Below are 57,671 nucleotides of genomic sequence, written 5' to 3'. Positions count from 1 at the left end.
CACTTCTAATTTGACAGTCATGCGTCCGAGAATAGGTTATTCATAACAAAAAAAAGCATGAACCCTATGGGTCCACGCTTACAAATTTATTAGCTCTATTTAGAGGATTGATTTAAGCCGACTTTTGAGTCTCCCGGGCACCGCCTAGCTTAAACACTAGAATACCGCCAACAATCACAAGTACTCCGACCAACTGCTTCCAAGTGAAAGGAACCTTCTCAAGCCCTAACCAGCCGAGGGAATCCCACAATAAAGCGAATCCAAGCTGAGAGATTAACACGATAGAGATCGCATAGGTTGGTCCAAGCCGCTTGGTCCCTTGCACGAGACAGATTACAACTCCCACTCCGATCAATCCGCTGATCCAATACCAGGGCTCCATGTTTCGCAAAGTAAATATACGGTTGCCTTCAAAGATAAGACTCATGATAAAAGAAGCCAGAAATCCCATGCCTAACACTAATGTCGTTGTAGCCCAAGATCCAACCTTCTCATTAACCTTCGTATTAAATATATTTTGCAGGCTCACTAGTGAGCCCGCGATAAGCGCTAATATCAAACCTATAATCATAACTTCACTCCTCCATTTATCGATTGTCCATCAGGATCATTTAGAATTTCAGGATCACGACGCCAGCAATCATTAACGCGATACCGATAAATTGTGGCAGTCTCATCTTTCGTTTTTCCATCCCGAACCAGCCTTTAATATCGATGATGAAGGTCAAGCATAGCTGAGCAATCAGCAATGTGGATATCGTAAACGTTACACCAATCTGCTGAATAGCTGTTACCTCACTGAAAATAATGACTGCGGCAAAGGCGCCGCCAATCAAATATAAAGGTTTTACCTGTTTAAAGCCCTGTGATTTGCCATCTCGGACGAACAGCAGGATTAATAAGGACATTATAAACCCAGTTAGCTGTGTAATTGTCGCAGCTTGCCAAGTCCCAATATCTTGACTAATTCGAGCATTAGATACTCCTTGCAGAGTGATACAAGCCCCCGCTAAAAACGCAAATATAATTCCTCTCATTTCTCTCTCTCCTCAACTTCGATCTCTTACATATTAAAAAGCAATTCAGGCCTTTAAAAAAGGACATCTGTCCTAAACCAAAATAAACAATGTTGTTGACCCTATAAGCCTTTCGTCTGTTTTCAAAAAAAAGACCGCCTCAAGCCATCTCTTAGGCTTAAAACGGGCTTTCAGAACTTTAAATTGTAGATTAGGAAAGTAATTTATGCTCATGCAATTGATCAAAAATGATCTGTGTAACGACTGAAACACGATTTCGATCCTTATAAGATAACCAGGATAACTCATCAATTTCCGACGCAGGACTAAGTGAACCTTCAAAATCCGCGATATAACATGTCATTTTAACTATTACGCCTTCCTCTTTACCGTGAGCTTCCGCTTCAAAGGTTCCAAAATAGGAGATGGTTTCTGGTTTAATACGAACAGAGATCTCTTCCTCGATTTCGCGCACGAGCGTCTCCTCGTCTGTTTCTCCAGCTTCTCTTTTTCCTCCAGGCAAATAATAGGTATCTTTCCCTGTGGAACGCGCACACAAAACTTGTCCATTCTGAATATGAATCCATGCAATTTTATCAATGATAGTAGTCATACAGTTCTCCCCATATTTTTTCTGATAATTATATCATACAGCCAAGACCATCTATTTATACAACGTCTATATTTGATTTTTGTATGTGCAGCTTAGCTTTGGCCTGAGGTACATGATGAAGCAAATAGTACGCAGCAAGAGAAAGAAGTGTTACTCCCCCCGCAACCTCATACATCATTCGGTAATCCGTATAAGAAGCAATTAAACCCATGAAATACGAGCCCGCTCCATAACCCAAATCAAATAACAAGAAAAAGGTCCCATTCGCACTACCTCTACGATCTTTAGCCGCTAATTTAAGCGCAAGAGTCTGGAAACATGGCATAAGTGCACCATATCCAATTCCCATAATGACACCAGACATCATTAACATCAAACCAGACCGAGCTTGACTTAAACTAAGCAATCCAACTGCGAAGATTAGAATTCCGGGATAGATGAGAATATGCTCATTATATTTATCGAATACTTTACCTATAACCGGGCGAAACAATACAATCATAATTGCAAAAGCCACAAAAAAATAACCAGTAAGCTGTGATTGATGAATTTCTTTCGTAAAAGAAGCTATAAATCCAGACAAGGAGCTGTAGGAAAAAGCAAGCGTAAATCCGACAAGTGATATCGGCAAGGCTTTCGGCTCGATTACGTCTCTCCAGCGAAGCCCTTTTCGCGTCTTAGCAGGTTCCTTAACAGCTTCAATAACGTTAGCCTTATCTTCTTTTGGCATCCGAACACCTAACGTGAATAACAGCGAAAGAGCGGCAATCACACACACGCCTAACAGTAGTACATTAATATTCTCATCTTTCCAGAGAAAAAGACCCAATGCGGGTCCAATGACCATAGCAATGCTCATAAACATGCTAAAATAACCGATGCCTTCTCCTTGACGTGAATAAGGAATTAGCGTCGAGGCTATTGTACTAGTAGCTGTCGAGGCAACAGCATAACTCATTCCGTGAAGGAAACGAATTACCAGGAATAATACAATTCCATTAGATCCGAAGTAACCAATACAGGCGATTAGAAATATGGTTAGCCCAATAACCGCCATTTTCTTTTTGCCGAATTTATCGACCCATTGTCCCGAAAAAGGACGGATCAATACTCCCCCTATTACATAGATAGTAATCGCTAACCCCATTTGCTGCTGATTCCCGTGTAAGCTTTCCTTAACGTATAACGGGAATGCAGTTGCCAGAATGTAAAAGGTCAGGAACATAAAAAAACTACTTAAGCAAACAACAATAAAATTCCGGGTCCATATTTTCTCTCTAATCACAACAGACTCTCTCCATCCTACCTATAACTTTTTATATGTTACAATAGTATAGGACTGAAAATTAATTAAGTAAAATACATATTATATGATCGATAGATCACATTAGAGTTATAAGTAAAGTGAGGTTTTTTATTATGGAATTCCTTCAGCTTCAATATTTCCAGGCAGTTGCACGCCATGAACACATGACTAAGGCCGCAAAAGAATTAAATGTATCTCAGCCCTCCCTTAGTAATTCCATACAGCGTTTAGAGAAAAACTTAGGTGTTCCCTTATTCGAGCGACAAGGCAGAAATATAAAATTGAACGAATTCGGCAAAACCTATCTGCAACGTGTCGAGCAAGCTTTTATGGAACTTGAAGAAGGACAGCGTGAGCTCACAGATATGGCTGGACTTGAACATGGTGTAATTTCTATTGCGGCCACACTCCCGTATGTATTGCCCACTTTACTAAAAGAATTTCTTACCCTTCATCCGCATGTACGGATTATCCAACGCCAGCTTGGCTCTGCGTTAGAAATGAGAAATGATTTAGAGAGTGCAGCGATTGATTTTTGCATATCATCTACACCTGTTACTGGACCAGATATCGAGTGGCATACCTTAGCAGAAGAAGAATTATGTTTAACTGTGCCCAAGAACCATCGCTTTGCTGATCGAAAGAGTATTTCTTTGATAGAAGCTGCAGGTGAGAATTTCATTTCTTTATCTTCTAGATATAATTTCCGTGAAATTTCAGATGAATTTTGCCGACAAGCTGGATTTGAACCTCAAATTACGTTCGAGCTTGAAGAAGTAAGCGCCATTCAAACCCTAGTAGAAATGGGACTAGGAATCACCTTCACCCTCCCTCTCTCCTTAGGCAGAAGAAGTCAAAATACCGAAATTGTTCAATTAAAAATAAATTTGCTGTGGATTTTTTTAGTAAACCTCATGGATATAATTAAGGTAAAAACTACAATGCTAAGCATTTTTAGTTATACCAAGATGATTGTAAAGCGTACATATCTGCATAAATCCCTTTATTATTTATTAAGTCTTGATGCTGCCCCACTTCAGCTATACTTCCATTATCAATAACATAGATCTTATCAACATTTTTCGCCCAGCCCAGTCTATGTGAAATGAAGATGGCAGCTTTATCTTGGCAGATATCTAATAATTGTGTATAGATCTGCATCTCAGCATTCGGATCAATCGCAGAAGTAGGTTCGTCAAACACTATAAGATCCGCATCATTATATAACGCACGCGCTATCGCCAGCTTTTGCCACTGTCCGCCTGATAGCTGCCTGCTTCCTTCAAGCATTTGACCTAACCTTACATCTAGTCCCCCTAATTCGTAAAACAAATCCATCAGCTCACATTTTTCCAGAATACTTAGTATTTTCACATCGTCCGGCGAAGATTTGGCATCCCCCAACAGGATGTTTTCTCTTAGTGTCAGTTCGAATTTAATAGAATGCTGGTACACGACGGATACTTTACCTTGAGGTTCTGGACTGTCTTTCCAGTAAATAGATCCAGAACTAGCAGTGTACTGCCCTAATAACAATTTGATCAAGGTAGACTTTCCTGCTCCATTTTCTCCAACAATGGCTATTTTCTCACCGGGCTTAATGACCATATTGATGTTAGATAAAACATACTTACTGGATTTGGCGTATTTAAAATAGACATTTGAAACGGTAATAGGAAGCATAGCTTCAGAGCTGTTATTGATATTATTTTTTCGGAAATCTCTATTTTTATAGGTAAGCACTTCATTTAAGTCATATAATTTACTGCTGCTGATGTAAAGCTTGCTTAGCGGCCAGGTCAAACTCATGATTTTACCACCACAGGTTAACAAAGCCAGAAATAACACTGAGATTGTCCCCACAGTAACTGTATTTGACTCCCCCATTTTACTTAACAGATAGATCAATACGATAAAAATAGCACTCGTCTGAACCATAGCCACAATCATCCCTGTTTTGATCTCGAATTTCCTGGCACTATACCTTTTATCATGCTGCTTTTTCATAAGCTTTGCCCAGAGATCCGTAAAATAGGAGATAGAGTTATAGATTCGCATTTCCCTAATCGCATTAGGATCTTCCAAAGTTACAGCTAGATAATCTCCCATTCTTCCGTCAAAAGTAAGCTCTCGCCCTGTTCTTCTAACTTTAATCTCTGTAAACATTCGAAAAGATAAAGTAGATACGATCATTAAACCCACCACCAGTGTGACTAAAAAATATCCACTTGTAGCCGATAACCAGATGATACTTATAAGTCCTGAGACATTCCCTACACTGGACAGCAAAAAACCAGTAATTCCCTCTAAATCTTCTCCAACTATTGTTTTAGCTCTTTGCAGCTTGTTCCCAAACTCTTCATCATCAAAATCCTCAAAGTCAACTTGGTTTGCAATATCTATCAGCTCGGATTGGAAAGCGAGAGTTAGTTCCGCATTCATTCGACTTTTCATTATGTTGGTTATACTCACTGAACAGGCTTGTACCCCATGAATTAAAACAAACCATAGAATCGGAAGAAAGGTTATCGCACCAGCAGCTACTGCATTAATGATATGAACTTGAACAGAATACGAGTAAAAAGTTAATAATCCACTGATTATAGGAACTATGATCGTTATTGTTGAGATTACGGGACTTTTTCCAATCATCCGTGCCAGTATCGTTAAAATATTCTTAAGGTCTCTTCTCAGCAGAATCTCTCCTTTCTCAGCCATATAAAGAGGACTGGCGGTTAAACATTCCCCTGTACTTACCATCCAACTTCATTAATTCTTCATGTGTTCCACTTTCAACGATTTCTCCATGCTCAAACAGAAAAATTCTATCAACAAATTTGGACATATATAGCCGATGTGTCACAATAATGGAGGTCTGCTGCTCTCCTAATTTCATAAAGGTTTCAAACGCCTGCTGTTCCGCGTAAGGATCGAGGGCTGCAGTAGGTTCATCAAAAATCGTAAGCGAGCCGTTGTTGAGATAAGCACGTGCAATCGCAAGTCTTTGCCATTGTCCACCAGACAGATCGATCCCCCCAAACTGTGGACCTACTAAAGTGTCCAACGCAACACCATAAGAATCGGCTTCTGCTTTTCTCATCGCAGCTAATAATCTTGAATCGTTATACATGGCAGCAATATTCCCCATGGCTATGTTTTCTCGAATTGGTCTATGTAATTTAGTGAAGTCCTGAAATACAACTCTCACACCCTTTGTGACGTTATGAGCCAAAACTTCCTGCTCTCCATTAAACCACTGGATGTTTCCCGCTGTTGGATGATATAACCCTGCTATTAGCTTGATGAGCGTGGATTTTCCTGAACCATTCTCACCTACAAAAGCAACTCGTTCACCAGGTTTGAGGGTCATGTTTATATTTTTAAGCGTGTCCTGTGCATTGGTTGCATAACGATAATTCAACTGCTGAATTGTGATCTGCATCGCATCGGTATTCCTTATGGAATCTTCCGGATCTCTTTGAACTTGCTCTTCAAGTTCCAAATACGCACTATACTCATTGAAGCGCAAGCGACTTTTGGTCAGATCAGAATACATCCTTGATAGTGCAGGAATGACAATAAATAATTGACTAGATATCTGAAGTAATAATACGAAAAGTCCGGCACTCTGCCAGCTACCTCCAAGTGTAATTGCTAAAATAGCAATCGTAAGCCCGTTTAATAAAGTCATAAGTATACTTTGGGAGAAGCTTAAGGTCTCAGATAAAACAACTTTTCGGTGCATTTGTTTGAAATTTCCATTGAAGAGCTCTTTCATTGCAAAAAACAAGTAGGAGGACATTCCGTACATTCTTACTTCCGGGAGGGTATTTCTACTAATCAGCAAATCAAAGATATAATTAATCATTCGTACAGAGGAGGTTTGATTCGCTGAAATAGCCTCTATTTTCCGAGACATCCATCTCATGAGGTAAAGCTGCAGAATTTGTACAACTAAAATGAACACTGCCAGGATATAAAAGCCATAACAGGATAGGACTAAGATTAGTGCGATTAATGTTATAAAGTGGATTGTCACTCCGGTCCATTGATCTAACAAATCGATCAAGGAAAGCCGTTTTGCTTTTTCTCTAATCGTTTTTGTTGCGGGGTCTTCCAATAAAGCCATCGATAATTTAGAGGTCTTAGCCAAAATTTTATGTTCCAGTTCATAAATACTGGTTGCCGTTAAATTGGTTACAGAAATGGCTCGAAGAGAACCATTGATGCCAGCCAGGTATAAAATTAACATCAGTGAACTTACCAATAGTAAGATATGTAGGTAGGCGTTAGGCGTGAAGTTCTGAATGAGGTCAACCACATATTTCGTTATGAACAGCTCTGCAAATAGAATTGGTGGGCTCAGCAGGTTAGTGATAAAATATAAAAGTGAGTTTCTTTTGTCTTTTACATAGAGTAGTTTTACAACGTAGAGAAAGTCAGGCAGATAGCATCTCTCCTTAAATGTATATTTTTCACTGAAAACTCTTTCCTTTTTAAACGTGGAATCTGATTATAACGTTAATTGTTTATAATTGGAAGAAATAATTTCGAGCTTACCAAATTATAGGAGTGTGAATTCATGAAACTTCAATTCAACTTATTCCCAGGCGGATTACCTAAGGCGCTCACTATGAGCTATGATGACGGCCAGAAACACGATATCCGCTTGGCAGAAATTTTTGATCAATATGGAATTAAAGGAACCTTCCATTTAAATAGTGCAATGATCAATGCACCTGGGTTCTTATCGCCCGCTGATGTTAAGCAATCACTCAGGAATCATGAAGTGTCCGCCCATTCCGTTACTCACCCACATCTAGAGCGTCTACCTTTACCGATGGTAATTGAAGAGCTGTTCGAAGACCGTAAACGACTGGAGAAGCTGGTGGATTATCCAGTGCGAGGCATGTCCTACCCCTATGGTACATACTCACAGGAGATAATTGCACCACTTCAGTCCGTTGGAATTGAATACAGCCGCACTGTTCACTCTACTAAACAGTTTGATATGCCTCTTAATTTCATGGAATGGCATCCAACCTGCCACCATATTGAAGATCTGCATCAGGTTTGGGAGCGATTCACTATGGAAGGCCCCTCCCAGAAACTAAGACTCTGTTATGTTTGGGGCCATAGTTATGAGTTCGCACAGCAGAACAATTGGGAGCTTATCGAAACCTTTTGCCAACAAGCAGGTGGGCATTCAGATATTTGGTACGCAACCAATATTGAGATTTATGATTATGTCACTGCCCTGTATTCACTAAAATTAAGTGCCGACAAAACGATTATCCGCAACAATTCTGCTATAGATGTTTGGGTATCTATAAATGATCAACCGGTTCAGATTAAGGGTGGAAGTATGATGACAACGAAATAATCCCAAATACAAAAAAAGAGCGATGTTGAACACCGCTCTTTTTTGCTAAAAATATTGATCTGATTGCAATTATTTCGCTTGAAGTGTATATGTCACTGTTTTTGCTTTTTCTTCAAGGAGTGGCGTATAGGTGAAGGTCAGCACATTCCCCTTACGGCTTTTCATCCCTAACATTCTGGTCAGAATGTATTGATCTCTGCCATCATTTACTTTATCCCATTCTTTACGATCCTCACTAGTAATCAGTTGTTCACTGAGATTGACGATTTCTCCTGTACTGCTAGAGACAATATATAATTGTGTTGTATCTAATAAGCGAACGAGTGCCACATCCTCCGCGGCGTACTCCACTATGAAATCACCGGTTGCCCCGGTTAATTTCTCCATCTCAAACAACTTGCCCAAACCGCCATCGTTAGTAATATACTGAACGTTCTTCCCATCGGTCATATACACCTGAGTGGAGGGCACTTGAGGCGCATGAGGATAAGCAGAGATCATATAATGATAATCCATTTGCTGAATTATTGTACCTGCTTGAACTAGTACCTGATAGCTGTTGCTGAAATCATTAAACATAGCATAGTGATTGTTTGTTAACTGGAGCAAGTACTTGCCATTTCCAAATTTCTTGATCTCAAATCCATGATTGTAAGCGGATCCCTTGAGCGGTAGTTGGCCAATAATTACTGGTTTCCCAGCTGCTGTAGCCCGGTAATATAAATCACCGTTTTTTTGAGATATCCAATAGGATCTTCCTTCTACAGAAGCGGCAACAAATCTAGGTTCATCAACGATGTGGATAATTCCATCCGTTTTATTTAGCCCCGCTTTACCCCCAAGTACACTGACCGCAGAGACCAATGGCACGTACAACGAACCTTTTATGATACGTGGAGATTTTGTTAATCCCATCGCTCCCCCGTTCACTTTTGACGTTGTAGCACCCGCAGTGAAGATGACTTCACGCTCTGGACGTACCAGCTTGGCCGTTTTTAATTTTTGATCCCACGATAACGTATAACCCATAGCATCTGCAAGTGATTTCAAAGGTACAAAAGTTGTATTCTCCGCGATGACTTGTTTACTGCTGATTCCAATTTCTTTATAGTTGAATTGAATTTGCTTGTCTGCTTGCGCAGATGCCGATCCATACCCAGTACTTAAAATCAAAACAGCAAAGATCCCTAGCGTTACTTTCCATTTATTCATTTCTATCCGTCTCCTTCGACATTATAATCATATGTAATTAGACGGAAGATAATGGAAAAAGTTTCATTTCACCCTCTAGCAAACTCATAAAAAGCCAAAGCATCCTCCCAAGTTGGGAATCCTGCTTGCGCCAGTTTATCGCTGCCCCCGCCTTTACCGTTGTAGCTGCCTAGATGAGCTTTGAAAAAAGCTCCACAGGAAATCTCCAGGCTCCCATTCTGCGCAAACACAACCTTATTCTCCGCAGAAGTAGCTAATAATACAGGAAGATCACATTTCGAAGTCAGCTTATTAGCTAAGCTCTGTAGATCTTTTAGCGATTTATCCTCAAATACTTGTGCGATTATCTTTCCCGCTTGCTCATTTAAAAGCTCTTGCACGACATAGTCGTCATTTTTTTCTTTAAGCAGGTTAATTTCAGCTTGCAGAAGCTTTTGTTCATTTTCCCATTTTTCAATTCGATCGATAATTTCATCTTTGCCTGTATTGAATTTGGAAGATAGTGTACCAAGGATTTGCTGACTGGTATTAAATTCCTCTAAAGCCCGGTATCCACATTTAAAATAAATCCGCGTATTCCCTTTTATTTTTTCAGCTTTCAGAAGCTTAATCATTCCAATTTCACCTGTTGAGGACACATGTGTCCCCCCACAAGCGTTGTATTCAACATCTTTGATCTCAACAATCCTGATGTTCTCTGTCACTTTTGGCTGTTTAACCAATTTAAGCTGTGAAGCCTCTTCCCCTGTTACGAAATAGCTGAGAATATTGTGATTTAAGTAAATCTGCCGATTAACTTCTCTCTCTATCGAGGACAGTTGACCAGCATTCAGTTCTGGCACTTCTATATCAATGGTGCAATAATCCTCACCTAAATGAAAGCTTAAGGTCATAAAGTTATGTTTTTCTAGACAAACCGCTGAGAGCAAATGCTGCCCACTATGCTGCTGCATATGGTCAAATCTTCTATTCCAATCGAGCTGGCAAGCTACCGATTCGTCATTAGGTAAACGTTCCAGCTTATGTAGTACAAGCTCTTCCTCACTGATTACATCAAGCACAGGAATTCCCTGAATAGATCCTAGATCACAGGGTTGTCCACCACCATGCGGATAAAAAGCCGTCTCCTCCAAAAGAACATAAAGACCATCTTCTCGTTCTATGGTTTCAGTCACACGGGTTTGCCAATCAGTCAGGTATGTTGAATTGTAGTATAATTTGTTGGTCATAAATGGTTTCCTCTCTTTTTACGTTATCGACATATTAAGTTTATAGTATCATAACGGATAGTGTGAATCTTATTATTTCAAAAAAACCAGCTCCACGCAAAAGCTGCGTAGAACTGGTATTAGGGTAATTAACAAGAACAAGTAGCATCTTTTAAATTTCTAATGGCAATTGCATTTAATCGAAGCGCTTCTACTATTGAGTCTCTTACTGCTAACAATTCAAATCTTTCACGACTGCCAATAGGCAACCTGCAAAGAATGGCTTCAATTCTTTTAAGACTTTCTTTCAGAATCACTCTTTGCTTACGCAATGCGTTCAAAGCTCTTTGAATTTTTCTCTTCTCTGCAGCAGTCATAAACTACCACCTCTTTTCGATTGTGATAGTATATGAGATGCTTATTCCCCCTTATTTGCTTGTACAATCCGGAAACCAAATAACTATATTTACTCTTTTTTGCTAGCTTCCATGATAGGAACGGACCAGTCTACATTAGTATACATTCGATTGTTTATCGTGCGTACTAATTGAAGCTGCTCGGGAATTTGTGTAAGGCCTTCGGCACGGAATTGGAAATATTTCTTTTGATTATTTGACTGAGATTGAACAATTATAATATAACCATCCTTCCATCCTTCCCCTTTGATAGAATGCGCTCCTTGTTTAGTGAGTTTGTATTCCTTGCCATCCATTGTCTTGAACATCCATTCATCATTCATAAATTCATTTTTCAATCTTCCGCTAAAATGTAATACACCTTCCTTCGCTGATACATTGTTATCGGGAGACGATTCCACTATAAAATCATTTAACATCAGCTCATCCCCGTCAAAAGCAAAGGGAATCGGATGTTCTTTCAACTTGGCTGGCTCAAATTGCACACTAGAACCATCCTTCTCTGGGATAAAATATCCATCCAATACGAAAGTATAAGGCGTATCCTGTGGTAAATATTTAAACGTATAGCTCCAGTGCATAAGTCCCTTTGTTGCCCCGGGAATGTTAGAGTAGGACATCACGCTATTCTTATTAGGAAACTTTCTAGCATTAACACTGTGAATCTCTTCTCCTGCTGTATCCTCAAAATGGAATTTCAAGCCCTGTTGCTTCCATAGTTCGCCTGGAGAACGGGTCAACGCCTCTTCACTCAATTGAGTATCGAACTCAAAACGAACACCTTGCACCATATGAGTTAATTTTTTCAAGGTCACAGTTAAACCGTCCGGGGAGGTGTAGCTACCCGTTAGTGGCATGGAGGTCGTTTGTTTATTCGCTTCCGTCATATCCATCGAAAAATTGAAATTCCAATCGCCTTTAAGAGTAGGGATGTTCTTGCGTTCACTTCCCAATTCAGTAATATGACCTTCGACCGTAATTCGATCAGTTTGCAGAGGTTCAGTGAAATTAGCGATCAAATAGTAAAAGTCACTGGTAAATCCTATATCGTATAACTCCCCAACAACCTTCCCTTGATCATCCTTAATCGCAATACTGTTCCCATCATTAAGGGCCAAGCGTTTTTTATCATGCTTTCCATCCGGTCCAAACAACTGTAACGCAACAATTACCCGTGTAGGATCTGCCACCGCTTCATCTATTTTGATAGTGTAGCCCTTATCCTTCACCTTAATATTAGGATGTTCTACTAACCCAAATTCTTGTGCTCGTAGAAGGCCAATGTCCATGTTGTTTTTTACAAAAAGAGAACGTAAAGTCTCTGCCAGTGTAGGAACGGAATATAAGATCACGGCACTTAGCACAACCAGTAACAACGCCGCGCCCATAAATAATCTCAGCAACTTATTGCGCTTCGGATGCTTGCGATTCCTTTGTGTTGGAGTAAATTCCTCAAGCTCTACTTGTTCCAAAGAAGCCATTACTTGAGCAGTAAATGAATCTGGTAAGCGCTCTTCATACATAGCCTGCGACCATTCTGCTTGTTCTTCAAGCTCTGCTTCGTAGATCATATTACAATGCGTACAAGTTGCCATATGTTCAGCTACGGCTTGATCTCGTAAGATAGATTTGCTTAAAATATATTCTTCGATCTCATAGGAATTTAAGCACCTCATCGGTCTTCACCTCCTGGAGTGTAATTAGCTGCTTCAAACGCTGTTTAGCCCGGTATAAATCATTTTGAATCTTGCTTAATGGAACATCTAGAACCATACACATTTCTTCATAGCTTAAATCATTGGTATAACGAAGCAGTAAAGCCGTACGATAATTAGACGGGAGCTTCTGCATCAGGTGAAGCAGCTCTGTGCGATGCTCCGATCGCATTAATTCTTCTTCTGGATTATCTGAAAGAGAATGTTCGGCATTGTTGTCCGGCAAGCTCGCTGTTGGTCGGTCTTTTTTCCACAAATCCTTCAGTAAATTAGTAGCGATAGCATATAGCCACGCCGCAAAATTCTTATCCAAATCATGTGAGGCCAGCTTGCGGTAAGCTTTAATAAAAGTCTCCTGCGTTATGTCTTGTGCATCTTGATGATTGGCTCCCATTCCTCGCATAAGCCCATAAATTTTATTCTTATATCGATTTACAAGATACGAATAGTCTTCTTTATGTCCATCGAGAATATTTTGGATCCATAGCCTCTCATCCTCTTTTTCAACTTTCGATACATGTCCCTTCACCCTGAAGCCTCCTTGAAGCACGATACTTTATAGACGATCCCTATTTAAAAAACTCTCACTTTATACAAAAAAAAGTAGATCTTCAAATAAAACGAAGACCTACTGTGTAATCTACCGATTACGTTTTAGAACAAAATACAACAATTGATCACGAAGTTCAGCGTCCTGCTCAAACCCTAATCGCTCTAGCAGCATTAAGGATCTAACATTCTCTGGCTCAACTGTAGCGTCAATACTAGTAAACCCCAATTTCAAGAATCCCAAATCAATAATCTCTTTCATCACTTCGTACATGTAGCCTTTGCCCCAGAACGCTCTGGATAAATCATAGCCTACCTCTGCTGTAAATTCATTGCCTACTCTTCTTAAATAATGATATCCGCAGGTGCCGATAAACTCATTATTCGCTTTTTCGAACATTCCCCATCTACAACCCAAATCGTCCAAATGATACTGAATGATCTCTTCAGCTTCTTTTAGATCTTTGCAGGGCTCAATGTCCATATATCTAGTTACTTCTTCATCAGAAAAATGTCTAAAGACTACATTTGCATCCTCTAGATTTAAAATCCGCAATTCAATTCTTTCTGTATGCAACGCAGGAAACACAACACTTTGACTGTTCAACTTAACACCTTCCATTTCTACAGCAATAAAATCACTGAAGCGCTAAAGAAACATCTTTACTCCAATAAATTAACTCTTCATCCCTACCATATGCCCCGATACATTGAAACCCTAATGGCATGTTATTTATAGTGGCAGCTGGAATACTCACCGCAGGCGCTCCAGCATATGACCAAATGGCCGTCATTCCGGTCCATCCGGTTCGTGTTCCCCACAGCGGAGCTGTTCCTGCCTGAGCCGGCGAAACCCACAGATCAATCCCCTGTGAATTCTGCACATCTAATAGATCATTTCTGAGCTTGAGTTGTCCGCTACGATATCCTTCCAGTTCTTCCTCAGTAATGGTTCGTCCAGATAAAATAGCCTGCCGTACGGTATCATCATAAAGATCTTTATAAACATCAAATAGTGGATCATGGACTTGCGCCATTTCTCCATGTACAAACCGCACCATGGCATCTCCGTAGATAAAGCTATCTTCCCACGGCATCGCAACTGTTTTTATGCTGAACCCTGCTTCCTCAAGCTTCTTAAGCTGCTTCTGAAAGGTTATCTTGGTGTCATCCTCCAATAATGTCATGTATACACCTTCGGGTATCCCCAGTACAGGTTTACGAGCTTCTTTAAAAGGTCTCCATCCCGTTACAAGCTCAGCGGCGAGAAAGTCCATACCCTCCATATCCTGAGTGAAAAATCCAAACGTATCAAAAGATGGCGACATCAATTGGACACCATCTATAGGGATACGCGCATAACTAGGTTTAAAGCCGACCACTCCGCAAAATGAAGCAGGTGCCATAACAGAACGCAAGGTTTGTGTACCTATCGCAAATGGACAGATGCCCGCGGCAACCGCAGCAGCAGAGCCTGCACTAGAACCGCCAGGCGTATGTTCCAGCTGATAAGGATTGCGGGTTGTGATAGGTCCGGCATAAGCAAATTCCTCCGTCACTGTTTTGCCGGTGAACCAAACCCCTTTTTGCCGAAGCTTTTGAATAAAACTGCCTTCAGACTTCGTCAAAGCTTGTGGGGGGAGGTTCGACCCTGCACGGGTAGGCAACCCATCTAAGTGAATTAAATCTTTGATTCCAGCAGGTATTCCATATAGCGATGGTTTAGGAATTTCTGAATACTTCTCTCTTACCCCAGCCACTTCATTTTTTATTCTATCTGCTCGGTTCTCCTCTAGCACAAAAGCACGCACGTGTGGTTCTACCTTATCGTAAAGATCTAAATATTGTGTAAGATATCTATCCATGGTTACATCTGAGGTCTTATTGCCCTGAGCAAAGTGAGCTAACGAAGATTTATTAATGTACATGTCTGATTGGAACCCTCCTTAATATTCACTTAAACCACTTAAACCAGGAAGCCATTTGAAGACGATTGTATTAATTTGGAACAGCTTCATGTTACTAGTTAACCTTATCTATGGCTATACTTTAGTTCTCTATTTCTATTTTCATCCACAATATTGATTACACGATCCACCCACCCTTGATAAAATTGCTCCTCATGAGAAACCAGAATCACTGTACCTTTAAATTGGATTAAAGCTTTCTGTAAAGCATCTTTTGTTTCGGCATCTAAGTGATTGGTGGGCTCATCTAAGATTAAGAAATTACATGCTGTAAGCAATAAAAGACACAGCTTAACTTTAGATTGTTCGCCACCGCTGAGTGTACGGATAGGCTGTGTAACGTGACTATCTTTTACAACACATAATGCTAGATGACGACGTATTTCCTTAATAGTCAATTTTGGATAAAACGATGAGACGATTTCAATAGGTGTCATGTTATCGTTTTCCCAAATTAAATCTTGCTCGTAGTAACCAATAGAGACTTGTTCGGCAAAGCGGAAAGCCCCGGCAACACAGGGGATTTGACCAACTAATGTTTTCAGCAATGTTGATTTTCCGATGCCGTTAAAGCCTGTAATGACTATCTTTTGTCCTCCTCGAATCGAGAATTTTAATTTTGGCAGCAGCGGCTTCTCGTAACCAACCACAAGATGGTCTACTCTAAGCGCTACTTGTGCATTAGCAGGAAGCTCTTGAAAACGGATAGATGCTTTAGTGACAAACGTCGGTGCAGCGACTCTCTCCATACGATCCAGCTGCTTCTGACGGCCACGGGCAATTCTAGAATTAACACCAGCACCATTTTTCCGGATATATTGCTCAGTGGCTTCAATTTTCTTCTGCTGTGCATGGTACTGCCGGATATGGCTCTCGCGAAAATGCTCCTTCTGTCTCAAAAAATCAGCATATTTGCCATGATATTTCTTAATCGTTTCCCCTTCAATATCGCAAATGCTTGTTGATATTTTATCGAGAAAAGCATAGTTATGAGAGACCACAATGAAGGCTTGATCGAACGCTATCAGATATTCAGCAAGCCAGTTAATATGCGTGGTGTCGAGATAATTGGTGGGCTCGTCGAGCAATAACACATCAGGTTGTTCAAGCAACAGCTTTGCCAATATAACTTTGGTTCGCTGCCCCCCACTAAGCTGATCAATAGGACGGTCCATCCCCATTGCGTTTAATCCTAGCCCCGTAACCACTTTACTGATATTGCTCTCGATAGAATAATAGTTGAGCGCCTCGAGTCGTTCCTGAAGGTCTGCTGCCTTCTGCAAAAGCACTTCATTGCCAGTAACTGCACATTCCGCATAAAGTGCATTCATCTTTTCTTCCATTTTGTATAATTCAGTGAACGCTCGCCTTAAATAACTTTGAACTGTACTTGACCCATCAATAACCGCGTATTGATCAAGATGGCCTATTTTGATATTGGGCTGCCATTTAATCGTTCCACCATCAGGAATCACCTCGCCCGTCAGAATACCAATCAATGTGCTTTTCCCTGTTCCATTCTGACCCACTACACCTACATGCTCCCCTTTGTAGACTTCCAAAAAAACCTGTTTATACAGCACTTTATCTCCAAAAGCATGTGATACATTAGAAACCTCAAGTAAACTCATTTGCTTTCCTCTTTTCTATAATTGTTTTTAAGCACAAAAAAAGCAGAAGACACCGCGCCCTTGGGCGCAAGCCTTCTGCTTATTAGTGCACGAATAGACGGCACAAATAGATAATTGTCAGTTTGGAAACTGAACATTATAAACACAAAAGGCTGTAGACGAAAATTGTCTACAGCCTCTTAATCATTAACATCGGAAGATGGCGTAATCAAATAAGCATGAATAATCACACTAAAATGACCTAGCTAGCTTTCGATGATATAAAAAGCGATTCGCTTTTTGATTAAGCTCCGGACAACGTTTCATCGTTTGTATCCGATTGTTCGGAGCAGCTTCTGGTATATAATTTTTCAGTTTCCACATGAATCATGTTGAACCATCCCTTCGTTTGGCTACATTTTAAATCGTGTATCCGTACTTGTCAACCACCATCCGAGAGGTGCTGTTATTTTTTGCGGGCGCGTTTGACCGTACCGATCCTAGTCCCTTGAGGAATAGTAATGAACTGGCTCTTCGATACACCAATAAGCTGTGAAGTATAAATACTACTATGTCCGGAGAATAAATAACTCACCACACAAGCGATAAACATGTATATGGCTCCTTCCGAACCAAACAGCTCGATCCCCATTAAGAAGCAAGCGATAGGCGTGCTAGTAGCTCCACAGAAGACAGCAATAAAACCGAGGGCAGCTAAAAAGGGTCCATACACATGTAATATTCCAGCCAAGACATTTCCTAGTGTGGCACCAATCGTAAATAACGGAGTAACCTCACCACCCTGAAATCCTGTTCCTAAGGTAAAGGCGGTAAAGATCAGCTTCCATAAAAAAGCGAACGGCGAGACATCTCCCTCAAAAGAATCCTTGATTAACGGAATTCCGAGGCCTAAGTAATCACGAGACCCTACAAGGAATACTAAGGCAATGATAATTAATCCACCTACGGCACCTTTTATCATTGGATTGCTTATCCTGGCGGTGAAGATTTTTTTTAGAAAATGAGTCAGTTCACTGAAAAGCATACTCACGAGACCAAAAATTACAGAGGCCAATACCACTTTTAGAATAATCATTAAACTTAAAGCTGGAAATTCGTTCACTACATAGTGTGTATGATGAACACCCCACAATCGAGTGGTGACCAGATCACCAACAAAACTAGCCACAAAACATGGAAGTAATGCCTGTTGGCTAATAAGTCCAATGGTTACTACCTCTAGACCAAATAAGGTTCCAGCCAGCGGTGTTCCGAAAATAGAACCAAAGCCTGCACTGATCCCGCACATTAACAGTATCTTACGATCCAGAGGACTGATTTTAATCAGCTTTCCGAACCATTCCGCAAGGCTTCCGCCCATTTGAACAGCTGTCCCTTCACGCCCAGCGGATCCACCAAATAAGTGGGTTACCAGTGTCCCGAACAATACTAAGGGTGCCATCCGTAATGGAATGGTCTCGTTACCATCCTGAATTTGTTCTATAATAAGGTTATTTCCTTTAGCGCTGTTTTTTCCGTAACGCATATATAGGAAACTAACAAATACTCCCCCAAGAGGCAACAAATAAAGTAGCCCTGGATGCTCTAAACGTACATCTGTTACGTAATCCAAGCTTTTTAGAAAAAAAGCAGAGGCGGTGCCGGATAAAATACCAACTACACTGCCGAGCACAATCCATTTGATAAATGTACTCCAAAGAGCAAAATAACTTCGCTTCTTAGTGATTTCAAACCATCGGGTAGACCATGGATTCATCTCGACAGCTCCTAAGGACAAAATAAATTAGTCTCAACAATAAAACAGACTCCTACCAGGGAAGCTCACACTGGTAGGAGTCATTAGTCTCAGAGAGACAGTTACGGCGAACTCCATCGCCCTTTATAAAACTTAAATTATTCTTCTTCTGAATCTACGTTATGATACACTTGTTGAACATCTTCCAGGTCTTCCAAAGCATCAATCAATTTCTCGAATTGAGCTTGAACATCTTCTGGGAGTGCCACATAGTTTTGTGGAAGCATGTTTAACTCAGCAACAGTAAATTCAGTGATGCCTGCATTCTTGAATACTTCTTGTACTGCATTGAACTGATCAGGCTCTGCATAAACAATAACTGCATCATCCTCTTCCAGCACATCGCGTACATCAAGTTCTGCATCAAACATCATTTCAATTACTTCATCAGCAGTTTTACCTTCCACACCTATAACGGCCGTAGAGTCAAACATGTAAGCTACTGATCCGCTGACACCCATATTTCCGCCATTCTTACTGAAGGTTGAACGGATCAATGGAGCTGTCCGATTAACGTTATTTGTGAGCGCATCAACGATGATCATTGAACCGCTAGGTCCAAATCCTTCATAACGAAGCTCTTCATAATTTTCTTCAGCGCTACCTTTAGCCTTATCAAGCGCACGGTCAATGATCGCTTTTGGTACATTGTAAGTTTTTGCACGTTCTAATACAACTTTCAGGGCCCGGTTCGCTTCTGGATCGGGTTCGCCCTTCTTTGCTGCTACATAAATTTCAACACCAAACTTTGCATAAACACGACTTGTGTTTGCGTCTTTGGAAGCTTTCTTTTCTTTAATATTATTCCACTTACGACCCATATTGTTCCCGCTCTCTTTCAACATGAATTAAAAACAATTGTTACTTATTATACCCTTCTTCGATAGCTCTAGTAAAGTGCAGTAGTAGGTTAATCCTCTAAGCTGTCACAATACAGATAGAAAAAGCCCCTGATTCAATCAGGAGCCTGCTAATTTTTTATAGATTACTGCCAAATTTCATCTGCAATCTCTTTAATAAACTGCAGTTTATCCCATTGCTGTTGATCTGTCAGATGGTTTCCTTCTTCCGTAGAGGCAAAACCACATTGTGGGCTCAGGCACAACTGATTGATATCCACATATTGCGAAGCTTCTTTAATCCGTCCAATGATTTCTTCTTTATTCTCAAGCTCACCTGACTTCGAACTGAACAAACCTAAAACTACTTGTTGATCTTTAATAAATCTAAGGGGTGCAAAGTCTCCGGCCCGATCCGTATCGAACTCCAGATAGAAACCATCTACATCCACCGTTCCAAATAACACTTCTGCGATAGGCTCGTATCCGCCGGATGCTGCCCAAGTGGACGCGTAGTTCCCACGGCATACATGCATCGTGATAACCATATCTGCTGGGTGATCTTTAATCGCTTCGTTATTTACAAATGCGTATAACTTAGCGATTTCGTTAACATCTACACCCTCTTTTTGACGTGCTTCCCAATATCCTTTATCACAGAGCATACCCCATGTGCAGTCGTCCAATTGCAGATTACGGCAACCTGCCTCATAGAAATCACGAATAACTTCACGATAAGCTGCAGCAATATCAGCCACAAGTTCATCCTGCTTGTCGTAAACAGCTACAGTAGTCTTTTGATTGCGCTGAAGTTCAGCAAGGAACTGCGCTGGCGAAGGAATCGTTTGGCGCGCTACTACATCATTTCCCGCTACGCTAACCAATTGTCTGTAGTCAGCGATCATTGGATGGTTAGTCCCACGGATTTTACCGGATAATTCTGCAGTTTCCGCTCTGGTCTCTACACCATTAAACAGGTAGCCCACTGGGCTGACTTTCTTTGTTACCCCTTCAAGGCCCCACATAAAATCTAAATGCCACCAGGAGCGGCGGAACTCTCCATCCGTTACACCTTTTAATCCAACCGCTTTTTGTTTTTTCACAACTCTGGCAATCTCTGTATCTTCTACCTTGCGCAATTCATCAGCGGAGATTTCATTATTTTGATATTGGACACGAGCTCTCTTAATCGTTTCCGGACGTAAGAAGCTGCCAACGATATCTACTCTGAATGGCACTTCAGTTCTTTGTTTTCCTTTTTGGATGGTACTCATAGGGGTTCGGCCTCCTTCATTGTCTGTGCTTTTCTGTTGAATTCACTATAGCACTGTACAATCAGGACAGGGTAACTCCTAAAAACTATGGCCTACCATAAGCTTACGCTATAGCAGGCCACCAAATTAGCTTATTTAATTATAACCAGACCTCTCGGGCGGTTTCGATCACAAGGCGTATTTTATCCCACTGCTCTTCTTCAGTTAGAATATTTCCTTCCTCCGTAGAAGCAAATCCACACTGAGGGCTAAGGCACAGCTTCTCAATATCTACATATTGTGCGGCTTCTTCGATTCTTGCCTTAAGCTGCTCTTTACTCTCCAGACCCCCATGTTTGGTCGTTACTAATCCCAACACTACAAATTGGTCTTTAATAAATCGTAAGGGCTCGAAATCGCCAGCTCGTTCATTATCATATTCCAAGAAAAAGGCATCAACTTTGGTATTGGAAAAAAGCACCTCGGCAACAGGCTCATAACCGCCAGCAGCGAACCAAGTGGAGCGAAAATTACCTCGGCAAACGTGCAGCCCGATGGTCATATCATGCGGACGATTCGCAATACTCTCATTGATCAGCCTAACGTAATCCTTTGCTAACTGATCGGGATCTGTACCTCTACTGCGTAAATGGGCGCGATGTCGGCCACTGCTCAGCGTTCCCCAAGTTGTGTCGTCTAACTGAAGATAACGGCAGCCTGCATCGTAAAAGGCTTGAATCGCAGTTTGGTAAACCGCGATGATATCTTGAAATAGAGTTTCCTTATCAGGGTAAACTTCATTTCCATTAAACTCCTCCACAAAGTGAAATAGGGCAGGTGATGGAATCGTCATTTTGGGTATCCGGTCTCCCGCCATTTCCTTGAGCTTTATAAATTGCTGTAGCATGGGATGATCTTCAAAGGCAATCCGGTCAACAATTCGGAATGATTCTGCACGCTGAACCGTTTCGGCTCTTCCATTCCCTTGGTTTAAGTTAATCTTTTCAGTTCCTTTAATTCCGACAAAGAAATCAAGATGCCACCAGGAACGGCGAAACTCACCATCTGTTACTGCTAATAATCCTACTTCCTTTTCTAATTCCAGTAGTTTAGCAATCTCAATATTCTCTATTTCATAAAGCTCACTACCTGTAATTTCACCATTCTCATATTGGAGGCGGGCTGCTTTAATCTCTTCCGTACGCAAGAAGCTGCCGACGATATCATAGCGAAAGGGTGGAGCATTTCTCTGGGTGCCAGTTACGGGTCTAATCATACCGATCCTCCTACAGCTATAGTAAAAAATGATTAAGATCAAAATAACTTCCGGAAACCAAGTCATTTAAGATTTCTATATACTTGGATGCCATCACACTAGGTCTACGATCTTTATGCGCAATCCAACCAACCGTGAATACTTCATTACTCTCAAATGGAATCGTCTTCAGTCCATTACCGTTCAGATCGGATGCCATGATTCCTGTACCCACTGTATAACCGTCCGTGCCCATTAATAAATTGGTCAAGGTTGCCCGGTCATTCACTTTAATATTCTTCTCAATCTGAGAAAAACTTAACATTTCCTCCGAGAAGTGAAGTGAATTGTTCTCACCCTGTTCAAAAGTAATATACGGAAAAGGTAAAATATCGTCCTGCGAGATCCTTTCCTTCTGGGCAAGCGGATGTCCAGTTCTAACATAAAGATGTGGGTCAGTATTAAAGAGTGGCGTGAATTTCAGATTACCGTCACTGAACAGCTTATTCATATGCTTATAGTTGCTCTCGTTAATATAAAGAATCCCCAAATCGCTACGGAGAGTACGCACATCTTCGATGATGTCGTAGGTTTGCGTCTCTCTCAAGCTGAAGTTGTACTCTGAGACATCACTTTGCTTCATGAGACTCACAAAAGCATCTACCACAAAAGCATAATGCTGAGTCGAAATGGAAAAATAGATTGGGCTACGCTTTTTCCCAGTATAACGATTCTCCATAAGCTCTGTTTGTTCAATGATTTGACGGGCATATCCGAGAAATTCCATTCCTTCTACAGAAATGCTGATTCCACGGTTCGTCCTTTCAAAGATGGTAATCCCAAGTTCATTTTCAAGCTCTTTAATAGCATTGGACAGGCTCGGTTGAGAAACAAAGAGTTTCTTTGCCGCCTCATTCATGGAGCCACTATTTGCAATTTCGATAGCGTAGCGGAGCTGCTGCAACGTCACTCCTATTCCCCCTGTTCCAGACCTATTCGTACTACATTCTGTTTCATACTAGCTGATATCGTAGCATAAATACACATCTCATTCCAAGATAATCCTTATTATGTGCCCAATAACGCGTACTTATTGTGTTCTCTTTTTCCCAGCATCAATCTTGGCAGGATCTAGTCCTTTCCAGATATTTGGCATATCAACCTGTTCTGGATGCTCAAAAACTAAAAAAGCTGTAGGCAAATACCGCTCACCATATTGGGATGAGGGTTTATTCATAATCTCATTATCTTTTACTAGTACCGTAGAAGATCCACCATCCAGATTAGCCGCTATCACAGCTCCATGCTTAAGCAAAATTTGCTGCACATCATAGAGATTCGCTCCAATACTATAAGTAGGCTGTCGTCCGTCAATTACCACAAAAATAATAGCGCCATCTGCCCGCTGACCCATTGCTGTTCTAGGTGCAATCCCCCAACCTTCCGCTGCATTCTTAATCAATCCTTTGCCATTGACGATTAGCCGCGGGCTAAAAGTAACTGCCTCCTGAACCCCCATTTTACTAATCTCATCTAGTGTATAATTCCCGGCAACCATTTTTCCTTGTTTATCAAGACCAACAATCTGTGTAGATTTTTTACCGCCTAGACCGTTGTAATATAATTTACCTTGAGAGACTACAATTCCTATAGGTTTAAAACCGTTACCTTTCCAGTTCGGATCAGCGAACCCACCACCGTTAACTCCGGCGACAGCGCCTGTACGCTTCACCATACTGGTTACTTTTTCACCTGAACCAATCTTATTAGGTATTCCTAGCCGGACTTTGGTTGGATCATTAACAATCATTACATATCCGGTATAACCACTGCCTGAGACATTCTCAATCTCGACAAGTGGCTTCTCTACCACCTCAGGTTCGGGAGCGATCGTATGTGTATCTATTTCGTCCCCCATCTCTTCAAAACGGGCGGTATACTCGGTTACCCGGTCCTTCAGTTGATCTTCACCTATAATATATTTAGCCATATAGCGATGTTGTGTTGTAATTAGCGTATCTGCGATCGTATAACGTAAGTTCTGAGCCGAGGGTGCAAAATAAAGCCATCCACCAGCAGCGATCATTAAGAATAAGCAGAATAAAAAAACTTTGGATAAGGTGCGAAAAAAACTCCGTTTCTTACGCTTTTTTATTGGTTTCTTAACAGGTTTCTTATTGCGTGCATTGGAACGTTGAGGTAATGATGAAGTGCTCACTTCTAAGTATTCCTCCCTAAATATTACTAATTTGATAATATGTACAACTCGTCCTTATCATAGACGATGATTTTCGTTAAAAGTTTCTATTTGAGTAATAGTCATCATTTCAAAAACAAAAAAGAGCAGGTTTCCAAAGTTTTGGCTACCTGCTCACATATAGCTAATCAAATTCTAATGTCTTCCTACTCCACCGCCGCCGCTAGCGCTACCGCCGCCACCTGATGAGCCACCACCGCCGGAATAACCTCCTCCACCGGAAGAGCCACTATCATTGTTAGATCTGCTGCTGCTTGAAGAGCTGGAAGAATGTCTTCCTGCTCCTCCACCACTGCTGGAACCTCCACCACCATGGTTCTCGTTGCTTGAGGAATACCTTCCTGCACCGCCACCGTTAGTAGAGCCTCCGCCACCACTGTTTCCCCAGAAGCTTGACTGTGAGTTATTGGATGGTGTATTTCTATGATGATTATGATGGTGATGATAATAACGTCTGTGCCATCGTCTGCCATAACCGTAATCCGCTTGACCATGCCAAGGACCATAACGGCGTATATTCCTTTGACTATATGGATTAAATGGCAAACCATACATTTCTATATATCTATTGCGTCGTGAAGCAGTAAATCCAAATAAGATGAGCGAACCAAAAATCGCTGAGAAAATTAGAAAAGCCTTGCTTTTACTAACCGCCTCACCTCCACTTGTAGCTGTAGTAGAGGAAGTACCAGAATTCGTTGTAGTTCCAGGATTAACATTGTTTCCGTTGTTTCCAGTGACTCCTTGCGGATGATCCGCTCTCGCTAACAAGAAACTGTAGAACGAATTAACTGTCGTTGTAGCTCCCGTTCCGTAATCTTTTTTCACAAATTGGGGTTCAAGCACGGTATTTAAAATATTACTAATAGCCTCATTGGTTAAAATCTTGTCGATATCCTTGCCTTGTAGAACATGATAGTTGTCTCCACCTATGTCCAATACAAGCATAACATCCTTAGGACCAGCACCTACCGAAGCAAACTTCATATAGGTATAGTCCTGCAATGTTTTATCTCCAGCATTTTTTACGGTGACCACATAAATTCCACTTCCGGTTGTTGTTTTATATCTGTTGCTGGAATCGTTCAGATAGTCTTTAGTTACTTTTTTGAGCACACCCGCATTATCGGATACGTAATTTTTGGTGCCAACATTTTCTGCCCAAGTACCGCCCATAGCTTGAATAAAAGCTCCATACGTCTTCCTAGCACCATTACTGTATGTTTTAGCTGCGAAATCCGGCTCAAGATATTGTGAAAGAATCTCTTTAATCTTACTGTTAGGCAATGATTCCTCTATACCTTTACCTTGTACCGCCCAATAATCATCATCTTTTATAGAAAGGAGCAGCAGCAGACCGTTATTTTTATCCGCAGCCCCCACACCCCAGCTATTGAAAAGCGATTTTGCATACTCTTCCATCGAAACCCCTTCAGTAGAGTCGACAGTTACAAGCACAACTTGAGCTCCAGTAGCCTGATGTAATCGAATACCGTAGTTCACCATGTAATTCTCTGCTTTCTCGTCAATCACATTCGCAAAATCATTCACATAAAATGAACCCGTATGCTTAGGTACAGCAGTTTTGGCTAAACTTACAGCCGGCAAAAGCAATACACTTAACAATAAGGCAGCAAGTGTGGTACGTAGCAGTATTTTTAGAGTTCTCGTGTTCATATGTACCTCCTGATCTATCATTATCTCTCTTATTTATCGGTTACGCGCGGTTAGCGGAATAGTTCCATTTTATTCTAAACTGGAAATTACACAACAGGAAAAAACGATTAGAATTTGTGAGGCAGGTGATTTAAGGCGTGCGAGTCGCTTTAGGGGCAATCATCGTGTTGTGTTGAGGGATCAAACTCAAGAACATTGGAGTTTTGGAATCCTCCTACTGGATAACATACTTTTCGCCGATGGATCGGACGCAGGAGACGTTATTTTGTTCATTTGCGGGTTTGTGGCAGTCTATCGGACTCAGTTGCAGCTATTTACTTAAAACCACACCACTTATCCATAAATGTTGGCCAATAAGTGCTATACAGTCCGATAACGCAGCAAAATGAGCTTAAAAGGCGAAATAGATGCTATACGGTCCGTAACACACTAAACTCTCTTAGCTACTCGAGGATCATTGGAGATTTGGGATCCCTCTTAAACTTCTTAGTTACTTGAGTACCCGTTATCTTGAGATACCCAGCCAATACTCCAACAACAAAAAGACTCAGCATATTGCTGAGCCTCATGATTTTAAAGCCAATTAGTTGGATCTCGAGCTCATGTTCCGTTAAAAATCAAACAGAGTAGTTGTTAAGTAACGCTCACCGGTATCCGGCAGAATTACCACGATGGTCTTGTCTTTATTCTCAGGACGCTTAGCGATTTGTGTAGCTGCGTAAACAGCTGCTCCGGAGGAGATACCCACCAGCAAACCCTCTGTTCTCGCAAGTGCACGTGATACGCTATAGGCATCATCATTTTTCACCTGAAAAATCTCATCCACTACCTCATTATCGTAATTCTCCGGAATAAAGTTAGCTCCAATGCCCTGAATCCCATGTCCCTTAGGACGGCCTCCTGATAAAACAGGGGAGTCAAACGGCTCGATGGCGACAATTTGGACTGCGGGGTTCTTTTCTTTCAACGCTTTCCCAACACCCGAGATAGTGCCTCCAGAACCAACACCCGCTATGAAAATATCAACATCTCCATCGGTATCCCGCCAAATCTCCTCTGCTGTAGTCGTTCTGTGTATTTCCGGGTTCGCAGGATTGCTGAATTGCTGAGGAATAAATGAATTTGGAATTTCCGCAGCTAATTGTTCTGCCTTTCTTACAGCTCCGCTCATTCCTTCAGTTCCCGGTGTTAACACAAGCTCAGCACCTAATGCCAGCATTAATTTACGGCGTTCAATACTAAATGTATCTGGTAGGACGATGATCAGTGAATACCCTAAGCTAGCAGCTGCAAAAGCAAGTCCTATCCCAGTGTTTCCACTAGTAGGCTCAATAATGACAGAATCTTTATTAATGAGACCTCTCTCTTCCGCATCTTTGATCATTGCATACCCAATACGATCTTTAACACTACCTGCAGGATTAAAAGATTCCAGCTTGGCAAGAACCCTTGCTTCTACGTTTTGGGTTTTACTATACTTTGAAATCTCTAATAACGGTGTATTTCCGATCAGATCGGTTAAGCTCTTATAAATATTAGCCATAATGATCCGCACCTCATTTCTTAATTTCCAATCAAATTACTCTGTATTAAGTCTAGCAGGATTTAAAGGATTTACAACCTATTCATTCTTAGTAGTCGCAAACTTGAGGCCTTTAATTCGTACTACGTCTAACCGAAACACTTGACTCTCGCACGATTAATCGCGGATCAAGCTGCACCCTTTGATACTCCCCGGTAATATTATCCTGAATACGTTGCAAAAGAAGCTGTGTGGCTAATCGTGCCACTTCATTCCCCATGATCGAGACCGAACTAATCTGCGGACTTGTAATGGTTGTCCATGAGTTATTATCTACCCCAACCACCGCCACATCTTCAGGAACACGTACGCCTAATTCTTTAAACCGATTCACAATACCTATGGCCACCATGTCATTCACTGCATAAATAGCGTCTGGCATATGCGTCAGGCTGTAGAAATAATCAGCGGCTTGTAGTCCAGTTTGCAAGGAAAAGTCTTCGCCAAAATAAACAAGCGAAATATCCACTTGATTTAAAGCTTGCTGATAAGCAAGATAACGATCTTCAATAAGATCTTTTTGTGCCCCTGCATATGCAATCCTAGTACGACCGATATTGATTAAATGCTCCATCACTAATTGTCCTTCAAAACGTGACAAACTAACGATGTCAGCTTTCACATTTTCTGTGATTCTTTTCCCGTAGTTAATGATAGAGACCGGAACACTCGATTTATTAATTAACTCTACCATGGTCTTTGGATAAGCAAGAGGCATGATAATGAGTCCATCTACATGTAATTTTTTGACCTCACGGATTGTTTCGAGCTCAGTCCGCGGGTTGCCAGAAGTATTAATCTGGATTACCCGATAGCTATGTTGTTTGGCGGCTTGCTCTACGGACCAGGCGATATCCGGAATAATTGCGTTGCGAATGTCAGGAACGGCCAGAGCAATTTGCTTCGTTTGGCGGATTTTGAGGCTTTGCGCAGAGGTGTTCGGAGTGAAACCCATCTCCTCAATCACTTGAAGTACCAGCGCCTTGGTCTTGGAACTAATTCCCTCTGAATTATTAATGGCTCTTGAGACAGTAGCAATACCTACCCCCGCCCGTTTCGCTACATCCTCTATGGTTACTTTGTTTTTATTAGCCACTCTGATAGTCCCCTTATTTCCGGAATCGTTTTCGTATTTATCTCTATTCCGCTCATCTAAAATCAAAATTCCAATGTAAAGATTATAACATAATACTTCATAGAAAAATACATATCTCAGCTACCGTCATGTGCCTTAACGCTTGATATAGCTCCGTTTTAGTGAAATATTTCACTAATTTTTGATATTAATATTTTCATTATTTAAATTTGACAATATGAAAATTATGTGACATATTTGTTCTCGGAAACGTTTCCTCTTTTCCAGAAATAAAACACTATTTATTATCAATTATTAATCTAGGAGATGAATGATATGCAAGCATTAAGATGGCATAACGTCAAAGATCTACGGTTAGAAACGATTGAAGAACCAGCAGCCCTTGAAGGAAAAGTGAAAATCAAAATCGAATGGTGCGGAATTTGTGGCAGCGATCTTCATGAATATGTAGCCGGCCCTATTTTCATCCCCCAAGGTACTGATCATCCCCTTACTGGTGAAAAAGCTCCAGTCGTAATGGGACATGAATTTTCTGGACAAATCGTAGAAGTAGGTAAAGGCGTTAGCAAGTTTAATGTTGGTGATCGCGTCGTCGTCGAGCCTGTTTTTGCATGTGGTGAATGTGTGGCTTGTCGACAAGGTAAATATAATCTTTGTGAAAAAATGGGCTTCCTAGGTTTGGCTGGTGGTGGCGGTGGATTCTCAGAATACGTCGCAGCAGACCAACATATGGTGCACAAAATTCCAGACAGCTTATCCTATGAACAAGGTGCTCTCGTGGAACCTTCTGCCGTTGCTCTACACGCTGTTCGTTCCAGTCAACTAAAGGTTGGAGATAAAGCTGTAGTATTCGGTGCTGGCCCAATCGGTTTGCTGGTCATTGAAGCTTTGAAAGCATCCGGTGCAGCGGAAATCTATGTTGTAGAACTTTCTGAAGAACGTAAGAGTAAAGCTGAAGAACTCGGTGGTATTGTAATCGATCCTAAACAATATGATGTGGTCGAAGAAATTCAAAAACGTACCGATGGTGGCGTAGATGTTGCTTTTGAAGTCACTGGCGTCCCTCCCGTTCTAACCCAAGCCATTAATTCCACTAAATTGAGTGGACAAATCATGATCGTTAGTATTTTCGAAAAAGATGCTACGATTACTCCAAACAATATCGTACTTAAAGAACGCAACTTAACTGGTATAATCGGATACCGTGATGTTTTCCCAGCTGTAATTAGCTTGATGGAACAAGGGTACTTCCCTGCTGAGAAGCTTGTTACTAAGAGAATTAAACTGAATGAAGTGATTGATCACGGGTTTGAGGCACTTTTGAAAGAAAAAAATCAAGTGAAAATCCTTGTAAGTCCTAAACAATAACCATAAGCAGCCTATTGGCTGAATCATAAAAGAAGGCGCTGCCCCAAGCAGCTCTTTCTAGAATTTGTAGCGGTCTCTGTTATTAAAAAACAACCAGGCAGCGATACTCCGGGAATTGGAGTATCGCTGCCTGGTGTTTTTGATCTGTGGCGGGTCTTAAGCAAATTTATGGGCAAATCCTTATACACTCTGATTTAACCCGCTTAAACATCCGCTGATCCACCAAAGTATAATTGTCCACACACTATGCAGGAGTTGCCAAGTCTGATGCTCTTGAGGGATCCTTTCGGAACGTCCGTAGCTTCCGTTGTATCCCCTCTTAGTACACTTCTAGCACCTAATTTAAAGGATTTGAATGAGATAATGGAGAGTGATATAGGGTAAATGTGAAATAACTGCATTCTGTGCACTTATTCCGGATGAAAAAGCAACTATACTTGTTTTAATTGTATTCTGTACAATTAAAAACCTAAAAATCCACCTATAAGGGAGTAAATGAGGAATATAGATGTACTAAATACAGTTATATCTATGACCCAACCAATTAAGGAATTATAGTTGTACAAAATACAATTAAACGCTCGCTCTGCTTCAACAAATTGCTTCCAACGCCACTCTGATTCATCTATTCTAGATGAAGTCTAGCTCCCTATGGAACAACCCCTAGCCCGTTTGTTTGCTTCTATCTATATTTATGCGTATTTGTCATTTATCAAATAATGCAGATTCTCTTTTACAGCAGGCCATTCGGTATCCAATATGCTAAAGACCACATTATCATGAATCGATCCGTCAGACTTGATTCTATGCTTGCGCAGAACTCCTTCTTTAACCGCCCCAATTCGTTCTACTGCTCTTTGTGACCTCAAGTTGTTCGCGACCACTGTAAATTCTACACGGATCAGCTTTAGTTCTTCAAAACAATAGTGTAGCAGCAGCGACTTGCCCTCTGTGTTCACACTAGTTCTCCAATAATCAGGCGAGATCCAGGTACATCCGATTTCCGCATTGCGATGAACCAAATCCGGATGCATAATCCTTGTGGTTCCGATAATTCGCTCCGTTGCTTTATCAATGATAGTAAAGGTAATTTGTGAACCGTTCTTTTGATTCGCTAAAGCTGTTGAGATTAATCCTTGCACCTGCTCGTCCGACGTTATTTTTCGCCAGGTAAATTCCCAGATGTCTGGATTTCTTAACACTCTCGCCAATCCTTCTGCATGACTTTCATCTATTGGAACCAGCTTAATCGATTTCCCGTCAAGTATTTCAGTATTCATAACACTCATTTGGTGCACCGTTCTCTCAATGAAATATGCTGAATGATATCTGCAATTTCTTCCACACGAAAGGCGATATGGTCTGCTCCGGCTTGTTCAAGCTCTTCCTTGGGACCATAACCAAAAGTCACTCCAATAGATTCGACACCACAGCCAATAGCACCGATCATATCATGCTTACGATCTCCTATCATTACCGCTTCCTCTGGATGTATGTCATTCTCATCAAGCACGTACTGAATAACCTCTTGCTTCTTAGAACGGGTACCGTCCAGATTACTTCCTCCGATATGTTTGAAATAATGATCGAGCTTATAATGCTCAAGAATCTGTGCTGCAAAAACAGTCGGTTTGGAGGTTGCTACATACAATGAGTATCCATTCGTCTTAAGTCCCTCCAGCAATTGGGGTATACCTTCAATCACCATATTCTCAAATAATCCCGTGGCACTGTAACGCTCCCGGTAAAAAGCAACCGCTTGAAGCGCTTGTTCCTCAGTGAAATGGTGCAGCTCGATAAATGAATCATATAACGGAGGACCTATGTAAGGAAGAAGCTCATCCAAATGTTCGATCTGTATATCAAATTTGTTCAAAGCGTATTCTACGCTTTTGGTAATGCCTTCTTTGGGGTCTGTTAAAGTACCATCTAAATCAAATAAAATGTTTTGTAATCCTCTTCCCACGGTTGTCTTGCTCCCCTCGACTGTTATTATTGCATATATTTATCATACCTTCGTTTCCACATACTTTCCACATACTTCTCGAATACGATAAGTAACCGAAGCTATTACATATTATCGGAGGAGTATCTTATGAACATGACGCATTACATGTCTTTGCTAGCGGACAACCAGCCTTGGAACTTGATTATATTCATGGCAATCCCCTTGATTTTCGCTGAGACGATTACCATTACAGAGTTTATTATTTTATTCACCAAGAACCTAAAAGGCCCACTACGATCCTTCAACAAAGTCTGCAGCATACTCGCAGGGTTATATTTCACAGGGGTATTCCTTTACTTGTTCCCAACTGCGTTTATTCCTTTGTCTGTGAATGGTGAATGGCACACATGGGTAGATATCGTAGCCGTGGGCTTCTATTTAAGCGGAGTACTCTTCTTATTGCCACTGGCTTTGTTAGATCTTGATCTGATTGCCCGTAAACGATCGGAAGAGCACAAGATGAAGCTGCATTTTCTGCTAATTAGTGGCTTCTTGGTCGTGGCGCATATAGCGATGATATTTGGGATGATTAATCCGGAAATTGTGGGCAGTATGGGTGGAATGGGCGATATGATGCATTAAAGTTTATTAACATAACGTAATCTAAGTCAAAAAGCAGATCAAGGATAAAACCTTGATCTGCTTTTTGTCTCGTACCGGTTATCCCGCGCTTTGTACAGTTACCACAGTACGCTTCTTGCGTAATAAAAACATCAGCGGAAATCCAAACAACACGATAATGGAACCTACCACAAAAACATCATTCACACCCATCGTGAACGATAGTAAACGTATCGAATCTGTATTACTTGCACCGGAGCTGATCAACTCTTTAGAGTGGAGTAAAGATCTACTCGACAACAGGGAGGTGAATACTGCAATCCCAAGTGAGCTTAACACATTGCGGACCCAGTTGTTGATCGACGTAGCATGCCCAGACCATTCGACGGGAATTTCCTCCATTGAGGCTGTACTGCTTGGAACATTGGCTAGTCCAATGCCGAGATTACGAACGACCATCGCCCACATAATAAAGCTATAAGATATGTTCGTTTGCAGCCGACTAAGCATGAATAAACCGATGAATATAAATAAAATACCCGCAGAAATCAACTTCACAGGTCCGAACTTTGGATACAGCTTACCTACGATTGGACTCAGTAAGGCAAGGAGGATCGAGGACGGCAATAAAATCAGCCCTGTTTTAAGCGTTGTAGCCCCTTCTACCGTTTGTAAGAACAAAGGGGTTAAATAGGTTCCGGCATACATCGCAATCGTAACCAAACTATAGATACTAAGCATGGCGGTAAAACGGCGATTACGGAATACACGCAAATTCAGCAGAGGCACCTCCGCCTTCAGCTCGCGCAAAACAAACAAAATTAACAACACAACCCCCAAAAGGATTAACGATAAAGTTTTCCATGAAGTCCATCCCCAGCTGTTGCCTTGGCTAAATGCGGTTAATAACGATAAACTACCGAGGACAACGGTGAGGAAACCAGGAATATCAAATGACTTCGGAATATTCATTCGATAATATGGGATTAACGTTAGGGTTAGAATAACAGCTATAATTCCAATAGGAATGTTAATTAAGAATAACCAATGCCAGCTGGCATATTGGAGCAGCCAACCGCTAAACGTCGGACCTATGGCTGGCGCGACCATCGCGGATAGCGACCAGAGGCTTACAGCAAACGGTCTGCGTTCTCCCGGAATTACTTGAAATATGATGGTCATCGTACAAGCCATAATGAGACCGCTGCACGAACCCTGAAGCATCCGAAATACAATTAATGATGTTGGATCCCATGCCAAAGCACAAAGCAAAGAGAACATGGTGAATCCCATCAAGGCGAAAAGATAAAGCCTTTTGTAGCTGAATCTTCCTCCGAGATATCCGGCGAGTGGTGCGGTTACTCCTGTCGCCAGCATAAAGCCCGTGACCATCCATTGCATGGTGTTCAGACTCGTATTGAAATGATCCATTAAAAGAGGAACAGCAATGTTGATCGTCGTTGTACTTAAGACAGAGACGAAATTTCCGAAGAATATGGCAATCATGATCGGCCAAAAATGTATTTTGCTTGCTTGATTTTCTTCCATGCTTCCCCTCCTCATTATTTTTTATATGTCTACTTTTACATATATAAGGTGACTTGAATAATGTTATAATCGTATGATCAATATGTCAATGATGACATATCCCCGAAAAATTCAATGAAAACGGATTTATAATAACTGGAGGGCTTTATAGTAATGAATACACTGTCTTATGGACTTCTAGCTTTACTTAGCGCTAACTCATTGTCTGGATATGAATTAACTCAGAATATCAAGCCGCTCTGGCGTGCTGGACATAGTCAAATCTACCCTCTATTAATGAGCATGGAGCAACAAGGTTATATCACCTTTAAGCTCATTGAACAGACCGACAAACCGGATAAAAAAGAATACTCCATTACGGAAGCAGGACTGAAGCAATTGCGGCAATGGGTGGAAACTCCTGCTGAGCCTCCGGTGCTGCGGGATGAACTGCATTTTAAGCTGTATAGCTTATGGCTATCCAACCCGGCAGAAGCCAAGGACCTATTACTAAAACGTGCAGAGTTTTGTAAGAGTGAGTTGGAGCGATACAAGGTTTTGCTCAAAGCAAACGAAGTGTTGCGTGATGAACGCGGTGAGACTCGTGAGTTAAAAGCCACAACTTTTGGACGTTATTTACTGATCCGCAAACGTGTGCTTGATATGGAGAGCTCTATACAATTTTGTGAATGGGCACTTGAAGAGCTTGAGTCGAATAAATAACATTATAAACAAGCAAAAAAAGAGACCTCATTTTGTATATGATGAAGTCTCTTTTCACTTACATTTATTCGGATTTAGATAGATTCAATAGTTGCACCTCGCAACGAGTACCCGCTCCAGGCTGACTTATCATTCGAATCTTGCCTCCATGCAATTCCACCAGCTTTTTAACAATGGAAAGTCCCAGACCTGAACCGCCGTATTGTCTTGAACGTGATTTCTCTACCCGGTAGAAACGCTCGAAGATATAGGGAAGCTCTTCCTCAGGAATACCTATTCCTGTATCTTCAACTATTAGAGTTGCAGCATCCGCTGCAAATTCCATATGAACAATAATCTCGCCTTCATCCGTATAACGAATTGCATTTTCCAGAAGGTTCATAATAATCTGTTCCATACGTTTTTGATCTCCACGGATCATATACGCATCTCCGCTAAGCTGAAGCTTCAGCAGTAACCCCTTCTCCTTTGCTTTCAGTTCAACTCTGCGCACGGCTTGTTCCGCTAGCTGACTGAGATCGATCCACTCTTGGGTAAGAGTAACCTTTCCTTCCTCCATCTTTGCCAGTTCAAATAAATCATCCACAAGATGCTGGAGCCGATGTGCTTCCTGATGAATGATATCCAAGTATAGATCTCTTTCCCCTTCGGTCTCGTAAAGTCCATCTTTTATTACCTTGGTATACCCCTCCAAATATGTAATGGGCGTTCTCAGCTCATGTGAGATATTTGCCAGAAATTCCTGACGTGTATCCCTGTATCGTTGCAGATCGACAGCCAGATCATTTATAGCCTCTGCCAAAAAACCAATCTCATCGTTGCTACGTATAGAAAGTCTCGTTTCCAGCTCGCCAGCCGCGATTTTCCGGGTTGCCTTTTGCATCTTGATCAGAGGTCTGGACAAAATCATGGCGATCACACCAGTGATCCCTATAGCCAATATAAAAGCCCCTATTCCTGCAATCAGCAGCAGATTCCGGATGGAAGCCAAAGATTGCTTCATACTCTCTGTAGAGGACATTACATAAAGTACAGACTGAGTTGTATCCCCCTCCATTATTGGTTTTCCAATGATAAAATAAGAATGTCCAGCAGGATCTTTATACTCAAAATCAACACTTTTCCCAGCGAAAATCCGGCTAACATCCGAAGCTTGGATGAATGAACGATCCGAACGATCATGTACACCCGAGTGGAGTATCACATTGCCATCCTTCGAGATATTAAAGATACTGACATCCGAAAATTCTGCAAAGGTACTCATCATCTGCTCATTTGAACTATCCTGCGATTCCGCCATTCCGATAAAATGTGAGGTGAGTTCCTCCGTCTCTTTTTGCATCTCGTTGTAATAGAAGCTTGTAAACATCCGGTCTATAGTAATTCCAAGAACAAGCAAAACTACTAAAAAAACAGACATTATAATATAACCAAGCTTAAGTCCGATGATGTTATTTTTCATACCAGATTACCTGGAGCGTGAAATTTATAACCTAACCCCCACACTGTTTGAACCGGATTATAGGAGAGGCCTGCCTTATGCAATTTCTCACGGATATTCTTAATATGGGTGTCGATAACACGATTCTCCCCCTCATAATTATTCCCCCATAATCGTTCCACCAGTTCTTCTCTCGTAAAAACCCGGGTAGTGTTTTGCGCCAAAGTAGCCAGTAAATCAAACTCCTTGAGAGTGAATTCAATGGATGTATCCTGAATATGTACCTCCCTAGCTTCTGGGTATATTTTAAAATCAGGGTATGTGAGCACCTTATCCTGAGGTTGGTGGGCAAATGTAAGTGTTGAACGCCGCAGCAGAGAATAAATCCTAGCCACTAATTCTTCCGGCTCAAACGGTTTAGTAAGATAATCATCTGCTCCTATACCGAGACCACGTACCTTATCCTTGGTTTCAGAACGTGCGGTTAGCATTAGAATTGGGATAGAGCTTGTCTCCCTCACCAGCTTGCAGACCTGCCAGCCATCCATATCCGGCATCATCACATCCAGCAAGATTAGGTCAAAGCTGTGTTGTTTCAACAGTTGGAGTGCCTCATGACCCGTTGACGCCTCTTTTGTAGACATCCCTTCTTTACTTAAATAAATCCGCAATAAATTCCGCATGTTCCATTCATCATCTACGATCAGTATCTGTAGCTTATTCAAGCCGTTCACCCTCTTTATGACCTAGTTCTTCTCATTATACAAAAAAATACAGAACAAGCCGACATCATCCCTAAATGATGCCAGCCTGTGATTATGGTTAGTGGCCGGAATGCGGATTGCCTCCTGCAGCAGGTGAGATTTCTAGCATATCATCAATTTCACTTTGTGCTCGCTCATTTATTGCAAGGTTATCTCCAGTTATCCAAGCATGATTGTAAGGACCTTCCGCTGGTGAATCTTGAAATTTAGGTTGAAGCTCCATCATATACTCCATTACTGAATCTGGCAGCCCGTCTTTTTCTGTAAAAATAAGCGGCGCATGTTTCCCCAAATGGGAAAACGGCGCAGCGGCGATAGCGAGCATCGTTGAATCCGTGGTTAACAAAGACAGGTTATGACCGGGTGTAGTGATTCCCCAGCCGAATCCGTTATTGGCATCCTTAAAACTTGCAAAAGCTATAGCGTTCTTAAAAACATCTTGTCCAGCTATACGGGTAACTGTTCCGTATTCTTTTAATTGCTTTTCTACATCTGCTGAGACAATGTCTTCTGGTCCTAGGATATAAATAGTTGCACTACCTCCACGTTCTTTTAAAGCCTCGACCGTTGAGTTAGGAATTTCGTCTTTGGTTACATAGAGTAGAGGTTCCGGCATATGTGCGATCCAATTCACTGCTGGCAGCGTGTACTCAGGGCTATCCATAGAACCAATTATGACCGACTTTGGAAGTTCGCCGGCTGCTTTAGCGTAATAAGTATCTATAGCCTGAGCTACAGCCGCTGGCTCATCCCCTTCTATCCGGTCTACTTTTAAATCAATGGCCTTTAATTGTTGTTCTACATTAGATGCCATAGGCCCAACAAGCACTACCTGAACCCCATTATTGCCATCAGCACCTATTGGATTCAGTCGCTTAAGTTCTGCGAGGGTAACCTCAGGAACCCCATCTTTTGTGGTATACAGGACGGGGCCGTTACTGGGATGATGAATCAAATCTGCACTAACTGCGGCAATCTGCCAATTACTCACATCCGTCAAAACTACACTTGAGGGTCTATTATTCTTTGTTTGCGCAGTCCATAAAGTCTGAGAAACTAACACTGCGGCTTGAATCGGATCTGAAGTGTTAATGCGAGTAGTATTCTTCGTAGCTATCCAAGGTGGCTCCACCGTTGCAGAACTAGCATGCGAATTAACCTTAGATGGAACATTATTGCCTGATTGGCAGCTTGTTATCACTGTACTCAAAAGCAAACTAACGGCAACAAATGGTATGATTTTTTTCATCCTAAACCCTCCTGTGTGATGTTCTCGCTTGATTTAGAGTAGTTTAGTCTACAAATGTGTGGAAAGTATGTAGAATTTAAAATAAATAAAATTTGTATATAATGCAAAAAGAGCATCCCGTAAGCCATGTATGACTCAGGATGCTCTTGGTCTAGATTTTTCAATGCTTACCAGTGTTTTGCGATAAAAGTATCCCGACCGGATTGCTCCCGATCTTCTTTGTAGTGCTTAGGATTCTTATGATGATAATCCTGATGATACTCTTCTGCACGATAAAAAGTTGGCGCCGGAAGAATTTCCGTAACGACTGGACCGGAGAATCTGCCGCTGCCCGCAACCTGTTCTTTCGAGGCAAGAGCCGCTAACCGCTGTTCTTCATTATAATAGAAGATAGCTGTCCGGTACTGAGTCCCTCGATCCTGGAATTGTCCACCATCATCGGTAGGGTCAATCTGAGGCCAATATAATTCAAGCAGCTTCTCGTATGAAAAAAGCGCTGGATCAAACGTAATCTGCACAACCTCGTAATGCCCCGTTGTTCCGGTTTTGACTTCTTCGTAGGTTGGATTCTCAGTTAACCCTCCCGCATATCCCGATACAATTCCATGAATGCCTGGTAATTCCTCAAACGGTGTCACCATGCACCAAAAACATCCGCCTGCAAACATCGCTTGTTCCATATGATCAAATCTCTCCCTATCTATCTTCATCTAATAAATAATATATGCTATGACGATAAAGCCAAAAGATCATAAAGTCAATGGAAGTCAGCAGCACCATTAGAATTCAAATCTCCAAAACGTTATAATATAACAACAACAGAAGTAGAAAGGAATGCGCTATGAGAAAAAATCGTTTAGGACAATCCGATTTGCATGTAAGTGAAATAGGACTTGGCTGTATGTCTTTGGGTACGGATGAGGCGAAAGCCATTTCCATTGTTCATGAAGCACTCGATCAAGGAATCAATTTTGTTGATACAGCAGATCTTTATGATGAGGGCCGTAATGAAGAGATTATTGGCAAAGCCATTCGTCAACGTCGACAGGATGTAATCCTGACCACAAAAGTTGGCAACCGCAGAATTCCCGGTCAAGAAGGCTGGAGCTGGGACCCTTCAAAAGCCTATATTAAAAATGCAGTCAAAGATAGTCTTAAACGGCTGCAAACGGATTACATCGATCTATACCAGCTGCATGGCGGCACTATTGAAGATCCAATTGACGAAACGATTGAAGCTTTTGAAGAACTTAAGCAAGAGGGTCTTATCCGCTATTATGGGATCTCTTCTATTCGTCCTAATGTAATTAGAGAATATGTGAAAAAATCAAATATTGTAAGTGTTATGAGCCAATATAGCATTTTAGATCGACGTCCTGAGGAAGAAATCCTTCCTCTGCTAGCTAAGCATGGAATTAGCATGATCGCACGCGGACCTTTAGCAGGGGGCATTCTATCAGAGCGTGGCCGCAGCAAGGCGGAAAAGAATTACTTAGATTACAGTAGTGAGGAACTTCTGAATTTGCATGATCGGCTTTCACAGGAAACTAGTGACTCTCGCAATCTTGCACAAACAGCGCTGCATTATCCACTAGCTAATCCATCTGTAGCCGTTATTATTCCTGGGGCAAGCAGTCTGGAGCAATTAAAAAGCAATGTAATGGCTGCTGATGTAGCTCCACTCACTTCGGAGGAACTTGCAGACATTCAGCAGATGAGCAAAGCAAATCGTTACAAGCTTCATGTATAGATTAGTCACTTTCGTTAAAAACAATGGGGTGTCCATAGCCATACAATGGCTGTTGGGCACCCTTACTTTTTGAATCTAACTGATCGCTGATCTAATCCTTAAACTTGGTTTGATTAGATATTATTCACACGAACGAAGCCGCTATAGGACACAGTTGACCTTATGCGCTACTTTTTACTATATTAAGGGTGCTCGCGGACTCCATAGCCGCTATGAGCTTGATAATCACCATATATCATCCTCTATTTAAGGAATAGCAGCACTGGAGTCCGAAATCATGCTCCAAAGGCTAAATATATGCAAATAACGTCATCTGAGTCCGAAAGTATTCAAGTCACCCCGCGTGACACATCCAGCCTGCCATAATTCCAGTAGAATAAAATCGAGTGATTCTCGTGAAGCCTGATTCTTTCAATAACTCTTCAATTTGTTTTTCAGGAAGAAAAGAAATTTTCGTAATATTGCTACTTACATTATCAAACGCTTCGGGAGATTCATACCCTGCAACCCAAAAGCTTTTCCATACATTTATTCTGTCGTGGAGTTCAGGATCATCCAAATCTCCATATGCACTTACGAGAACAAATGGAGCACCCGGTTTCAGATTATCCTTTATGGAGCGAAGCAATTTCAATTTTTCTTGAACATCATGAATGAAGTGAAGGACCAAAATACAACTTGCCACATCGAACTTTGAGTCCTGCTGAGGAAGATCATCGATTGTCCCAGGAATCAGACTGACACGGCTCTCTAAGCCCAGTTCATCTATCTTTAACTTCGCGATCTTAAGCATATCTTCCGAAGGATCCACTCCAGTAAATGTCCAGTTTGGGTTAGATGGACCCCATGCCGAAAATTCATTTCCTCCCCCCGCACCGACCACGAGCAAAGATACAGGGATGTCACCTAATTCGAAGCGAAAATAAGATTGGATCATCGAAAATAATGAATCATAAGAGGGAATCGAAATACGAGTTGTTTTTTCATAGGTCGCCCTCTTGGCATTTAATTTTTGCTCATCAGTCATTGTAATCATCCTCCATTGTTTTAAACTTCACATTTTAGTATCAAAACCCACATTAAAGTTATTACGGATTTATATTATCTCTAATAAGCCCGAAAAAAGAACGGATCTTTACTCCGTCTTCATCGTTTTTGCCAAATCTGCAATTTTCGTGTTCTCTAAGTACTGCTCCATCTGTCGCTCAGCGTCAATCACAACCTGTTGAATCAGACATTCACTTCCGTGATCTAGACTGCATTCAAAAAAGGAAGCCGTTCCTTCGATTGCATGGATAATATCCAAAAAAGAGATTTCTTCCGACTTGCGTCTGAGACGATAACCACCATTAGCGCCAGGTGCAGATTGAATTAATCCAGCCTTCACTAGCTTAGTCATCATTTTGGACAGATAGGTTTGGGAAACACCCAGCTTCTCAGCAAGCAATTGAACACCCACCGGCTTATCAGACGCCACCGTCACCATATAGAGCATTGCATGAAGTGCATAATCTGTCGCTTGGGAATATTTCATTCAGCACCTCCATTAACGACTTTAGAAATCTATGATAACTCTAACATTTTTAAAAGGCAAGTATATAATTCCTACACTCGCCCATTAAGCAATCTTCTTCATCCTCAACTAATTGGAGTATACTCTCCATTAAACTCAAATTCATAGTCATTAGCGATACGGATATAGCCATATACGCAATCCCAGCGATCTCTGTAGAAAACACTGGAATAATTCTGATTATCCCTATTTCCTTCAGCAACTAAGATCTCTTTGTCATCGCATGCTAAAACAATACCTGTATGATCGTGAGGGTCATTAGTTAGCAATTTTTCATAAATCACAATATCACCACGTTGAGGAGTAAACCCCTCTTGCCCGTCAAAATAAAAAAATGCGGTCTCAGGTAGTTGCGCCCACTCTAACCATGCCCCTACGCCAGCTAATCGAAAATCAGCATTCGGATATCGAATCGGCAGCAGAAAGCCAGCTTGCATACAGCAGTAATATACAAATGCTGCGCACCAATTGTTTTGTAATACTTTATAAATCCCTTGGTCAGGCCAATATTTACAGATTTCTCGATATCGTTCGTTTCCTGGTATTCCAACAATGTTTTCTTTTCCAAATGCTTCAGCAATATTAGCCAACTTGCCTCGTTTATCCGTAGGCTGGTGAACTTCAGCCCCGCTACTGTAATCTATCTCTTCCAAAAAATCCTCTGGAATCGTCATTTCACGAAGTACATTCCGAAGCCTATTCGTGTCCTGTTGTGTTACATTACAGTCCCTATTCTGCAAATGTAATTGTAGAACTTGAGCATCCTTTAGAATCTCTTCATAGGGACCCTTAACTTTATTCCTATCCCCTTGATGGAAGATCGCCTTTAGAATTTGAGTCAGCTCTTCATTGGTGAACATATTCAAGTCTCTTAATAAAGGCCTTACGGTATCTGCACTGTTGGGACCTGGAAAATCCTTGACTCCGGTTTTGAAGAAATAATAATTATGAAGCAGTCCTATAATGGCTGCCAATTCCTGATTTTGTTCTCTTTTCATGGCAAGCAATGAAGCGAAGCTAGACACTCCGTACAGGTGAACACACGCTTCCTGTTTCCGTTGTTCGCTACCTAAAGACATGATCATTTCTTGAACCAGCACACGCACACTATCGAGGCGCTGGTTCACTTTTGTTATCAGTCGTTGAGTCACTGGAAACCTTCCCCTCCGTTACTGCTCAGCTGTAATAATACCAAAGCTAAAACTGACATAAATTTTTTTATCAATTCAGTCCCTAAAGACTACCTTTTTCTGTCCATCCTTGACGAATTCCACACCAAAATAATCGGTATTACCGTTCGCCCCGAATTCAGCGATCCGAGCATCAGGCTTACTCTCAAAGTGAATGTTATGTTTAATATTAGATCTTGGTAACAATGTAATCTCTTGCGGCTGAACCTCTGCGAATGACCAAATCCCTTGAGAATTACCATACTCTCGAAAGATTGGACGAATCATAACGGTTTCATTTTGCCCGCCATAGTTGATTAGCCTGATTGTACATTGAACCTTCACTATATCCTCTTGAGTACCGTACATACAGTGCGAATCTTTTTCCAGAAAATCCACAACTTCAATTCCTTCATTGTTCATATTCACAAGATAATACAATCGTTCTGTTAGAAATGGATATAACGTAATGAAAATGATGATAGCAAGCAAAACGGTTCTACCTACATATTTTTTATAACGCTGTCTAAAGTGCTTTATAGTTAAACTCCCACTGACGATTAACATAATGATCCCGAATATCGCTGAGTAATGTAAACCATGGTTTGTCGCAGGCTCGCTCCAAGGCGGAATTCCAATGGTTCTGAAGAGGTAATCCCCAAACATAGTCCCCTGATGTGTGATTCCCACAAAAACTAAAGAAAACAGCAAAAATAAAACAGCCATCCATCCTTTACCCTTGATCATTTCATCCCTCCCAACCAATAACAGTTATGTCTTCTCTATCCTCCAAGGAAAGATTCCTATGCATATGCAATTCAATTTTTTTACCGCTAAAACTCAAGGTGTAATCAACTACGTAAGGGGTTTCAATGTAATATACCGTGAGGATTAATTTAGAATCAGCATATTGCCAGCTTGCAGATGTACAAACTTCCTGCTCACTAAGGGATAAGTCTTTAATAAATAAACATTTTGCATTGGCAGGCTTTAAAAAATTGAAGTTAAATTCATCTAAATGATCGTCGTAAAGTAAAGAAAAACTAAGGTGATCTTCTTCAAACTTCAGTATTAATTCTTTAATTTTATGCTTATTATCTTCAAAGATATAAATTCCACTGTACGATCTATAATCTACTCTAACTATCCTGTCTACTAAGGAGATAAATGTAGGAGATTTAATAATGTTAGAAACATCCGTTGACCAATCATGGTTCAGTAAATTTGCATATATGATATCTAAAAAATCCTGTAACTTCTTCATCTCGGTAAAACTTGAAGTTGCAGCAATCACAATCTCTCGACTCGGATCAATGAAACACAATTGACCAAAAGCTCCATTCCCCATCTTACATCCATTCCTGCACATAAAGAACTGATAACCATATCCGTTTGACCAATCAGCCTTATTTTGTCCCCAACGATTATCGCTTTGTTCATTTAGCGCCAGCTTTAAATAATCTTCAGAAACAATTCTACAGCTATTGTAAACTCCTTGATTGAGGAGCATCTGGCCAAATTTCGCAATTCCATCTGTTGGTATGCTTAGTCCCATTCCACCAGCAACAATTCCTAACGGGCAAGTCTCCCATTCCGGTCTTTCTATGTCCAATGGGGCAAATAATCTTGGCATTAGAAAATCAACAAGATTCTCTCCAGTCGTCTTTTCGATAATAGCCGAAACCATATAAGTGGCGTGTGTATTGTAATTGTAATAACTTCCCGGTTCATCTTCTACGTCCAAAGCTAAAAAGGCACGAACCCAATCATTTTGCTTGGCTATCGCACCATATATATTATTGTTATGTCCTGTATTCATGGAAAGAAGATGATGTATCGTCATCTTATCTAAATTAGGTGAAATTGAGCTAGGAAGCTGATCCGGGAAAAAAGAAACCACTTTATCCGTTAATTCAAAATAACCGTTATCCCATGCTATGCCTGCTGCAATAGATGTAAAGCTCTTACTCAGAGAAAATAAAACCTGGGGAACGTTTTTGCGGTACGGTTGACGATAAAACTCGGTAATAACTTCTCCCTTACGCAATAGCATAAAAGTATTAACCGGTAAATCAGATCGTTCAAGTTCTTCATAAAACTTAGACAGCGCTTGGGTCAAATTCTCTGGATTATCCATTTAAACCTCGCTTGTCGTTATATTTTTGAGTTTTTTAATAATTCTCAGGTGGAGCGCTAAGTCTCGTGTCAGGTCTAAAATACTTGATATAGTTGTGGTACATTTCCGTTTCTTTAAACCCAAGACTCTCATATAAGGCTTTCGCAAAATTCCCCTTCACTACTTCAAGTATGGCCTTATCTTCACCTCTACTAATGATTTCATTAATAAGAAATTTCACAAAAGATCTTCCATAACCTCGTGATTGATGTTCTATCGAAATAGCAACCATACTTATTTTATTTCCTGCTATCTTGCCTACTGCTACTATCGTTTCATCAACTATCATTACAAACATATTATCTTTATTCTCCGCATACTGTTCCCGTTCCCATTCCACAGGTTTATAAAAAAATGAGGGATACATACCTACACGTTGACGCATATGATAAAAAGCTAATTCGCAAACTCTGTCCCATTCAAAGTAATCCTTTTCCTCATAATTTCTAACCAGGATATTCTCTGAAGGAAAGGGAGCGCCTGTTCGTTACATATTATAGATGGCAAAGTATACGCGATAATTATTTTTTTCCAAAACGCTGATTAATTGAGCATTGCTAGAAAGAACATTGAATACTGTATGCTCTACTGTTTCATTATGTATAAGCATGTTTTCATATTCTTCTATAAGCTTGGAGCCGACTTCCATTGTGTCATACTCATTATTAACAAACAGGATTGCTTGTGGTTTTCTTCCAAACCCGTTAAATGAAAGAAAGCCTATGGATGTATCATTCATAATGGCAACCACAATGTTCTCTCTGTTGCTTTCTTCATTTTGATAAAAACTCTTTAATAAATCCTTATTGTGAAGTAACATATGTTCAATTTGCGCCTTATCTCTTTGCGGACTATATTTTTGTATTAAAAATGAGTTCATCTTGCTCCTCCATTTGTTCATTTAGACGGCAACCTTGTCATACTTAACCTAAAGACTTGTTATACCAAAAATAATCTTCAACGTTTTACGACTCTTCTTACTTATTTTCAAGCCTTGTCTTAAGTCTAGAATGATTACGGTTTTGCCAATCCAAACTCTAAAATATAACGAGCGGAACTTTACCGGTTTCACTATGCCTTTTTCTTCATATTCCGTTCCATCCTCTAACTCCGTTTCAGTTCTAATAAGCCATGTATTGCCAAGACCAAATTCGATATACTTCAGAATCTATCTCCCCCGTACAAGAGCTGCTTTTATTGCTCAATAGTTTTTATTAGATAAAGGCAGAGATCATCGTCCACACAAACATGTGCCCCAGGCTCAACAGGCTTATTATCGTACATGATTCCCCGCCCATCAGGGATAAAACCACGCTTTATATACATCCGTTGTGCGGTTCCATAGTCAGCGTATAATCCAAATCCAATACCAATAGTATTAGATATAGTAAAAGCATCTTTTTCAAGAGCTTCAATTAATACACTTCCTACCCCACGTTTCCTAAATGGCGGGATGACGTCAAAGTTTTGAATTTCAGGTATATTATTCTCTGCAAAATAAGGATATTCCGACCTGTATACCACATGTCCCCATCCAACAAACTCATTTTCACAAAAAGCTAAAATTGTAACTCGCTTTTCATTTTGATTTTCTTGCCAACAACGCTGGACATAATCAAGAGGTTGGCTTACGTCATGCTCAGATAACCCCGTATGTATAATAGCAATATCGTTTTGTGTCATTCGACGGATTTGTAAAGGTAAGGCCATAATATAATTTCCTCCTAACTTATTAAATGAGTCCATTCCTATATTAACATACTAATTAGGATTAATCTGGTAAAAAACGATTATTGTTAAACTACCCTGTCAGATAAAAGAACAGGCTGCAGAATATACCGGCAGCCTGTTCTGATTTTGTTATTTTTTTATTTCTTTAAGGTAAAAGTCATATAATTGATCAATAGATGAGCTTGAAAAGATAGACGTGGCTTGTTCAATTTTCTCGCGTTTCCAATCGAACCAGCACATTTCCTTTAACTTTTCGATTTCTTGATCTGTAAACCGTTGCTTGATCACTTTAGCAGGATTGCCGCCCACTATCGTATACGGTGGGACATCCTTTACAACAACTGATCCTGCCGCAACAATAGCACCTTCGCCTATTTTCACACCGGGCATAATCATTGCATTCATCCCAATCCAGGCATCACTTGCAATGATTGTATCCCCTTTGGATTGGTAAGAGTTTGCAATCTGATCTACAAAAGGATACACGGTGATCCATTCAGGATGATGATTGTGATTCCCACCCATGAGAATAATTACACCACTAGCAATACAAACATAATTTCCTATAATCAATTTATCTAAATGCCAACCATAATCTTCACTGGGATTAAACAACTTTCTTGATTGTTCATCACCCCAAAGGTATCTAACACACCCATCTTCAAAATCAAGATTATCGTAATAACCAGAGTAGTAAGAGTACTCTCCTACCTCAATCATTGGGTTGGTGACAATATCCTTTAAATACTTAATTTCAGACCAGTGGCTGAACTGATGTTGTTTCATTTTCTTTCCCTCGCTTCTAAGTAATGTAATTCATTTATACTTAGAAGCTTGATGCAGTAGCGACATTCTTAAACCTTTTCAAACGACGAACCATCGTCCTCATCCTTTTCCTAATTGATGCCGTCATTGTAACAAACGATGATTTGTTCGTCAAATCAACCCTATTGTCCGAACTCAGCTCAATTATGAATTTATCTGATTACGGCTAGCCTTAACATGTTTAAGCTGGGCAACTATAATGACGCTAATGATCACTAGAAGGAACCACGAACTGATCTTACTGAAACTAACCAGTTGCCACGTTTGATATTGATCAGGATATTTCCATGCATTAAAAAATGTAGCGATATTTTCAGCTAACCAGATAAAAAATCCCACAATAAAAAAGGCCAGTATCAAGGGCATTCGATAGGTAACCGTCCGTACCCTATAAATGATCCATGTTTTCCAGAAGACAACAACCACAAGCGCTGTCAGCCACCAACGAAAATCAGGAATGAAATGATGTGTGAAAAAATTTAAATAGATGGCTCCTCCCAACAATCCCGCTGAAGCAAGCCCCGGCCAACCGGTCATATCCATTTTCAATCTTCGCCATATCTGGCACATAAAGCTTGCGACACTTGCATACATAAATCCACTATAGAGGGGTACACCAAACACCTTCGTAAACCCTGGCTCAGGGTATGCCCATGAACCCATCTTTACCTTATAGATTTCCAGCAATAAACCAATAACGTGGAACACACAGATTACTTTTATTTCATCCAGTGTCTCTAATCCAGTACGGTACATGAGGTACTGCACTGTAAGCAGTATTAGAAGAATGGCATCATAACGGTAAAGAAAAGGCATTTCTATTATGTTAGAAAGAGCTAAAGTCCCAAAAATCGCAATAGGAAATATGCAACTCATCGCCTGATGATATCCAAAATGCAGCAATTGTGTTATTGACTTCATTCTTAACTTTCCTCATCATTTTTGTATTCTAATAGATCTCCAGGCTGACATTCCAAAGCCTTACAAATTGCCTCTAACGTTGATAATCGCACCGCTTTTGCTTTTCCATTTTTCAATATAGAAAGGTTAGCCATTGTTATTCCAACTCTCTCCGAAAGCTCAGTAACACTCATTTTTCTTTTAGCCAGCATCACGTCGATATTAATTATAATCGCCATTGTTTTCACCTCAGACAGTTAAGTCATTTTCTGATTTTATATCAATAGCTTCTTTTAAAAGCTTTTGTAGAACTGCAGCAAAAACGGCAATCACCATGGAGGCAAAAATGATAATCAAACCGATGACTATAATCCCGGGGGCATCATCTTTCTCCGCCATGAGGTAAAAGAGTGGCATACCAACTACATATAAGCAACTGATGATGATTGCACAATATTTTATTTTCTTTAAAACCTGTACAGACATTTCCGAGAAAGCATTGTTCTTGTCAATATAGCCTAACAGTTTAAAAGCTTGATACAGTGCAAAGTAAAAAGGTATCGCCGAGGCATACAAATCAATGGCAAGGAGATATTTCAATAAACTATAATCCGGATACAGTTCTGCTGCGAAACTCGCTATCTCCGGCACCACAAATATGCACAAAGCAAGCACCGGGATACCTATAAGAATAACCGCTGCCCTTAAAAAAAGTGTTGATCCTCTTTCCATAAAAAACACACCTCACAGATTTATTGTGAATTGAATTTATCACATTATTTATCGTTTTACAATATATTTTAATCGAAATACAGTTATTATTGGCTGTTTTATAATTTTCGACTAAAAGGCCGAGCTAATTGACTATTAGAAGTCATTAGCTCGGCCTTGGTACCTTTTCATATCTCTTTATCTCTATTTTTCTATTCTACAAATAATTCTAATACTGACCGAGATCGATAAAATTCAAATCCATGTTAGTTTCATCTTCAGCCTGATTTGCAGCCTCCGTTGATACTACTTTTCCTTCGTATTCAAGGTTACCGCTTGTCAAATTGAATACATATAGACGATTACCTTTGAAATTCTTATAACCCACAATATAGAGATAGTTTTGTTTAAAATCATAGGTAATGTTTTCACTTAAATCTATATTTGTATTCTTCAAAGTAGTCTCATATTCTTTACTCACGAGATCGTAAGAAATAACAGTAAATCCTATATTCTCCTTACCCGATACAGCTTTTTGCAGGAAATAAATTTTCTGTCCATACGCATTCATAATATTATTCAATAACATTTCATGCCCTTGGAACGCGAGCGGCGAGATTTGTCCTGTTGCAACATCTACTTGATATGCCTTTTTATGATTATCTTTACTAACCGTTAAAATCCATTGATCCGTGTGATCCAGATTTTGATTGGCTAACCTAACGAATTGATTATCCCCATTTGCTGCTTCAGATTTAGCTCCTGGTAACACGAGCGGCTCATTTGTAATCTCCTTTGTTGTTAGATTAACACGGATAATCTGCGGTTCAGATACATAACCTTTGGCGCTGTGATTCAAAAACACCATTGCAACAAGCTCTTGATCAACAAGCTGTACATTTTGTACATACATATCTGAAACATCATGATCTACATTGATATCGGATGTGATTTCCAGCGTATTGTTCTTCTGCTTGTTAAGCACAGAAATACTGAGCTTAGCATTTTTCTTCGCTGAAGGATCATTGGATTGCTGCTTATCTACGGTCCAATTCACGTAAGCAAGCATATCCTGATTTTCATAAAACCCAGCTAAGTTCTTCTTTCCACGCATGAACTGACGATGCTGATCCCTCCATTTATCCAATTGTGTGTTCACTGGTCTTCGGTTTAAGCTTTGGCTGATCGTTAACTTTTCATCTGGATAATCTGTACCATTTGTAGTGATATTAGCTCGTTTGATGCCAAAAACACTATCCTTAGTCAGATAATTTCCGTATAAAGCTATATCTTCAACGAGAGAAGCATCCCCTTGAACCATCGTCAGCTTATAATTAGGTGGTGTCTCTTGTGAAGCCTGTACATAATACATCCCGATTGTAACAACCGCGAACACTACAAGAACGGCGGTAACCATATATTTTCTCATTCCTTAACCTCCATTCCCCTTCAATTATACCGATATTTTCTTATGCAATAGATACAAGCTGTACCAAAGCGAACCTCCAGCAATAATCACTATTAATCCGAGACAAGCACCTAAGATTTCTCCGGGATAGAAGTAGCTATCGTATCTGCTATAACCCATAAGATAGGGTATTGAGGCTAATCCAGCTAGAACCGCTAAGTATAATACGATAAAGCCGATCCCTTTCAGTCTGTAGCTCCGCTCCATTAGAATCGCTGTGAACAAGACGATCAAGCCCGTAATGCCCAGTCCATAATATAGAACAAACTCAGAAAAGTAGGGCGGAACCAGTACTCTAAGCACAGTAGGATACTTCAAATAATCAAATACCGAGATGTTCCGATATAGTTCAGCAGGAAGAATCGACTGTGCTATCAAACGCTCCAGTGGCACAAGCACAATTTGCAGGGCAACAAGTCCAAATGCGAATAGCAAGATCGTAACCAGCTTGGCAAAATACAAATTCGCCCGATTGGATGGCAAGGTGAGCAGGCGATATACTATCGTATTTTTACCTCTCCAGTCACGGTACCAGATGAAGCAGCTATATATTAGTAACACTGTTATGCTCAAGAATATGGGTCCGAAATATAGAAGTCCATTATAGCGAGCATACATCATACTGTTTAGCTGAATATATCCAGTCACATTGTGATATTGCTCAAGCGTCCATTGATTCACTCTCATTGCCTCATTCGCAGAATCCAGCCAATGATTAGCACCGATGGTGACTGCTGCAAGCTGCAAGGCAACTGTCAGCACCATGAGTCCAATATATATTTTGGCAAATCGGTTCATTTCAAAATTCAATAGCTTCACAAAAGCTCTCATTTCATGTACACCTCTCTCATTACGTCCGTAATGGACTTACCTTCCTGCTCGCGAACTTCTTCACAGTAGAATTCACGCTCTACCTTCCCGTGCTGTAGCAAGACCGCTTTATCAATTAAATGCTCAATATCGTTAATTTCATGAGTTGTAATAATCACACCACGGTCCTCGATCAATTCACTCGTGAACACATCAGTAATTTGCTCGCGGCTGAACATATCAATCCCCGAGAACGGTTCGTCCATTAGGATGTAATCACAATCCAAGGCTAGTCCCAGCAACAAATTTACCTTCGCAGCCATCCCCTTCGACAATGAGGATACGCGATCCGAAGAGCTCAGTTGGAAGAACTTAAGCAATTCCTTTGCACGTTCAGCGTTCCAATTCCGATAAAAGTCAGCCATAAAGATCAAGCAATCAGCAATTCGCATATTGGAGGGCATCGTTAACGAATCTGGAATAAAAGTGATTTTCTCATACATCACATGTGTTAGTGATACATTATCGATTAAGACTTCACCTTTGTATGGTGTCAGTCCCATGATGGACTTCAGCACCGTTGACTTCCCGGCACCATTGATTCCGATCAGGCAGGTAATCTCTCCTTTGGCAGCAGTGAAGCTAACGCCATTAAGTACCTTCTTGAATCCATAATTCTTCACCATCTGATTCACTTGGATCATCTTGTGTCACCATCCTCTGGAGATAACTTTCGCTCGGATGTATATTTTGTCTTTATGATATCTACCAGTTCTTCAACTGGAATTTGAATATTCTGAATGGAGCTGATGAATATATCCACTGCACTTTCGATTAATTCAGCTCGAATCGAGTTAAGTATTTGCTGATCCTGTGTAATTCGGCTCGGGGAATTCCCTTCTGTTACGATCAAACCCTGTTCCTCCATTTCCTTATATGCCTTCTGCGCCGTGTTCGCATTAATCTTCATTACTGATGCAAGTTCACGCCGTGAAGGAATTTTGTCTCCCGCTCCGATTTGCCCTGTGGCGATCTGTTCCTTGAAATGACGCACAACTTGAATATATACCGGCTCACGAATATTAAAGCTGACGCCTGATTTCTGTTCTTCTGTCATACAACCAACTCCATATACTAAGTGTGTGTACTAAGTGGTTCATACATCTTATTTATGTACTATACGTGTAATACACTTTTGTGTCAATAGTTCAGGTTTGAGCAGAAAAAAAAGCTGCCTCTCGGCAGCCCTTTTATTACTAAAACACCTTTTGATTAAAAACATGTTCTTTTCCACCTAAACCCAGTGCAGCTGCTGTTGTAGTGTGAATTTTCTGCAGAAGCACGGGATTATCCATTAGTGACAAGCCATAAGAAGGAATCATTTCTTTTATTTTGGGTTCCCATTCTTTTATATATTGAGGGAAACATTTGTTAAGCACTTCAAGCATCACGTGAACAGCCGTAGAAGCTCCAGGGGAAGCCCCTAACAGTGCTGCGACCGAACCATCAGCGGCACTAATAACCTCGGTACCAAATTGAAGTGTGCCTTTGCCAGCTTCTGTATCTTTGATAACTTGCACACGCTGACCAGCTACAACAAGATCCCAATCTTCAATTTTGGCATTGGGGATAAACTCTTTCAGTTCTTCCAGACGTTTTTCTTTCGATAACAGCACTTGTTCGATCAGGTATTTTGTTAATGACATGTTTTTAGCACCTGCCGACAGCATTGTTATGAGGTTATCCGGTTTCACAGAAGTTATTAAATCAAACATTGAGCCCGTTTTTAAGAATTTAGGTGAGAAGCCGGCAAATGGCCCAAATAACAGTGATTTTTTATTGTCGATAAATCTTGTGTCTAAGTGCGGTACGGACATTGGAGGGGCTCCAACTTTAGCTTTGCCGTATACTTTGGCATGATGCTGCGCAATAACTTCCGGATTATTACACACCATAAAAATACCGCTTACTGGGAATCCTCCAATATGTTTTCCTTCAGGAATACCGGATTTCTGCAGTAAGTGCAGGCTTCCTCCCCCGCCACCAATAAATACAAATTTCGCTGTATGTTGTTCAATGTTACCGCTGGCATTTCTGATTTTTAGATCCCATGAGCCAGCACTGTTACGCTTCATACTATTGACACTATGCTTGTAGTGGAGATCGACGTTTTTACTCTTTAAATGCTCAAATAAGATACGCGTTAAAGCACCAAAGTTAACATCCGTTCCAGAGTCAATTTTTGTAGCCGCAATGGATTCGTTCGCTGGACGATTTTGTATAATAAGCGGAATCCATTCCATCAGTTTTTTAAAGTCAGCAGAAAATTCCATACCTTGGAATAATGGATTTTTTGAGAGCGCTTCAAATCTTTTCTTTAAAAAAGCTATATCCTTCTCCCCTTGCACCAAACTCATATGAGGTAACGGCATAATAAAGTCCTGGGGATTATGTATCAGCTTACGATTTACAAGATAAGACCAAAACTGCATCGAAAGCTGAAACTGTTCATTAATCTGAATAGCTTTGCTAATATCTATAGATCCGTCTGGCTTTTCAACAGTATAATTAAGCTCACAGAGCGCCGCATGCCCGGTTCCTGCATTATTCCATTCATTAGAGCTTTCTTCCCCTGCTTTTTCAAGCTTTTCAAATACTTTAATTTTCCATTCCGGTACTAATTCCTTCAAAAGTGTTCCTAAAGTCGCACTCATGATTCCGGCACCAATTAAAATGACGTCTGTATCAGTTGCACTTTTGCCCATTATTACCATCCTTATCCCCTGAATTTTGCAGAAAGGATGTGGGCGCTCCTTCTTAGGCGTCACACCTTTTCTGTATCAATTATAACCTTATCATGGTGTATTACAATTATTTATAAATTTAATATCTACTATTATATGAAAAAAATAAAATATTTAAAAGCTTGTAAAAAAGATAGAAATAAGTCCTCAAGATTTATGGAATAAAAAAAGCTGTATCATCCCCTGTTCTCATTGTAGACAATTCCGTTTTGATATCCCAACCCTACTATTGTTTTTTGAATTTCCTGATCTACTTTTCTTTTAAAAGTTGCAAACTCTAATGTAGTTAAGCCAATTGGAAGCTCTTGTTCTATGAATGAATCAAAATCGATCGCCGTTTTGAAAATACGAAGCTTGTGCAGAAAAGGTAATTGCTCCATTCCCGTTAAATGAGCCAATGTTTTACAATTCATAATCGTTAGCTCTTCCAATGCCTTCATCTGCTGATCAAAGTTAATCTCACGTAGCTGGATTTGATCTTCAATCACAAGCTTTTTTAACGCACGAAAAACCGAAATATTACTCAGATCATGAAAGCCACGGACTCTACAAATTTCCAGGCTTTCGATCTCATTCTCTTCGATGTCCTTAATATGTTCTCTGCCTCCAAGTAAAATGCGAAGTTCTTTCAATTTCTTTAGCCGATTAATAAAATGTAAGGGTTTGTTGCTGATGGAGTGCAGCGCGAGATAGGTAAGATCCTCCAGATCTCCAATAGCATCAAGGTTTTTAACCTTTCCTATTACATGCAACTGTTCTAGACGAGAGAATTCTTTTAGGTATTCCAGATTAAGCGTCTTTTTCTCCGAACTAATATTTAAAATGCTTAAAGACCGCAACGTATCTATACTCAGAATCTCCGAATTCTCAAGCTCATAAATACCCACGCTCAGACTATACAGGTTATTCAGCTTAGCCAATACGTTCGTGTTATGTGCCTGGCGAAGACAATTCAGCAGCAGCATTTTAACATTTGGAATCTGCAGGAGTGTCTCACAATCAAAGGATACAGAATAATGGCCATAAAAACGCACTCCAAAATTTTCATCAAAACGCGCGCAAAGCTCATTTACCTCATCCAGAATCGAGCCATAGGTCGATGGATCAGAGAACTGAACAATCACTTGGTTGCCGCTGTACAAGTCTTGCTGAATCTGAACTGGATCTAGTGAAATAGGATCATTGATCAGAATCCTTCTTTTCCATGTAACACTCATTCCTAACCCCTCCTACCTGCCGTTAATCATCATTTTATATTTATTGTAAATCTACGAATTACTTACCCATGAACATAATTACATAAATCACCCCCATGGACAAGCTAAAAAGGTAGGTTATAGATTATTTAGAGTTCCGTTGATGAGGATTGAGAATAAGTGATTCACATTAAAAATACAATAAGCTGTATCATTCGTAGAGTAATCTACTTTTGATACAGCTTATTTATTATTTATTCAGCCTTTTGCGATGAACTATAAATCCCCGCCACCAACTCCAGCGCTTTTATCCCTTCAGCACCATCCAACCAAAACTTTTGACCCCTGGCGACATGCTCATAGAAGTCCTCAATCAGTCTCTTATGCCCGGTACCCCAATAGGATTTACCTTCCGTAGCACTAAATCTAGGCTCACACAGCAAGGTTTCCTTTCCATCCTTCCAAAGATATAAATGATCTCTGCGGAGGTTGATAGTCCCTTCTTCAAAGACTAGCTCCAGCTCCACTGGAGAATTCTCCAGATAGGTATTTGTACCATAAAAGAGCCCTCTGACATTATTAGTGAAATCGATGCAGGCGTGGGCGGTATCTTCTACCTCTATGACCCCATTTAGCACATCCGTGGTAATACTGCCTTTCACCGATGCCACCTCTCCACCAAACCACTGAAGTAAATCTAGTGTATGGATAGTTTGGTTAATTAGCAGGCCTCCACCTTCCGTAGACCAGCGTCCTCTCCAGTCACTATCGCTATAATAACTTTCGCTGCGGTGCCAGGTCACGATTCCTTTCATGCAGTGCAGCTTCCCATATATTCCTGAATCAATGACCTGCTTAATATATATGGAGGCATCATTATAACGGTTCTGAAACACCACACCAAGCTGACCTGTGCTTTGCTGTGCGGCTTCAAGTATTCGTCTGGCTGAAGGAAGATCTGCCGCCATAGGCTTTTCGGTAAGGACATGTTTTCCTGCTTGTAACAACTCCGTAGCCATTTCTGCATGTAAATAATGAGGCGTACAGAGATGTACAACATGAATACGGTCATCCTTTAAAATTTCTCTATAATCATTAGTAGCTTGGCAGTCATATTCTTTAGCCGCATGTAATGCTTTGTCAGCATCAATATCTGCAACTGCAAGTAGGCTCACACCATCGATGCCTGTTAATGTTTTTGCATGTAGAGGGAAAATGGCTCCGCATCCAATAATGGCTGCTCCAAGTTCTTTCATCTATATTACCCCCGTTCATCATTCAATCGTTATCTGAGTATTGCCGGGGTTAGATTGATCGCTTGTTCTTGAGCCTTCAGACATAGCTCGGCAGCTTTGAACACATGGCTCTGTGTCATCGCCAGCTCTGTCCGATTCAGACAGTCAAGGATTAGCTCACCAAAGAAAGGAAAACCAACCTTCCCAGCTACATGCTCATAATGTTCCCCTTCCCCATTGACCCAGTACACATGATCCGGTGTATTTGAACGACCCATATCAGTATATTTACGCAGTTCAATATATCCTTCAGTACCCATAATCATCGTGCGCCCGTCTCCCCATGTGCCCAGCCCATCAGGCGTAAACCAATCCACGCGAAAATATTGTGTTGCCCCATTGTCACCTACAAGAGTAGCATCACCAAAATCCTCTAATTCGGGATAAGTCGGATGGTTGTAATTGGCCACTTTACTATGAATAACCGAAGCATCCTGACAATCTGCATAATACAAAAATTGTTCTATTTGATGACTGCCTATGTCACACAAAATCCCACCATATTTCTCCCTTTGGAAAAACCATTCCGGCCGGTTAGGAGCATTTAGACGATGTGGCCCTAATCCAATGACTTGCAGGACACGGCCGATAGCTCCTTTCTGAATCAGCCGCCCAGCATAGATAGCGCTTTCAACGTGAAGGCGTTCACTGTAGTAGACCATATATTTCTTATTAGTTGCTGCTGCCACTGCTCTAGCGGATTCAAGCTGTTCCAGGGTTGTAAAGGGTGCTTTATCCGTAAAATAGTCCTTCCCGTGAGCCATTACCCGATTGCCTAAAGGTCCGCGTTCAGATGGAATTGCTGCCGCTGCTATTAATCGCACTTCGGGATCTTCCAGAACTTCTTCCACA

Annotated in this window: 57 protein-coding genes and 1 riboswitch (1 of these 58 running past the window's edge); of the genes, 6 read left to right on the top strand and 51 right to left on the bottom strand. The window is 40.8% G+C overall.

The window, feature by feature from the left end:
• Nucleotides 1-112 precede the first annotated feature (112 nt).
• From NSQ50_RS14390 to NSQ50_RS14375, 4 genes are all read right to left on the bottom strand, one after another.
• Nucleotides 113-571, bottom strand: a complete 459-nt coding sequence (locus NSQ50_RS14390; RefSeq protein WP_036678062.1) for a DMT family transporter — start codon at nucleotides 569-571, stop codon at nucleotides 113-115.
• Between the two features lie 40 nt (nucleotides 572-611).
• Nucleotides 612-1,037: a DMT family transporter gene (locus NSQ50_RS14385; protein ID WP_036678064.1), complete on the bottom strand. Its 426-nt coding sequence runs from the start codon at nucleotides 1,035-1,037 to the stop codon at nucleotides 612-614.
• A gap of 190 nt (nucleotides 1,038-1,227) precedes the next feature.
• The gene (locus tag NSQ50_RS14380; protein WP_036678067.1) at nucleotides 1,228-1,629 is read right to left on the bottom strand and encodes an NUDIX hydrolase; all 402 of its coding nucleotides are present in this window, start codon (nucleotides 1,627-1,629) and stop codon (nucleotides 1,228-1,230) included.
• Between the two features lie 55 nt (nucleotides 1,630-1,684).
• Entirely contained in the window at nucleotides 1,685-2,914 is a 1,230-nt protein-coding gene (locus NSQ50_RS14375) for an MFS transporter (RefSeq protein WP_036678069.1), read from the bottom strand.
• Between the two features lie 134 nt (nucleotides 2,915-3,048).
• Here NSQ50_RS14375 and NSQ50_RS14370 point away from each other — a divergent pair, with 134 nt between their 5' ends.
• A complete protein-coding gene (locus NSQ50_RS14370; RefSeq protein WP_081386834.1) occupies nucleotides 3,049-3,996 on the top strand; it encodes a LysR family transcriptional regulator in 948 nt (315 codons plus the stop codon).
• Here the strand turns inward: NSQ50_RS14370 and NSQ50_RS14365 are convergent.
• Both NSQ50_RS14365 and NSQ50_RS14360 read right to left on the bottom strand, forming a co-directional pair.
• Nucleotides 3,890-5,653: an ATP-binding cassette domain-containing protein gene (locus NSQ50_RS14365; protein WP_076222587.1), complete on the bottom strand. Its 1,764-nt coding sequence runs from the start codon at nucleotides 5,651-5,653 to the stop codon at nucleotides 3,890-3,892. The genes NSQ50_RS14370 and NSQ50_RS14365 overlap by 107 nt on opposite strands.
• Nucleotides 5,646-7,187 (bottom strand): ABC transporter ATP-binding protein, encoded by a 1,542-nt coding sequence (locus NSQ50_RS14360; protein WP_076222589.1) that lies wholly within the window; start codon nucleotides 7,185-7,187, stop codon nucleotides 5,646-5,648. The genes NSQ50_RS14365 and NSQ50_RS14360 overlap by 8 nt, the downstream gene beginning before the upstream one ends.
• Nucleotides 7,188-7,517: 330 nt before the next feature.
• Between NSQ50_RS14360 and NSQ50_RS14355 the strand changes: the two genes are divergently transcribed.
• Nucleotides 7,518-8,318 (top strand): polysaccharide deacetylase family protein, encoded by an 801-nt coding sequence (locus NSQ50_RS14355; protein WP_076146076.1) that lies wholly within the window; start codon nucleotides 7,518-7,520, stop codon nucleotides 8,316-8,318.
• A 69-nt stretch (nucleotides 8,319-8,387) separates the two neighbouring features.
• On the opposite strand, the gene NSQ50_RS14350 is transcribed toward NSQ50_RS14355, so the two are convergent.
• From NSQ50_RS14350 to NSQ50_RS14270, 17 genes are all read right to left on the bottom strand, one after another.
• Nucleotides 8,388-9,530, bottom strand: coding sequence for a copper amine oxidase N-terminal domain-containing protein (locus NSQ50_RS14350; protein WP_076213321.1), 1,143 nt, complete (start codon nucleotides 9,528-9,530; stop codon nucleotides 8,388-8,390).
• A gap of 68 nt (nucleotides 9,531-9,598) precedes the next feature.
• Nucleotides 9,599-10,759, bottom strand: a complete 1,161-nt coding sequence (locus NSQ50_RS14345) for an alanyl-tRNA editing protein (protein WP_076213317.1) — start codon at nucleotides 10,757-10,759, stop codon at nucleotides 9,599-9,601.
• Nucleotides 10,760-10,887: 128 nt separating this feature from the next.
• On the bottom strand, nucleotides 10,888-11,115 hold the full coding sequence (locus tag NSQ50_RS14340; RefSeq protein ID WP_036678084.1) for a hypothetical protein: 228 nt from the start codon (nucleotides 11,113-11,115) through the stop codon (nucleotides 10,888-10,890).
• 89 nt (nucleotides 11,116-11,204) lie between these two features.
• Nucleotides 11,205-12,830 carry a DUF4179 domain-containing protein gene (locus NSQ50_RS14335; RefSeq protein WP_076213313.1) on the bottom strand — a complete coding sequence of 542 codons (1,626 nt, stop codon included), beginning with the start codon at nucleotides 12,828-12,830 and terminating at the stop codon, nucleotides 11,205-11,207.
• Nucleotides 12,808-13,398 (bottom strand): RNA polymerase sigma factor, encoded by a 591-nt coding sequence (locus tag NSQ50_RS14330; RefSeq protein WP_076213308.1) that lies wholly within the window; start codon nucleotides 13,396-13,398, stop codon nucleotides 12,808-12,810. The genes NSQ50_RS14335 and NSQ50_RS14330 overlap by 23 nt, the downstream gene beginning before the upstream one ends.
• Before the next feature lie 111 nt (nucleotides 13,399-13,509).
• A complete protein-coding gene (locus NSQ50_RS14325) occupies nucleotides 13,510-14,025 on the bottom strand; it encodes a GNAT family N-acetyltransferase (protein WP_256716978.1) in 516 nt (171 codons plus the stop codon).
• 31 nt (nucleotides 14,026-14,056) lie between these two features.
• Nucleotides 14,057-15,346, bottom strand: coding sequence for an amidase family protein (locus tag NSQ50_RS14320; protein WP_076222591.1), 1,290 nt, complete (start codon nucleotides 15,344-15,346; stop codon nucleotides 14,057-14,059).
• 104 nt (nucleotides 15,347-15,450) lie between these two features.
• Nucleotides 15,451-17,016 (bottom strand): ABC-F family ATP-binding cassette domain-containing protein, encoded by a 1,566-nt coding sequence (locus NSQ50_RS14315; protein WP_076222594.1) that lies wholly within the window; start codon nucleotides 17,014-17,016, stop codon nucleotides 15,451-15,453.
• A 445-nt stretch (nucleotides 17,017-17,461) separates the two neighbouring features.
• On the bottom strand, nucleotides 17,462-18,772 hold the full coding sequence (locus NSQ50_RS14310; protein WP_076125845.1) for a voltage-gated chloride channel family protein: 1,311 nt from the start codon (nucleotides 18,770-18,772) through the stop codon (nucleotides 17,462-17,464).
• A 67-nt stretch (nucleotides 18,773-18,839) separates the two neighbouring features.
• A riboswitch (Fluoride riboswitch) is annotated at nucleotides 18,840-18,902 on the bottom strand.
• 7 nt (nucleotides 18,903-18,909) lie between these two features.
• Entirely contained in the window at nucleotides 18,910-19,632 is a 723-nt protein-coding gene (locus NSQ50_RS14305) for a YebC/PmpR family DNA-binding transcriptional regulator (RefSeq protein ID WP_076222678.1), read from the bottom strand.
• A gap of 164 nt (nucleotides 19,633-19,796) precedes the next feature.
• Complete coding sequence (locus NSQ50_RS14300) at nucleotides 19,797-20,924, bottom strand: 5-methyltetrahydropteroyltriglutamate--homocysteine S-methyltransferase (RefSeq protein ID WP_076146088.1); 1,128 nt, start codon at nucleotides 20,922-20,924, stop codon at nucleotides 19,797-19,799.
• 139 nt (nucleotides 20,925-21,063) lie between these two features.
• Nucleotides 21,064-22,179 carry a 5-methyltetrahydropteroyltriglutamate--homocysteine S-methyltransferase gene (locus NSQ50_RS14295; protein ID WP_076146090.1) on the bottom strand — a complete coding sequence of 372 codons (1,116 nt, stop codon included), beginning with the start codon at nucleotides 22,177-22,179 and terminating at the stop codon, nucleotides 21,064-21,066.
• A 16-nt stretch (nucleotides 22,180-22,195) separates the two neighbouring features.
• On the bottom strand, nucleotides 22,196-23,128 hold the full coding sequence (locus tag NSQ50_RS14290) for a LysR family transcriptional regulator (RefSeq protein ID WP_076105621.1): 933 nt from the start codon (nucleotides 23,126-23,128) through the stop codon (nucleotides 22,196-22,198).
• A gap of 120 nt (nucleotides 23,129-23,248) precedes the next feature.
• Nucleotides 23,249-24,376 carry a phosphodiester glycosidase family protein gene (locus NSQ50_RS14285; protein WP_036678103.1) on the bottom strand — a complete coding sequence of 376 codons (1,128 nt, stop codon included), beginning with the start codon at nucleotides 24,374-24,376 and terminating at the stop codon, nucleotides 23,249-23,251.
• Between the two features lie 174 nt (nucleotides 24,377-24,550).
• A complete protein-coding gene (locus tag NSQ50_RS14280; protein ID WP_051491005.1) occupies nucleotides 24,551-26,092 on the bottom strand; it encodes a TPM domain-containing protein in 1,542 nt (513 codons plus the stop codon).
• Between the two features lie 610 nt (nucleotides 26,093-26,702).
• Nucleotides 26,703-27,635: a cysteine synthase A gene (gene cysK, locus NSQ50_RS14275; protein WP_076129370.1), complete on the bottom strand. Its 933-nt coding sequence runs from the start codon at nucleotides 27,633-27,635 to the stop codon at nucleotides 26,703-26,705.
• 112 nt (nucleotides 27,636-27,747) lie between these two features.
• Nucleotides 27,748-28,770, bottom strand: a complete 1,023-nt coding sequence (locus NSQ50_RS14270; RefSeq protein WP_076129369.1) for a LacI family DNA-binding transcriptional regulator — start codon at nucleotides 28,768-28,770, stop codon at nucleotides 27,748-27,750.
• A 315-nt stretch (nucleotides 28,771-29,085) separates the two neighbouring features.
• Here NSQ50_RS14270 and NSQ50_RS14265 point away from each other — a divergent pair, with 315 nt between their 5' ends.
• On the top strand, nucleotides 29,086-30,138 hold the full coding sequence (locus NSQ50_RS14265; RefSeq protein ID WP_036678113.1) for a 2,3-butanediol dehydrogenase: 1,053 nt from the start codon (nucleotides 29,086-29,088) through the stop codon (nucleotides 30,136-30,138).
• A 692-nt stretch (nucleotides 30,139-30,830) separates the two neighbouring features.
• Here the strand turns inward: NSQ50_RS14265 and NSQ50_RS14260 are convergent.
• Both NSQ50_RS14260 and NSQ50_RS14255 read right to left on the bottom strand, forming a co-directional pair.
• Nucleotides 30,831-31,418, bottom strand: coding sequence for a GNAT family N-acetyltransferase (locus tag NSQ50_RS14260; protein WP_254848863.1), 588 nt, complete (start codon nucleotides 31,416-31,418; stop codon nucleotides 30,831-30,833).
• A gap of 5 nt (nucleotides 31,419-31,423) precedes the next feature.
• The gene (locus NSQ50_RS14255; RefSeq protein ID WP_036678119.1) at nucleotides 31,424-32,104 is read right to left on the bottom strand and encodes an HAD family hydrolase; all 681 of its coding nucleotides are present in this window, start codon (nucleotides 32,102-32,104) and stop codon (nucleotides 31,424-31,426) included.
• A 129-nt stretch (nucleotides 32,105-32,233) separates the two neighbouring features.
• On the opposite strand from NSQ50_RS14255, the gene NSQ50_RS14250 reads away from it, so the two are divergent.
• Entirely contained in the window at nucleotides 32,234-32,728 is a 495-nt protein-coding gene (locus NSQ50_RS14250; protein ID WP_076222600.1) for a DUF6803 family protein, read from the top strand.
• 78 nt (nucleotides 32,729-32,806) lie between these two features.
• On the opposite strand, the gene NSQ50_RS14245 is transcribed toward NSQ50_RS14250, so the two are convergent.
• The gene (locus NSQ50_RS14245; protein WP_038570799.1) at nucleotides 32,807-34,255 is read right to left on the bottom strand and encodes an MDR family MFS transporter; all 1,449 of its coding nucleotides are present in this window, start codon (nucleotides 34,253-34,255) and stop codon (nucleotides 32,807-32,809) included.
• Between the two features lie 153 nt (nucleotides 34,256-34,408).
• Here NSQ50_RS14245 and NSQ50_RS14240 point away from each other — a divergent pair, with 153 nt between their 5' ends.
• Nucleotides 34,409-34,957, top strand: coding sequence for a PadR family transcriptional regulator (locus NSQ50_RS14240; RefSeq protein ID WP_076099308.1), 549 nt, complete (start codon nucleotides 34,409-34,411; stop codon nucleotides 34,955-34,957).
• A gap of 64 nt (nucleotides 34,958-35,021) precedes the next feature.
• Here NSQ50_RS14240 and NSQ50_RS14235 read toward each other — a convergent pair whose 3' ends face one another.
• The 4 genes from NSQ50_RS14235 to msrA all read right to left on the bottom strand — a co-directional run bounded on the left by NSQ50_RS14235 (nucleotide 35,022) and on the right by msrA (nucleotide 39,091).
• Nucleotides 35,022-36,419: a sensor histidine kinase gene (locus NSQ50_RS14235; RefSeq protein ID WP_038570796.1), complete on the bottom strand. Its 1,398-nt coding sequence runs from the start codon at nucleotides 36,417-36,419 to the stop codon at nucleotides 35,022-35,024.
• The gene (locus NSQ50_RS14230; protein WP_176462543.1) at nucleotides 36,416-37,123 is read right to left on the bottom strand and encodes a response regulator transcription factor; all 708 of its coding nucleotides are present in this window, start codon (nucleotides 37,121-37,123) and stop codon (nucleotides 36,416-36,418) included. Before NSQ50_RS14230 ends, NSQ50_RS14235 begins: the two co-directional genes overlap by 4 nt.
• A 97-nt stretch (nucleotides 37,124-37,220) precedes the next feature.
• Entirely contained in the window at nucleotides 37,221-38,411 is a 1,191-nt protein-coding gene (locus NSQ50_RS14225) for an ArsR family transcriptional regulator (RefSeq protein ID WP_076222602.1), read from the bottom strand.
• Nucleotides 38,412-38,578: 167 nt separating this feature from the next.
• A complete protein-coding gene (gene msrA, locus NSQ50_RS14220; RefSeq protein ID WP_036678131.1) occupies nucleotides 38,579-39,091 on the bottom strand; it encodes a peptide-methionine (S)-S-oxide reductase MsrA in 513 nt (170 codons plus the stop codon).
• 161 nt (nucleotides 39,092-39,252) lie between these two features.
• Here msrA and NSQ50_RS14215 point away from each other — a divergent pair, with 161 nt between their 5' ends.
• A complete protein-coding gene (locus NSQ50_RS14215) occupies nucleotides 39,253-40,161 on the top strand; it encodes an aldo/keto reductase (RefSeq protein WP_076213268.1) in 909 nt (302 codons plus the stop codon).
• 334 nt (nucleotides 40,162-40,495) lie between these two features.
• Here NSQ50_RS14215 and NSQ50_RS14210 read toward each other — a convergent pair whose 3' ends face one another.
• The 21 genes from NSQ50_RS14210 to NSQ50_RS14110 all read right to left on the bottom strand — a co-directional run.
• A complete protein-coding gene (locus NSQ50_RS14210) occupies nucleotides 40,496-41,188 on the bottom strand; it encodes a class I SAM-dependent methyltransferase (protein ID WP_036678136.1) in 693 nt (230 codons plus the stop codon).
• A 108-nt stretch (nucleotides 41,189-41,296) separates the two neighbouring features.
• The gene (locus NSQ50_RS14205) at nucleotides 41,297-41,695 is read right to left on the bottom strand and encodes an RrF2 family transcriptional regulator (protein ID WP_036678138.1); all 399 of its coding nucleotides are present in this window, start codon (nucleotides 41,693-41,695) and stop codon (nucleotides 41,297-41,299) included.
• Between the two features lie 104 nt (nucleotides 41,696-41,799).
• Entirely contained in the window at nucleotides 41,800-42,885 is a 1,086-nt protein-coding gene (locus NSQ50_RS14200; RefSeq protein WP_256716980.1) for a CHAP domain-containing protein, read from the bottom strand.
• A gap of 75 nt (nucleotides 42,886-42,960) precedes the next feature.
• Nucleotides 42,961-43,650, bottom strand: a complete 690-nt coding sequence (locus NSQ50_RS14195) for a hypothetical protein (RefSeq protein WP_036678141.1) — start codon at nucleotides 43,648-43,650, stop codon at nucleotides 42,961-42,963.
• 1 nt (nucleotide 43,651) lies between these two features.
• Nucleotides 43,652-45,040, bottom strand: coding sequence for a serine hydrolase domain-containing protein (locus NSQ50_RS14190; RefSeq protein ID WP_051491007.1), 1,389 nt, complete (start codon nucleotides 45,038-45,040; stop codon nucleotides 43,652-43,654).
• A gap of 34 nt (nucleotides 45,041-45,074) precedes the next feature.
• Nucleotides 45,075-45,464, bottom strand: coding sequence for a GNAT family N-acetyltransferase (locus NSQ50_RS14185; RefSeq protein ID WP_076222604.1), 390 nt, complete (start codon nucleotides 45,462-45,464; stop codon nucleotides 45,075-45,077).
• A 102-nt stretch (nucleotides 45,465-45,566) separates the two neighbouring features.
• Entirely contained in the window at nucleotides 45,567-45,959 is a 393-nt protein-coding gene (locus NSQ50_RS14180; protein ID WP_076222606.1) for a hypothetical protein, read from the bottom strand.
• A gap of 48 nt (nucleotides 45,960-46,007) precedes the next feature.
• Nucleotides 46,008-46,244 carry a DUF3977 family protein gene (locus NSQ50_RS14175; protein WP_076141673.1) on the bottom strand — a complete coding sequence of 79 codons (237 nt, stop codon included), beginning with the start codon at nucleotides 46,242-46,244 and terminating at the stop codon, nucleotides 46,008-46,010.
• Between the two features lie 29 nt (nucleotides 46,245-46,273).
• Nucleotides 46,274-46,789 carry a GNAT family N-acetyltransferase gene (locus NSQ50_RS14170; protein WP_036678147.1) on the bottom strand — a complete coding sequence of 172 codons (516 nt, stop codon included), beginning with the start codon at nucleotides 46,787-46,789 and terminating at the stop codon, nucleotides 46,274-46,276.
• Between the two features lie 150 nt (nucleotides 46,790-46,939).
• A complete protein-coding gene (locus tag NSQ50_RS14165; RefSeq protein ID WP_036678149.1) occupies nucleotides 46,940-47,596 on the bottom strand; it encodes a CatB-related O-acetyltransferase in 657 nt (218 codons plus the stop codon).
• A gap of 183 nt (nucleotides 47,597-47,779) precedes the next feature.
• Entirely contained in the window at nucleotides 47,780-48,556 is a 777-nt protein-coding gene (locus NSQ50_RS14160; RefSeq protein ID WP_036678152.1) for a DUF817 domain-containing protein, read from the bottom strand.
• Nucleotides 48,557-48,558: 2 nt separating this feature from the next.
• Nucleotides 48,559-48,774, bottom strand: a complete 216-nt coding sequence (locus tag NSQ50_RS14155; protein ID WP_036678155.1) for a helix-turn-helix domain-containing protein — start codon at nucleotides 48,772-48,774, stop codon at nucleotides 48,559-48,561.
• Nucleotides 48,775-48,784: 10 nt separating this feature from the next.
• Nucleotides 48,785-49,267 (bottom strand): DUF2975 domain-containing protein, encoded by a 483-nt coding sequence (locus NSQ50_RS14150; RefSeq protein ID WP_036678158.1) that lies wholly within the window; start codon nucleotides 49,265-49,267, stop codon nucleotides 48,785-48,787.
• Between the two features lie 208 nt (nucleotides 49,268-49,475).
• On the bottom strand, nucleotides 49,476-50,675 hold the full coding sequence (locus tag NSQ50_RS14145) for a hypothetical protein (RefSeq protein ID WP_076222608.1): 1,200 nt from the start codon (nucleotides 50,673-50,675) through the stop codon (nucleotides 49,476-49,478).
• 24 nt (nucleotides 50,676-50,699) lie between these two features.
• Nucleotides 50,700-51,545, bottom strand: a complete 846-nt coding sequence (locus NSQ50_RS14140; protein WP_076222611.1) for a hypothetical protein — start codon at nucleotides 51,543-51,545, stop codon at nucleotides 50,700-50,702.
• On the bottom strand, nucleotides 51,542-52,228 hold the full coding sequence (locus tag NSQ50_RS14135) for an ATP-binding cassette domain-containing protein (RefSeq protein ID WP_076222613.1): 687 nt from the start codon (nucleotides 52,226-52,228) through the stop codon (nucleotides 51,542-51,544). The genes NSQ50_RS14140 and NSQ50_RS14135 overlap by 4 nt, the downstream gene beginning before the upstream one ends.
• Entirely contained in the window at nucleotides 52,225-52,641 is a 417-nt protein-coding gene (locus NSQ50_RS14130; RefSeq protein ID WP_036678170.1) for a GntR family transcriptional regulator, read from the bottom strand. The genes NSQ50_RS14135 and NSQ50_RS14130 overlap by 4 nt, the downstream gene beginning before the upstream one ends.
• A 139-nt stretch (nucleotides 52,642-52,780) precedes the next feature.
• The gene (locus tag NSQ50_RS14125) at nucleotides 52,781-54,289 is read right to left on the bottom strand and encodes a malate:quinone oxidoreductase (RefSeq protein ID WP_036678172.1); all 1,509 of its coding nucleotides are present in this window, start codon (nucleotides 54,287-54,289) and stop codon (nucleotides 52,781-52,783) included.
• Between the two features lie 215 nt (nucleotides 54,290-54,504).
• Nucleotides 54,505-55,545 carry a hypothetical protein gene (locus NSQ50_RS14120; protein ID WP_036678175.1) on the bottom strand — a complete coding sequence of 347 codons (1,041 nt, stop codon included), beginning with the start codon at nucleotides 55,543-55,545 and terminating at the stop codon, nucleotides 54,505-54,507.
• 233 nt (nucleotides 55,546-55,778) lie between these two features.
• Nucleotides 55,779-56,780 (bottom strand): Gfo/Idh/MocA family protein, encoded by a 1,002-nt coding sequence (locus NSQ50_RS14115; protein WP_036678178.1) that lies wholly within the window; start codon nucleotides 56,778-56,780, stop codon nucleotides 55,779-55,781.
• A 29-nt stretch (nucleotides 56,781-56,809) separates the two neighbouring features.
• Nucleotides 56,810-57,671 carry the 3' portion of a Gfo/Idh/MocA family protein gene (locus NSQ50_RS14110; protein WP_076222616.1) on the bottom strand. It continues 227 nt past the right edge of the window, so the window shows 862 of its 1,089 coding nt (coding positions 228-1,089); its start codon lies beyond the right edge, outside the window; it ends in the stop codon at nucleotides 56,810-56,812.

This window comes from Paenibacillus sp. FSL R10-2788 (assembly GCF_038003885.1).
Lineage (GTDB): Bacteria > Bacillota > Bacilli > Paenibacillales > Paenibacillaceae > Paenibacillus_AQ > Paenibacillus_AQ odorifer.
This window is presented reverse-complemented; position numbering and strand designations above follow the sequence as displayed.

What these genes read in the sequence shown, in the direction of transcription:
- NSQ50_RS14155 (WP_036678155.1), bottom strand. Translation starts at nt 48,774, where the DNA reads ATGGCGATTATAATTAATATCGACGTGATGCTGGCTAAAAGAAAAATG.
- NSQ50_RS14380 (WP_036678067.1), bottom strand. Translation starts at nt 1,629, where the DNA reads ATGACTACTATCATTGATAAAATTGCATGGATTCATATTCAGAATGGA.
- NSQ50_RS14170 (WP_036678147.1), bottom strand. Translation starts at nt 46,789, where the DNA reads ATGGCCTTACCTTTACAAATCCGTCGAATGACACAAAACGATATTGCT.
- NSQ50_RS14360 (WP_076222589.1), bottom strand. Translation starts at nt 7,187, where the DNA reads ATGTTAATTTTATACCTGGCTGGCATCAATGGTTCTCTTCGAGCCATT.
- NSQ50_RS14320 (WP_076222591.1), bottom strand. Translation starts at nt 15,346, where the DNA reads ATGTACATTAATAAATCTTCGTTAGCTCACTTTGCTCAGGGCAATAAG.
- NSQ50_RS14335 (WP_076213313.1), bottom strand. Translation starts at nt 12,830, where the DNA reads ATGAGGTGCTTAAATTCCTATGAGATCGAAGAATATATTTTAAGCAAA.
- NSQ50_RS14250 (WP_076222600.1), top strand. Translation starts at nt 32,234, where the DNA reads ATGAACATGACGCATTACATGTCTTTGCTAGCGGACAACCAGCCTTGG.
- NSQ50_RS14365 (WP_076222587.1), bottom strand. Translation starts at nt 5,653, where the DNA reads ATGGCTGAGAAAGGAGAGATTCTGCTGAGAAGAGACCTTAAGAATATT.
- NSQ50_RS14125 (WP_036678172.1), bottom strand. Translation starts at nt 54,289, where the DNA reads ATGGGCAAAAGTGCAACTGATACAGACGTCATTTTAATTGGTGCCGGA.
- NSQ50_RS14165 (WP_036678149.1), bottom strand. Translation starts at nt 47,596, where the DNA reads ATGAAACAACATCAGTTCAGCCACTGGTCTGAAATTAAGTATTTAAAG.
- NSQ50_RS14180 (WP_076222606.1), bottom strand. Translation starts at nt 45,959, where the DNA reads ATGAACTCATTTTTAATACAAAAATATAGTCCGCAAAGAGATAAGGCG.
- NSQ50_RS14280 (WP_051491005.1), bottom strand. Translation starts at nt 26,092, where the DNA reads ATGAACACGAGAACTCTAAAAATACTGCTACGTACCACACTTGCTGCC.
- NSQ50_RS14190 (WP_051491007.1), bottom strand. Translation starts at nt 45,040, where the DNA reads ATGGATAATCCAGAGAATTTGACCCAAGCGCTGTCTAAGTTTTATGAA.
- msrA (WP_036678131.1), bottom strand. Translation starts at nt 39,091, where the DNA reads ATGGAACAAGCGATGTTTGCAGGCGGATGTTTTTGGTGCATGGTGACA.
- NSQ50_RS14385 (WP_036678064.1), bottom strand. Translation starts at nt 1,037, where the DNA reads ATGAGAGGAATTATATTTGCGTTTTTAGCGGGGGCTTGTATCACTCTG.
- NSQ50_RS14305 (WP_076222678.1), bottom strand. Translation starts at nt 19,632, where the DNA reads ATGGGTCGTAAGTGGAATAATATTAAAGAAAAGAAAGCTTCCAAAGAC.
- NSQ50_RS14265 (WP_036678113.1), top strand. Translation starts at nt 29,086, where the DNA reads ATGCAAGCATTAAGATGGCATAACGTCAAAGATCTACGGTTAGAAACG.
- NSQ50_RS14245 (WP_038570799.1), bottom strand. Translation starts at nt 34,255, where the DNA reads ATGGAAGAAAATCAAGCAAGCAAAATACATTTTTGGCCGATCATGATT.
- NSQ50_RS14150 (WP_036678158.1), bottom strand. Translation starts at nt 49,267, where the DNA reads ATGGAAAGAGGATCAACACTTTTTTTAAGGGCAGCGGTTATTCTTATA.
- NSQ50_RS14310 (WP_076125845.1), bottom strand. Translation starts at nt 18,772, where the DNA reads ATGAATCCATGGTCTACCCGATGGTTTGAAATCACTAAGAAGCGAAGT.
- NSQ50_RS14210 (WP_036678136.1), bottom strand. Translation starts at nt 41,188, where the DNA reads ATGACTGATGAGCAAAAATTAAATGCCAAGAGGGCGACCTATGAAAAA.
- NSQ50_RS14300 (WP_076146088.1), bottom strand. Translation starts at nt 20,924, where the DNA reads ATGAGTACCATCCAAAAAGGAAAACAAAGAACTGAAGTGCCATTCAGA.
- NSQ50_RS14345 (WP_076213317.1), bottom strand. Translation starts at nt 10,759, where the DNA reads ATGACCAACAAATTATACTACAATTCAACATACCTGACTGATTGGCAA.
- NSQ50_RS14355 (WP_076146076.1), top strand. Translation starts at nt 7,518, where the DNA reads ATGAAACTTCAATTCAACTTATTCCCAGGCGGATTACCTAAGGCGCTC.
- NSQ50_RS14130 (WP_036678170.1), bottom strand. Translation starts at nt 52,641, where the DNA reads ATGACAGAAGAACAGAAATCAGGCGTCAGCTTTAATATTCGTGAGCCG.
- NSQ50_RS14185 (WP_076222604.1), bottom strand. Translation starts at nt 45,464, where the DNA reads ATGCGTCAACGTGTAGGTATGTATCCCTCATTTTTTTATAAACCTGTG.
- NSQ50_RS14240 (WP_076099308.1), top strand. Translation starts at nt 34,409, where the DNA reads ATGAATACACTGTCTTATGGACTTCTAGCTTTACTTAGCGCTAACTCA.
- cysK (WP_076129370.1), bottom strand. Translation starts at nt 27,635, where the DNA reads ATGGCTAATATTTATAAGAGCTTAACCGATCTGATCGGAAATACACCG.
- NSQ50_RS14235 (WP_038570796.1), bottom strand. Translation starts at nt 36,419, where the DNA reads ATGAAAAATAACATCATCGGACTTAAGCTTGGTTATATTATAATGTCT.
- NSQ50_RS14115 (WP_036678178.1), bottom strand. Translation starts at nt 56,780, where the DNA reads ATGAAAGAACTTGGAGCAGCCATTATTGGATGCGGAGCCATTTTCCCT.
- NSQ50_RS14140 (WP_076222611.1), bottom strand. Translation starts at nt 51,545, where the DNA reads ATGAGAGCTTTTGTGAAGCTATTGAATTTTGAAATGAACCGATTTGCC.
- NSQ50_RS14120 (WP_036678175.1), bottom strand. Translation starts at nt 55,545, where the DNA reads ATGAGTGTTACATGGAAAAGAAGGATTCTGATCAATGATCCTATTTCA.
- NSQ50_RS14215 (WP_076213268.1), top strand. Translation starts at nt 39,253, where the DNA reads ATGAGAAAAAATCGTTTAGGACAATCCGATTTGCATGTAAGTGAAATA.
- NSQ50_RS14295 (WP_076146090.1), bottom strand. Translation starts at nt 22,179, where the DNA reads ATGATTAGACCCGTAACTGGCACCCAGAGAAATGCTCCACCCTTTCGC.
- NSQ50_RS14390 (WP_036678062.1), bottom strand. Translation starts at nt 571, where the DNA reads ATGATTATAGGTTTGATATTAGCGCTTATCGCGGGCTCACTAGTGAGC.
- NSQ50_RS14350 (WP_076213321.1), bottom strand. Translation starts at nt 9,530, where the DNA reads ATGAATAAATGGAAAGTAACGCTAGGGATCTTTGCTGTTTTGATTTTA.
- NSQ50_RS14135 (WP_076222613.1), bottom strand. Translation starts at nt 52,228, where the DNA reads ATGATCCAAGTGAATCAGATGGTGAAGAATTATGGATTCAAGAAGGTA.
- NSQ50_RS14315 (WP_076222594.1), bottom strand. Translation starts at nt 17,016, where the DNA reads ATGAGTTTACTTGAGGTTTCTAATGTATCACATGCTTTTGGAGATAAA.
- NSQ50_RS14160 (WP_036678152.1), bottom strand. Translation starts at nt 48,556, where the DNA reads ATGAAGTCAATAACACAATTGCTGCATTTTGGATATCATCAGGCGATG.
- NSQ50_RS14370 (WP_081386834.1), top strand. Translation starts at nt 3,049, where the DNA reads ATGGAATTCCTTCAGCTTCAATATTTCCAGGCAGTTGCACGCCATGAA.
- NSQ50_RS14205 (WP_036678138.1), bottom strand. Translation starts at nt 41,695, where the DNA reads ATGAAATATTCCCAAGCGACAGATTATGCACTTCATGCAATGCTCTAT.
- NSQ50_RS14260 (WP_254848863.1), bottom strand. Translation starts at nt 31,418, where the DNA reads ATGAATACTGAAATACTTGACGGGAAATCGATTAAGCTGGTTCCAATA.
- NSQ50_RS14145 (WP_076222608.1), bottom strand. Translation starts at nt 50,675, where the DNA reads ATGAGAAAATATATGGTTACCGCCGTTCTTGTAGTGTTCGCGGTTGTT.
- NSQ50_RS14195 (WP_036678141.1), bottom strand. Translation starts at nt 43,650, where the DNA reads ATGATCAAGGGTAAAGGATGGATGGCTGTTTTATTTTTGCTGTTTTCT.
- NSQ50_RS14340 (WP_036678084.1), bottom strand. Translation starts at nt 11,115, where the DNA reads ATGACTGCTGCAGAGAAGAGAAAAATTCAAAGAGCTTTGAACGCATTG.
- NSQ50_RS14225 (WP_076222602.1), bottom strand. Translation starts at nt 38,411, where the DNA reads ATGAAAAAAATCATACCATTTGTTGCCGTTAGTTTGCTTTTGAGTACA.